The 57,671-nt window shown below is 65.9% G+C and carries 44 protein-coding genes and 1 pseudogene (2 of these 45 running past the window's edge); 27 read left to right on the forward strand and 18 right to left on the reverse strand.

The window, feature by feature from the left end; translation table 11 throughout:
• On the reverse strand, positions 1 to 427 hold the beginning of the coding sequence (locus tag HLH45_RS07820; protein WP_008577571.1) for a S9 family peptidase. 1,901 nt of this gene lie to the left of the window's left edge; the window shows 427 of its 2,328 coding nt (coding positions 1–427); its start codon is at positions 425 to 427; the stop codon falls past the left edge of the window.
• Positions 428 to 795: 368 nt separating this feature from the next.
• Here HLH45_RS07820 and HLH45_RS07825 point away from each other — a divergent pair, with 368 nt between their 5' ends.
• Positions 796 to 2,229, forward strand: a complete 1,434-nt coding sequence (locus HLH45_RS07825) for a GAD-like domain-containing protein (RefSeq protein WP_033479337.1) — start codon at positions 796 to 798, stop codon at positions 2,227 to 2,229.
• Between the two features lie 41 nt (positions 2,230 to 2,270).
• On the opposite strand, the gene HLH45_RS07830 is transcribed toward HLH45_RS07825, so the two are convergent.
• On the reverse strand, positions 2,271 to 3,362 hold the full coding sequence (locus HLH45_RS07830; protein WP_008577566.1) for a DUF1615 domain-containing protein: 1,092 nt from the start codon (positions 3,360 to 3,362) through the stop codon (positions 2,271 to 2,273).
• A 502-nt stretch (positions 3,363 to 3,864) separates the two neighbouring features.
• Between HLH45_RS07830 and HLH45_RS07835 the strand changes: the two genes are divergently transcribed.
• The 4 genes from HLH45_RS07835 to HLH45_RS07850 all read left to right on the forward strand — a co-directional run bounded on the left by HLH45_RS07835 (position 3,865) and on the right by HLH45_RS07850 (position 7,876).
• The gene (locus HLH45_RS07835) at positions 3,865 to 5,739 is read left to right on the forward strand and encodes a GGDEF domain-containing protein (protein ID WP_011346272.1); all 1,875 of its coding nucleotides are present in this window, start codon (positions 3,865 to 3,867) and stop codon (positions 5,737 to 5,739) included.
• A gap of 108 nt (positions 5,740 to 5,847) precedes the next feature.
• The gene (locus tag HLH45_RS07840; protein WP_008577562.1) at positions 5,848 to 6,321 is read left to right on the forward strand and encodes an Rrf2 family transcriptional regulator; all 474 of its coding nucleotides are present in this window, start codon (positions 5,848 to 5,850) and stop codon (positions 6,319 to 6,321) included.
• 102 nt (positions 6,322 to 6,423) lie between these two features.
• Positions 6,424 to 7,323, forward strand: coding sequence for an NAD(P)/FAD-dependent oxidoreductase (locus HLH45_RS07845; protein WP_008577560.1), 900 nt, complete (start codon positions 6,424 to 6,426; stop codon positions 7,321 to 7,323).
• 358 nt (positions 7,324 to 7,681) lie between these two features.
• Positions 7,682 to 7,876, forward strand: coding sequence for a hypothetical protein (locus tag HLH45_RS07850; protein ID WP_033479336.1), 195 nt, complete (start codon positions 7,682 to 7,684; stop codon positions 7,874 to 7,876).
• A gap of 227 nt (positions 7,877 to 8,103) precedes the next feature.
• Here HLH45_RS07850 and HLH45_RS07855 read toward each other — a convergent pair whose 3' ends face one another.
• On the reverse strand, positions 8,104 to 8,649 hold the full coding sequence (locus tag HLH45_RS07855) for a hypothetical protein (protein WP_033479334.1): 546 nt from the start codon (positions 8,647 to 8,649) through the stop codon (positions 8,104 to 8,106).
• 194 nt (positions 8,650 to 8,843) lie between these two features.
• A complete protein-coding gene (locus tag HLH45_RS07860; RefSeq protein ID WP_046932257.1) occupies positions 8,844 to 9,758 on the reverse strand; it encodes a class I SAM-dependent methyltransferase in 915 nt (304 codons plus the stop codon).
• A gap of 165 nt (positions 9,759 to 9,923) precedes the next feature.
• On the opposite strand from HLH45_RS07860, the gene HLH45_RS07865 reads away from it, so the two are divergent.
• The gene (locus HLH45_RS07865; protein WP_008577555.1) at positions 9,924 to 10,799 is read left to right on the forward strand and encodes a DMT family transporter; all 876 of its coding nucleotides are present in this window, start codon (positions 9,924 to 9,926) and stop codon (positions 10,797 to 10,799) included.
• A 97-nt stretch (positions 10,800 to 10,896) separates the two neighbouring features.
• Here the strand turns inward: HLH45_RS07865 and HLH45_RS07870 are convergent, their stop codons facing one another.
• Positions 10,897 to 11,670, reverse strand: coding sequence for a transporter substrate-binding domain-containing protein (locus tag HLH45_RS07870; protein ID WP_033479331.1), 774 nt, complete (start codon positions 11,668 to 11,670; stop codon positions 10,897 to 10,899).
• 298 nt (positions 11,671 to 11,968) lie between these two features.
• Between HLH45_RS07870 and HLH45_RS07875 the strand changes: the two genes are divergently transcribed.
• Together HLH45_RS07875 and cycA are read left to right on the forward strand one after the other, a co-directional pair.
• On the forward strand, positions 11,969 to 12,184 hold the full coding sequence (locus tag HLH45_RS07875; RefSeq protein WP_011346280.1) for a hypothetical protein: 216 nt from the start codon (positions 11,969 to 11,971) through the stop codon (positions 12,182 to 12,184).
• A gap of 770 nt (positions 12,185 to 12,954) precedes the next feature.
• On the forward strand, positions 12,955 to 14,331 hold the full coding sequence (cycA, locus tag HLH45_RS07880; RefSeq protein WP_008577549.1) for a D-serine/D-alanine/glycine transporter: 1,377 nt from the start codon (positions 12,955 to 12,957) through the stop codon (positions 14,329 to 14,331).
• 86 nt (positions 14,332 to 14,417) lie between these two features.
• On the opposite strand, the gene xopV is transcribed toward cycA, so the two are convergent.
• The gene (gene xopV, locus HLH45_RS07885; protein WP_033479329.1) at positions 14,418 to 15,404 is read right to left on the reverse strand and encodes a XopV/AopV family type III secretion system effector; all 987 of its coding nucleotides are present in this window, start codon (positions 15,402 to 15,404) and stop codon (positions 14,418 to 14,420) included.
• A 237-nt stretch (positions 15,405 to 15,641) separates the two neighbouring features.
• On the opposite strand from xopV, the gene HLH45_RS07890 reads away from it, so the two are divergent.
• Positions 15,642 to 16,553: a magnesium transporter CorA family protein gene (locus tag HLH45_RS07890; protein WP_008577546.1), complete on the forward strand. Its 912-nt coding sequence runs from the start codon at positions 15,642 to 15,644 to the stop codon at positions 16,551 to 16,553.
• A 339-nt stretch (positions 16,554 to 16,892) separates the two neighbouring features.
• Here the strand turns inward: HLH45_RS07890 and HLH45_RS07895 are convergent, their stop codons facing one another.
• The 3 genes and pseudogenes from HLH45_RS07895 to HLH45_RS07905 all read right to left on the reverse strand — a co-directional run bounded on the left by HLH45_RS07895 (position 16,893) and on the right by HLH45_RS07905 (position 20,731).
• Positions 16,893 to 17,588, reverse strand: a complete 696-nt coding sequence (locus HLH45_RS07895; RefSeq protein WP_008577544.1) for an AIM24 family protein — start codon at positions 17,586 to 17,588, stop codon at positions 16,893 to 16,895.
• Between the two features lie 426 nt (positions 17,589 to 18,014).
• Positions 18,015 to 19,688 (reverse strand): alpha,alpha-trehalase TreA, encoded by a 1,674-nt coding sequence (gene treA, locus HLH45_RS07900; RefSeq protein WP_008577541.1) that lies wholly within the window; start codon positions 19,686 to 19,688, stop codon positions 18,015 to 18,017.
• Positions 19,689 to 19,959: 271 nt separating this feature from the next.
• Positions 19,960 to 20,731: pseudogene (locus tag HLH45_RS07905) on the reverse strand (DUF72 domain-containing protein).
• 104 nt (positions 20,732 to 20,835) lie between these two features.
• On the opposite strand from HLH45_RS07905, the gene HLH45_RS07910 reads away from it, so the two are divergent.
• Complete coding sequence (locus tag HLH45_RS07910) at positions 20,836 to 21,588, forward strand: DNA-formamidopyrimidine glycosylase family protein (RefSeq protein WP_008577537.1); 753 nt, start codon at positions 20,836 to 20,838, stop codon at positions 21,586 to 21,588.
• A 594-nt stretch (positions 21,589 to 22,182) separates the two neighbouring features.
• Complete coding sequence (locus tag HLH45_RS07915) at positions 22,183 to 23,088, forward strand: hypothetical protein (protein ID WP_171309880.1); 906 nt, start codon at positions 22,183 to 22,185, stop codon at positions 23,086 to 23,088.
• Positions 23,089 to 23,125: 37 nt separating this feature from the next.
• Here HLH45_RS07915 and HLH45_RS07920 read toward each other — a convergent pair whose 3' ends face one another.
• Positions 23,126 to 24,055, reverse strand: a complete 930-nt coding sequence (locus HLH45_RS07920; RefSeq protein ID WP_008577841.1) for a GAF domain-containing protein — start codon at positions 24,053 to 24,055, stop codon at positions 23,126 to 23,128.
• 563 nt (positions 24,056 to 24,618) lie between these two features.
• A complete protein-coding gene (locus HLH45_RS07925; RefSeq protein WP_008577842.1) occupies positions 24,619 to 27,498 on the reverse strand; it encodes a M16 family metallopeptidase in 2,880 nt (959 codons plus the stop codon).
• Positions 27,499 to 27,755: 257 nt separating this feature from the next.
• On the opposite strand from HLH45_RS07925, the gene HLH45_RS07930 reads away from it, so the two are divergent.
• Positions 27,756 to 30,332, forward strand: a complete 2,577-nt coding sequence (locus HLH45_RS07930) for a PAS domain S-box protein (RefSeq protein WP_046932255.1) — start codon at positions 27,756 to 27,758, stop codon at positions 30,330 to 30,332.
• A 566-nt stretch (positions 30,333 to 30,898) separates the two neighbouring features.
• Here HLH45_RS07930 and HLH45_RS07935 read toward each other — a convergent pair.
• Both HLH45_RS07935 and HLH45_RS07940 read right to left on the reverse strand, forming a co-directional pair.
• Positions 30,899 to 33,085 carry a methyl-accepting chemotaxis protein gene (locus HLH45_RS07935; RefSeq protein WP_029818585.1) on the reverse strand — a complete coding sequence of 729 codons (2,187 nt, stop codon included), beginning with the start codon at positions 33,083 to 33,085 and terminating at the stop codon, positions 30,899 to 30,901.
• A gap of 266 nt (positions 33,086 to 33,351) precedes the next feature.
• Positions 33,352 to 34,788 (reverse strand): cellulase family glycosylhydrolase, encoded by a 1,437-nt coding sequence (locus HLH45_RS07940; protein WP_008576556.1) that lies wholly within the window; start codon positions 34,786 to 34,788, stop codon positions 33,352 to 33,354.
• Between the two features lie 212 nt (positions 34,789 to 35,000).
• On the opposite strand from HLH45_RS07940, the gene HLH45_RS07945 reads away from it, so the two are divergent.
• The 8 genes from HLH45_RS07945 to hemC all read left to right on the forward strand — a co-directional run bounded on the left by HLH45_RS07945 (position 35,001) and on the right by hemC (position 45,974).
• Positions 35,001 to 36,488 carry a SulP family inorganic anion transporter gene (locus tag HLH45_RS07945; RefSeq protein ID WP_008576558.1) on the forward strand — a complete coding sequence of 496 codons (1,488 nt, stop codon included), beginning with the start codon at positions 35,001 to 35,003 and terminating at the stop codon, positions 36,486 to 36,488.
• Between the two features lie 237 nt (positions 36,489 to 36,725).
• Positions 36,726 to 37,706: a GGDEF domain-containing protein gene (locus tag HLH45_RS07950; protein WP_033479133.1), complete on the forward strand. Its 981-nt coding sequence runs from the start codon at positions 36,726 to 36,728 to the stop codon at positions 37,704 to 37,706.
• Between the two features lie 167 nt (positions 37,707 to 37,873).
• Positions 37,874 to 39,523 (forward strand): M28 family metallopeptidase, encoded by a 1,650-nt coding sequence (locus HLH45_RS07955; protein WP_046932253.1) that lies wholly within the window; start codon positions 37,874 to 37,876, stop codon positions 39,521 to 39,523.
• Between the two features lie 927 nt (positions 39,524 to 40,450).
• Positions 40,451 to 42,388 carry a glucans biosynthesis glucosyltransferase MdoH gene (gene mdoH / locus HLH45_RS07960; protein ID WP_011346300.1) on the forward strand — a complete coding sequence of 646 codons (1,938 nt, stop codon included), beginning with the start codon at positions 40,451 to 40,453 and terminating at the stop codon, positions 42,386 to 42,388.
• Positions 42,389 to 42,538: 150 nt separating this feature from the next.
• On the forward strand, positions 42,539 to 43,207 hold the full coding sequence (locus HLH45_RS07965; protein ID WP_008574348.1) for an alpha/beta hydrolase: 669 nt from the start codon (positions 42,539 to 42,541) through the stop codon (positions 43,205 to 43,207).
• Between the two features lie 4 nt (positions 43,208 to 43,211).
• Positions 43,212 to 44,261 (forward strand): sensor histidine kinase, encoded by a 1,050-nt coding sequence (locus HLH45_RS07970; protein ID WP_008574347.1) that lies wholly within the window; start codon positions 43,212 to 43,214, stop codon positions 44,259 to 44,261.
• A 30-nt stretch (positions 44,262 to 44,291) separates the two neighbouring features.
• Positions 44,292 to 45,029, forward strand: a complete 738-nt coding sequence (locus HLH45_RS07975) for a LytR/AlgR family response regulator transcription factor (protein WP_008574346.1) — start codon at positions 44,292 to 44,294, stop codon at positions 45,027 to 45,029.
• 30 nt (positions 45,030 to 45,059) lie between these two features.
• Positions 45,060 to 45,974, forward strand: coding sequence for a hydroxymethylbilane synthase (gene hemC, locus HLH45_RS07980; RefSeq protein WP_008574345.1), 915 nt, complete (start codon positions 45,060 to 45,062; stop codon positions 45,972 to 45,974).
• Positions 45,975 to 46,164: 190 nt separating this feature from the next.
• Here the strand turns inward: hemC and HLH45_RS07985 are convergent, their stop codons facing one another.
• A complete protein-coding gene (locus HLH45_RS07985; protein WP_008574344.1) occupies positions 46,165 to 46,965 on the reverse strand; it encodes a DUF481 domain-containing protein in 801 nt (266 codons plus the stop codon).
• 570 nt (positions 46,966 to 47,535) lie between these two features.
• On the opposite strand from HLH45_RS07985, the gene HLH45_RS07990 reads away from it, so the two are divergent.
• Positions 47,536 to 48,501: a helix-turn-helix transcriptional regulator gene (locus HLH45_RS07990; RefSeq protein ID WP_005916857.1), complete on the forward strand. Its 966-nt coding sequence runs from the start codon at positions 47,536 to 47,538 to the stop codon at positions 48,499 to 48,501.
• 157 nt (positions 48,502 to 48,658) lie between these two features.
• Here HLH45_RS07990 and HLH45_RS07995 read toward each other — a convergent pair whose 3' ends face one another.
• The 3 genes from HLH45_RS07995 to HLH45_RS08005 form a co-directional block, all read right to left on the reverse strand.
• Positions 48,659 to 48,937, reverse strand: a complete 279-nt coding sequence (locus tag HLH45_RS07995) for a hypothetical protein (protein ID WP_008574343.1) — start codon at positions 48,935 to 48,937, stop codon at positions 48,659 to 48,661.
• A gap of 87 nt (positions 48,938 to 49,024) precedes the next feature.
• Entirely contained in the window at positions 49,025 to 49,366 is a 342-nt protein-coding gene (locus HLH45_RS08000; protein WP_008574342.1) for a VOC family protein, read from the reverse strand.
• A 32-nt stretch (positions 49,367 to 49,398) separates the two neighbouring features.
• Positions 49,399 to 49,968: a lipocalin family protein gene (locus HLH45_RS08005; RefSeq protein ID WP_008574341.1), complete on the reverse strand. Its 570-nt coding sequence runs from the start codon at positions 49,966 to 49,968 to the stop codon at positions 49,399 to 49,401.
• Positions 49,969 to 50,333: 365 nt separating this feature from the next.
• Between HLH45_RS08005 and HLH45_RS08010 the strand changes: the two genes are divergently transcribed.
• Together HLH45_RS08010 and HLH45_RS08015 are read left to right on the forward strand one after the other, a co-directional pair.
• A complete protein-coding gene (locus tag HLH45_RS08010) occupies positions 50,334 to 50,645 on the forward strand; it encodes a hypothetical protein (protein WP_014089304.1) in 312 nt (103 codons plus the stop codon).
• A gap of 67 nt (positions 50,646 to 50,712) precedes the next feature.
• Positions 50,713 to 52,806: a prolyl oligopeptidase family serine peptidase gene (locus HLH45_RS08015; RefSeq protein WP_008577312.1), complete on the forward strand. Its 2,094-nt coding sequence runs from the start codon at positions 50,713 to 50,715 to the stop codon at positions 52,804 to 52,806.
• Positions 52,807 to 53,049: 243 nt separating this feature from the next.
• Here the strand turns inward: HLH45_RS08015 and HLH45_RS08020 are convergent, their stop codons facing one another.
• Positions 53,050 to 54,234 (reverse strand): pyridoxal phosphate-dependent aminotransferase, encoded by a 1,185-nt coding sequence (locus tag HLH45_RS08020; protein WP_008577311.1) that lies wholly within the window; start codon positions 54,232 to 54,234, stop codon positions 53,050 to 53,052.
• Between the two features lie 144 nt (positions 54,235 to 54,378).
• Between HLH45_RS08020 and HLH45_RS08025 the strand changes: the two genes are divergently transcribed.
• The 4 genes from HLH45_RS08025 to dapF form a co-directional block, all read left to right on the forward strand.
• Complete coding sequence (locus tag HLH45_RS08025) at positions 54,379 to 56,451, forward strand: S9 family peptidase (protein ID WP_008571696.1); 2,073 nt, start codon at positions 54,379 to 54,381, stop codon at positions 56,449 to 56,451.
• A 367-nt stretch (positions 56,452 to 56,818) separates the two neighbouring features.
• On the forward strand, positions 56,819 to 57,217 hold the full coding sequence (locus tag HLH45_RS08030; RefSeq protein ID WP_008571697.1) for a YbaN family protein: 399 nt from the start codon (positions 56,819 to 56,821) through the stop codon (positions 57,215 to 57,217).
• A gap of 56 nt (positions 57,218 to 57,273) precedes the next feature.
• Positions 57,274 to 57,528, forward strand: coding sequence for an LPS translocon maturation chaperone LptM (lptM, locus tag HLH45_RS08035; protein WP_008571698.1), 255 nt, complete (start codon positions 57,274 to 57,276; stop codon positions 57,526 to 57,528).
• Positions 57,518 to 57,671: the 5' portion of a diaminopimelate epimerase gene (dapF, locus tag HLH45_RS08040; RefSeq protein ID WP_008571699.1), read on the forward strand. 701 nt of this gene lie beyond the right edge of the window; 154 of the gene's 855 nt are visible here — the first part of the coding sequence; the start codon lies at positions 57,518 to 57,520; its stop codon lies beyond the right edge, outside the window. Before lptM ends, dapF begins: the two co-directional genes overlap by 11 nt.

The raw sequence follows: 57,671 nt of genomic DNA on the forward strand, positions 1-57,671 counted from the left end.
GCGCATCGCAGACCACGGCGGTGTCGCGCACGTTGAGGCGGTAGCGACCATCGGCGGTGACCTTGACCACCGGTGCGAAGGTGTTGGCCTTGAGCGGCTTGTCGCCGGTCTTCAATAGCTTGTTGAGCGAAGCAACCAGCGCAGCCTGTTTGAAGAGCGGTGCGGTCTTGCCGGTGCTGGTGTCCAGCTGCAGCAGCCGGTTGCCCTTGGCATCGTGATCGACATACGCCACGTGCGTGGCATCCAGCCAGTCGATGCGGGTGAGGGCGTGGTCCACCAGTGGCTGTGCGGCATAGCTGATCAGCCGTTCGGCGCGCGCGTAGTCGGCCTCGGTGACGGCAGGGGCTTGCGCGCCGGCAAGTGCCGGCAGAGCGGCCAGGGCAACGGCAAGGCACAGGTGCCGCAGCGGCAACGGGGGGGTGGGCATGAAGATTCTCCGGGATGAAAGGAGCGCGCAATGCGGTCGGCGCGACCGTCCGATGCTACCCGCCACGTGGGCTGGGCGCCTCTGCCAGAAGTCGTGCCCGCGTGGCCGAGAAAGCGGGCCGGCAATCGAGCGGTTGCCCAGCGGATCGCCCAGGCCCTGCACCACCGCTGCGTGGCGGCGCGGGGTCGATCTCCATCGCCATCGCCATCGTGGGCGAAGACACCCACGGCCCGCACGTGCGCCGCTGCGCGATCAGCCACCGACGACGTGCCCTTGCGCGATGAACTACGCTTCTCCCGTGCCCCAGCATGGCCATGCGGCACGATATGGGGTGTTGCACGCACGCAATGTTGACTGGAGGCCGTCTGATGTCCTGGTTTCGCCGCTTGGCACTGTCCCGCTTCCTCAAGGCGCATCCGCCAGGCAGGACGCAGCCTGCCGCCATGGATCTGATTGCCGCATATGCGCCAGTGCTGCCTGCCAGTCTGCTCGAGCTATGGCGTAAAAAAGGGCTGGGGCATTATGGACGCATGCAATTGGCGCTGATCGACCCCCGGCACTGGCAGCCGGTGCTGGATCGCTGGATCGTCTCGCCACCTGACGCAGTACAGCGTATTCCGATCGCGCTCACGCCCTTCGGCGCACTGCTGTACTACCGCAAGCTCACTGCCACCGACGAAGACGTGGTCTATGTGGATCCGGTCTCCAAAGCCACCGGCGATCTGAGCTGGAACCTCGAGGACTTCTTCAACCAGTCCCTCTGCGATGCGGCGTTCTGCGATTCCCTGATTCCATCGGCCCGGCTTGCCGCCGCGCGCAAGGAGTGCGGCCCACTCGCTGCGGGCGAGGTCTACCAGATCGACCAACTGCTGCTCTCGATGCAGATGCTGCGGGTCGACAAGGTCGATGCGTTGGCGCTGCACACCCGGCTGCGCGACGCTGTCGATGCCCCCGCACCCGTGGCCGACGCGCCCGCGACCGTTGCCGATGCATTGCCTGCAGAGCAGCGCCCTGTGTTCGAGGGCATCTTCCAGCACCCACAGGCGAGCGGCGACCTGCACGGCCTGTACCTGTCGTCCTATATCGATTGGCATCGCATGCTGTCACTGGAACCCGACGGGCAATATCGCCTGCTGTTCTGGAAGATCGATCATCGCAGCCATGCCCGTACCGATGTGCGTGCGTATTCGGGGCGCTTTGAGGTGACGCAGACCGAAATGGGCGATCGCTACCTCACCCTGGACATCCGCTTGCGCCGCGATTCGAGCGGTAGCGATGCCAACGATGCACAACTGCTGGTCATGCGCTCGGGTACGGAGATGTTCCTGCTGCGCACCGACGAACTGGCAGACATGGCAACGGCCATGGAGGGCTCGAAAACACTCGGACGCAGCGAGTACTACTTCCGCAAGGTGGGGTTGACCGATGCGTTCGTCCCGGAGCCATCCGGCGGGCGCGCCGCGCCACCGCTTGCCGATCTTCCACACGTGTTGCAGCAACAGGTGAATGCCGAGGCGATCATCGCCACCGTCACCTACGTGGACGAGATCGACCCGGACGCTGAAGACGACGGCTCCGGCACCGTCATGTGCACGCTGGACCGCGGCCAGGACGATGGCCTGCGCATGAACATGCCGCTACGCTCGCCATCAGGCACAGGGCGTGCCCTGGTTGGCTGGGTATGGGAGATGGACCCTGCCGCGTGTCGTGCCGGCATCAGGTATCAACGCGGCAGCGATGGCAAGGTGGAAGACGGCCCGGTTGTCGGCGATGTGTTGACCAATCGCCTGAGCACCGAATGAGGCGACAGAGCGCAGCGCCGGCAGCGCGGCGGCCCGCTCGTCTACTTGCTCATGCAGCGCTTCCAGCGTTCGTTCACTCGCTGCGCAAACCAGGCGGTGGTGAGCGTGCGGGTGATCTTTGGGCTTTCCAGGGTGATGCCGGGCAACACGGCACGCGGCAGCGGCTTGCCGGCGCTGCGCTCTGCCAACGCGAACACCTGGCGATACAGGTCGGAGTCGGCGAAATCTGCGGTGTTGCCGGCCTCCAGTGCGCGGCGGAGCTGGCGGTCGCTCATCGCCAACTGGCTGACCAGGCTGCGTGCGGCGCGCTCGGTGCTGCCGGGCGCATCCAGGCTGGCGCCCGGCGTGAGCAGGTCGCCGTCCAGGGCTAGCGCGATGCCGCTGGCCCTGCTCAGCGCGGCCTGGAAGGCGGCATTGCGGCTGGCGTACCAGCCGGCGTTGAAATCGGCGAAGCGGTACAGCAGCGCGTCGTAGTTGGCGGGATAGCCCAGCAGATGCTGGGTACCGAACCACAGCCCGCCACGGCGGCTGAAGACTTCGTGGCGGATCGAATCGCCGGGCGGGTAGGGGTAGCGCTGCGCATGCTGCTCGGCGAAGGCGATGCTCACCTGCATCGGCCCGGCGGTGTGCACCGGGTTGAACCCGTCGAACAGCCGCGCGCCCAGCGGCACGCTGCCGGTGAAGTCTTCGAAGATGCGGCTCAGTTCCTGTTCGGTGCGCGCGGCAGCGATGCGCGTGGCATAGCTGCGCCCATCCGGCGAACTCAGACGCAGGGCGGCATCGACCATGAAGCCGGGAATGTGATGCGCGCTGGCGCGGCGGTCGATCTCGGCACGCGAGATCTTGCCCAGGTTGGGCACGACCGGATTGGCCTGGTAAGTCGATTCCTGCTCGGTCACCGCCAGCACTGCGCAGATGTGCTCGGCGCTGGTGTCCAACGCCTGCGAGGACAGCGCCACATACACATCGTTGGCCCAGCCGGCGCGGTCGGGCAATGTTGCCGGCAGGCGCTGCGCGATATCGGCCTTGACCGCATCGGGCGAGCGTTGCGGGGCACGCGGGGCCTGTGTGGCGCAGGCCGACAGCAAGGCGATGGCGAGCAGGGTGAGCGCGCGGGGCAGGTGTGAGATCACGGCGTCTCCGGAAGATCGAGGGGCGGCAGCTGCCGTGCGGCAGTTTACGCGGCCGCGCCGGGGGAGCTTCACCCACCGGCGCGTGGGGTTGCCGTCTCGTCGCATCGCGATGGCAGGCGATCGAGCAGATGGGGTGGACTGCGTGTCGCCGTGCCTCAGGCGCATCGCGCGATAGCCAGGCGACGTGCGGGTCTGGCTGCCGTCTGCGCGTCCGGGCGATGTGCTGCGATCTCCCGTCATCCGGATTCAAGAGTGGCCCGCCTGGGCCGATAACGAACGCGACCGCTTGCGTCGATCACGTGCGCTGTCGTGTGCGTTGGTCATCATGACAGTCGCATCACCTCGGAACATGGGCGTTTGGCCTGAAATTCCGCTGGATTCCATCGCCATCCAACCGTGGGAGTGCTTGAAATGCCGCAGCAACCAGCAAGCCGCCACGTATGCGCAGATGGTATCGGCTTGGCGTGCGCACGTTGCGGCCCGTCCTCGACGTGATGACGCGATGAGCATGTGCGTGGTCCGGTGGCGACATGGGCTCGCCGCGTTTGCCTTGCTGCTGGGCAGTGGCATGGCGTCGGCGCAGCCTCAGCCGTGGAAGACGATCGAAGCGGCGACCATCGACGACCCGGTGGTCGCCTTGCAGATCGCACAGGGCGCACTGCAGCGGGCTAGCGGCGACCACGACGTGGAGGCCGAGTTCTGGGCCTTGCTGGCGCAGGCGCGCGTGCTTATTTCGCTGGAAGACAGCGAACGCCGCCAGGTGGCGCTGACGCAGGCGCGCGGAAAGCTCGACCAGCTGCACGGCAGCACCTCGCAGGCGCAGCTGTGGCTGGATATCGTGCAGGCGCTCAGCGACGTGCGCGAAAACCCCAATCGCGTCATGGTGGCGCGGCTGGAAGCGCTGCGCCAACGGGCCAGCGCGCTGGGCCGCAACGATCTGCTGTGCGAAGTCGAGGCGGTCGACATGTGGAGCATGCTCGCCTCCGGCAGCAGCGATGAATCCTGGAGTGCGGCGCAGGCCAGCTATCAATGTGCGGCGCGCGAAAAACTCCTGGGGCTGGAGCTGGATGCGTTGACGCAACTGGGCGCATTGGCCAGCCGCGTCGGTGGTCGGCCCGCCGAAGACAGCGAAACCGAAGACTATCTGCAGCGTGCGCTTTCACGCCTGCACGACCAGCCGGCGCGCTTCCAGCGCAGTCTGATCGAATACGAGTTCGGCACTGCCTTGGCAACCAGGCAACCCGAAGCGGCGCTGCTGCATTTCAGGCGCGCCTTGGCGCTCAGCCGCGAACTGCGCGACCAGGCCGGCGTGGCTGCAGCGCTGACCAGCGCCAGCGAGGCCCTGATCGAAACCGGCGATGCCGCTTCTGCATTGACGATGGCCCGCGAAGCCCTGCCGTTGATGCAGCAGCAAGGCAATATCGGGCGCGTCGCGGCGTGTCATGCCGTCTTGCTGCAGGCCTTGATCGCGTTGAAGGCTGAGGGCCTGGACGCCGAAATCGTCGCCGCCAAGGCCGCGGACGATCCCAACCTGACCTTGAACCGTCGTGCGCAACTGGTGGACGCGATCGCCCAGGCGCTGGCATTCCGCGGCCGCCATGCAGAGGCCTACCAGGAACTGCAACGCGCCAACGCGCTGCGCGCGCAGAGCCTGGACCGCCAGCGCGATACGGTGATGTTGCGGTTGCAGGCGCGCTACGAAGACGCACGTCGCGGCGCCGAAACGGCCGAGCTGCGCCGCCGCAGCGAGACCGCGCAGCTGGCGCTGCAGGCGCGCGAAGCGGGCCAGCGGACGCTGTGGATCGCGTTGTGCGCGGCCTGCCTGTTGCTGCTCGGTGCACTGGTGGTGCTGGCCTTCGGCGCACGGCACCGCCGCCAGTTGTCGCGGCTGGCGATGCGCGATGAACTCACCGGTCTGCCCAACCGGCGCGCCATTCGCACCGAGGCGCAGCAGCAGATCGAGCAGGCCTTGCGCTCGCACACGCCGGGCATGCTGGCATTGATCGATCTGGATCACTTCAAGCAGATCAATGACGTGTATGGGCACGCCACCGGCGATGCGGTGCTCAAGGCACTGGCCAGTGCGTCCCGGCTCGCCCTGCGCGCGCAGGATCGCCTGGGCCGCCTGGGCGGCGAAGAATTCCTGCTGGTGCTGCCGGGCTGTGGCGAAGAGGAGATTCCCGCGGTGTTTACGCGCCTGCGCAGTGCGGTGGCAGCGATCGACATCGCCGGCCTGCCGCCCGACCAACCGGTGCGCTTTTGCATGGGCGCGGTGCGCATCGTCGCCGACACCGGCCTGGATGTGTTGCTGAGCCAGGCCGATCTTGCGCTGTACGCCGCCAAGACCGCTGGGCGCGATCAATGGGCGGTGTGCTGATCCTGGTGCACGCACCCGCGCTGCGACATCGAGGCGATGCTGCGGCACAATCTGCCGGCCGATGGCGACCGCTGGTTGCCGTGAACCGATCGAACGACCCAGGACCGCATGCGCACCGATAGCCGCCTTTCCCGCATGTTGCACGTGTTGCTCCACATGGCCAGAAGCCCGCAGCCGATGACCTCCGAGCAGATCGCCAGCATGCTGTCGACCAATGCGGTGGTGGTGCGCCGGACCATGGCCGGGCTGCGCAGTGCCGGCTATGTGCAATCCAGCCGCGGGCACAACGGCGGTTGGCAGATCGGCTGCGATCTTGCGCAGGTGACGCTGCTGGATGTGCATCGCGCGGTTGGCGGCCCGCACCTGTTCGCGATCGGTGCCGATCACCCGAATCCGCAATGTGGGGTGGAGCGTGTGGTCAATGCGGCAATCGCCGATGCGCTGGCCCACGCCGAAGCGCTGCTGTTGCAGCGCCTGGGCACGGTGACGCTTGCCGCACTGGCGAGCGAGTTCGATGCCTTGTGCAGCGCGAGGGCGCCATCTGGCGGCAACGCGACGGGCAAGCGCACGCGGCAGCGCTGAATCGGGTCACTGGATGCGCGGCGCGATACCCGTGGTGTCTCCGCCGTCGATTAATGTAACATCGAAAGATACATTAATCGGTGTCGGCACCCAGGAGCGACCATGCAGCACGAGGTGATCATCATTGGCGGCAGTTATGCAGGGCTGTCAGCCGCCTTGCAGTTGGCGCGGGCGCGACGCCGCGTCTTGCTGGTGGACAGCGGCCGGCGGCGCAATCGTTTTGCCGAAACCTCGCATGGCTTGCTGGGCCGCGATGGCGCATCGCCCGCGCGCATCGCCGATGAGGCGCGTGCGCAGGTGCTGTCGTATGCCAGCGTGCAGTGGGCTGACGGCGAGGTGGTCCAGGTCCGCGGGCAGGCGGATGCGTTCGAGGTCGTCTTTGCCGATGGCAGCGTGCATGCCACCCGCCGGCTGATTCTGGCCATGGGGGTGGTCGATCGTCTCCCTGCGCTGGCCGGTCTGGCCGAACGTTGGGGCAGGCAGGTGTTCGTGTGTCCGTATTGCCATGGCTACGAACTGCAGCAGGGGCGCATCGGTGTGATCGCGACGTCTGCGCTTGCTGCGCATCAAGCCGCCATGCTGCCGGATTGGGGCCCTACTTGGCTGTTCTTGAACGACACGCTGGTGCCGGACGAATCCCAGCGGGCGCAACTGGAGACGCGCGCGGTGCATGTGGTGACCGGCGCAGTGGCGGCGCTGCAAGGCGAGGGCGATGCGCTGGAGCTGGTGCTGCACGACGGCCAGAGGTTCGCGTTGGACGGGGTGTTCATCACCACCCAGACCGAGATCAGCCCGTTGGTGAGGCAGCTTGGATGTGCCACCAGCGAGGGGCCTTTCGGTCGCCTTCTCGCTGTGGACGCCATGCAGGCAACGACGGTGCCGGGCGTATTTGCCTGTGGCGATATCGCAAACCCGGCCGCATCGGTGGTGTTGGCGGCAGCCGGCGGCGCGATGGCCGGCGTTGCAACGCATCGCAGCTTGATCTTCGGCCTGGGTAGCTGACGATTGCGCCAGTAGCGACGCGCGTGCACGCCAGCGGTGTGCGGGCTGCGACTCAGCGCCGCATCCCCGACTGACGCAGGTCCTGAATTGCAATCCTGTGCTTGGCGAAAACAGCAGTGCAAGAGCGCGCAGCCGGTGACGAATGACGGCCAAGCCCACCTGACGACTGCGCAGCGGTTGGTCGCTCTGAGCGGGGGCGCGTAAACTTCGCTGCCATGTGGATAGAAATTCAGTCTTGAAAACACCTCGTCCATCACCGCCGCCGGCCTCTGAACGCAAGAGTTCACGCCTGATCGACTGGCTCGTGCGCGGCGTGGTTGGTATCGCGGTGATCGCATGTTGCGGACGTTTTTGGCTATTGGGTGAGGCAGTCTTCGAAGGACGCTATGTCAGCGTTATTCGTGGCCGGCCGGCACGGATCTTTCTGGTCGATAGCGACCCGCATCGCTTCTGGATTGCTGTTGGCTGGGATGCACTGCTGAGCTGCGTACCGTTGCTGATCGTCGGCGGGTTTGCATATGCAAGTTGGCGCGCGCGCAGTCACTTGCGGTGATGGCACGGTTGGCGGCGATTGCAGTCTTCGTGCTGCATGACCCGGCGTGTGCGTGGCCACCGATCATGCGACGTCGCTGCCATCCGATACCCAGCGGTTGAGGCGCGGCGGCAGGCAATCGTCTGCAGCGTGCAAATGCTGGTGCGCGGCGCAAACGGCGTGTCGAGCAAACAGCGCTGACCAAAAGCAGGCCGGATTCGCATCGCCCCGGGGCGCTCGCACAACCATCAATGCGCTTTTTGCTTGCGCGAAGGTCGCCGCGCACCGTGCCTGGGCCAGGTGTCGTAGCTGTAGACGAACTGCTTCTGGTCGGCCCCCGCGGTCGGGTCGCAATGCCAGGAACCGGCGACACCGCCGGGTTCCAGCACGCCGCCGATCTCGCGTACCGCCTGCGCTTCGAAGGCGCAGATGGGCCCGTAGACGGCCACATCCCAGTCTGGTCGCGACGTTGGATGCGCGTGCTGTACCAGCACGACGTCGCTGCCATGGAAGCGATGGACCTGCGCGGCATGTTGGCGATCGGTGCTGAAGTAGCAGGGTGCACCGATGCTCAGTACCACGACGTCGCCGTCGCGCGACACCGCGCACTTGCCCTGGTGTTCGCCCAGGCGGATCACACGCCCGCCCACCGTTGCGGTGGTCACCGGATAGCGCGTGGTCACTTCCGACATCGGCTGCGATGCTGCGCTTGCCGATGCCGTCTGCGCGCGTGTTGGTGTCGCAGTGACCGGCAGTAGCCAGACCAGCAGGGCAATGATCAAATGGGCGCGCATGCAACGTCCGTGTCGAGGGCGCGGCAGTATCGCAGATCCCGCCGGCGGCACGCTGCAACCGTCGCGGTAACCGTCATGCCGGCCTCGCGTAATCAAGCAGTGCGCATGCGTGCCGCGAGTGCACGCCGTCTTGCATTCGCCACGCGATGATCGCGCGGGCCGTATCGCCAGCGTCAATGGCGTGGAGGCACCACTCAGCGCCGTGCAGGCAAGCTCGCCAGCACGCCATCCAGGGCCAGTTGCGTGGTGAAGCCGGCCTTGGCCAGGCGCTTGCTCACTTCGTTGGGCACATCGCGCCCACTGGTGAGCTTGTTCGGCGCGCCGGTGTAATGAAACAGCCGCCCGCCTCGGCGCAACACGCGTGCTAGCTGGTCGTAGAAAACCTGCGAATACAGCTCGCCCGCAATGCCGAAGCGGGGCGGGTCATGCAGGATGGCATCGACCGAATCGTCGGCCAGCGTGGCGATGTGCTGCGCGCTATCGGCATGGGTCAGCTGCAGGCGCCCGCCGGCAGCGGCGCCCACCGGATCCGGCGACCACGGGTTGAGCGTGCGCAGCCACAGCACGTCGGCATTCTTTTCGAACGAGAGCAGCTGCGCGACCCCGGCCTCCAGGCAGCAGGCGGCGAAGTAGCCCAGGCCGCCGCAGGTGTCCAGCACGATCTTGCCGCGCGGATCCACCAGCGCCACCTTGCGCCGCGCATCCTCGAATGGGGATAGTTGCGCGGACGGCAGCATCTTGATGCCATCGATCTCGAACGTGGGCGCGCCCCATTCGGTGGGCACCAGCTTGATCAATGCGCCGCTGTAGCGCGAGATCGGCGCGAAATCCTCGCCATCCCAGAAGTACAGCGTGCGCTCCTTGAGTTTGCCCGGATACGGGTAGCCCTGGCCGCGCCATTGCCAGGTCTGTGCATCGAGCTGGGCGGTATCGGTACTGCGGCCCAGGTCGAGCGAGCCGGTCCAGTGAGTCAGACCACTGCCGCGCGCGGCAAGCAGGGCTTGGGCATCGGCGAGAACGAGTAGGGGGCCGGAGTAGTGGGGCACGGCTGACAGCTCTGTGTGCGGCGTGCGGCACGTGCCGCACCGCTGCAAGGAAGGGAGCGGCATCGTAACCGACCTGTTGCGGCCAGGCATCTGCTGCCGGGCCGCCACCATGCGCTCGCCACCGAGGTCGACTGCCCGCGCCGTTTCGCTGACACACGCTGCAACGCATACTGCAGGCAGTCCGTATCGACACCTCGTCGGATCGGCGTCAACCGTGGAGTGTGGGCAATGCTGAAAGGTGTGTTGTTGGGGTTCGCCTGCTATGCGGCCTATTCGATCAGCGATGCGTTCGTGAAGCTGCTCGAGGGCACGCTGCCGGTCTATGAAGTGCTGTTTCTCGGCGCGCTGCTGATGCTGCTAGCGGTGCCGTTCCTGAAAAAGCCAAACGACCAGTTGCGCGAGCTGGTGATGGCCAAGCAGCCGGCACTGTGGCTGCTGCGTGCGCTCACCGGCGCCATCGGCAACCTCACCTCGGTGATCGCCTTCACCACCTTGCCAATGGCCGAAGCATTCGCGCTGATCTTCCTGATGCCGATCTTCGTCACCGTGCTGTCGGTGATCTTCCTCAAGGAAGAAGTGCATTGGCGGCGATGGTCGGCGGTGATCGTCGGGTTCATCGGCGTGTTGATCGTGCTGCGCCCGGGATTTCGCCATCTCACCCATGGGCATGTGGCGGCCATCGTGTGTGGCCTGGTCGGCGCCATCTCGGTGATCGCCTTGCGCATGGCCGGCCATAGCGAGAAGCGATTGACCTTGTACGGCGCTGGCGTGATCGGCCCGTTGGTGATGGGCGGGATCATGATGTTGCCGAGCTTCGTCTGGCCCACGCTGTCCCAGTGGGGCTTGTTGGCCGGCTACGGCTTGCTCGCCGGGCTGGCTGCCATCTGCATGATGTACGCCACGCGCATGGCCCCGGTCAGCCTTGTCGCACCGACCCAATACAGCCAGATGCTATGGGCCATCGCCTTCGGCTACCTGCTGTTTCACGATCATCTGGACTGGCCGATGGCCGTGGGCATCGCGCTGATCCTGGGCGCCGGTCTGTTCACCCTGGTGCGCGAGGAACAGGTGTCGCGTTGGTGGCGGCGAACCAAGATTGTTTGACGGCGGGGATTGGGGAGTCGGGATTGGGGATTTGTAACAGCGTTAGTCGACTTGACGTGCAGCTTTGCTGCTTTTCGAATCCCTAATCCCGGCTCATTCAGCGCGGCTGCCGCCAGCCTTCAACAATGCGTTGATAGTCGCCGCTGGCCTTGCTCAGGTGCAGCCATTGGTCCACATAGGCTTTCCAGGCGTGGTCGTCGCGCGGGAGCAGGAAGGCTTTTTCGCTGTATTGCAGCGGTTGCTCCGGTGCGATGGCGCACAGGCCTGGCAGCCTTGCCTGCTGATACAGCGCTTCGGAGGCGTCGGTGATCATGACGTCTGCGCGATGCGCCAGCAGTTCCTGAAAGATGGTGGTGTTGTCGGCGAACAGCCGCAACGTGGCCTGCGGTAACTGGCGGTGCGCGAAGGCCTCGTTGGTGCCGCCCGGTGGTTCGATGAGGCGCACCTCCGGCCGGTTGAGCTGTTCCAGACTGCGGTAGCGCGCCTGGTCGGCGCAGCGCACCAGTGGAATCTTGCCGTCCACATTCAGTACCGCGCTAAAGCTGGCCTGGCGTTGCCGCTGCAAGGTGACGGAGATCCCGCCAACCGCGATATCGCAGCGGTCGGCCAGCAAGTCCGGCATCAGTTGCGGCCAGCTGGTGCGCACCAGGCGCACGCGTGCGTCCAGGCTGGCGGCCAGCGACTGCACCAGGTCGATGTCGCTGCCTTCGAACTGCCCGTCGCCGCGCAGCAACGAATAGGGACGGTAGTCGCCGGTGGTGCATACGCGCAGCACCCCCGATTGCAGCACCGCATCCAGGCGCGACGCCGGTGTGGCGGCGTGCGCCGTGCCGCAGCTCAACAAAAATGCAAGGCAGATGCGATGGCGCATGGCATGGTCTCGGCGAGGTCTGGGCATGATAGCGGTGGCTGCGGCGGCCTGCGCTGCAAGGCGTCGCATGCGCGCCAGGTCAGGCTTGCTTACCGGCTTGGACGTGGCCGTCTGCAGTTGTGGATGCGCGACCGCGCAAGAGGGCCTTGTGCGCCGTGCGATGTCGAGTGTGATCATTCGCGCCATGCCGACTGCGCCACGTCAACAGCATGTCACGCAAGCTCATTGCAGGCTCACGGCGGAGTAGCGCGATGCAGCCTAGCGTTAACGCTCCTGTCGAATTCCATCGGAGCTGCTCATGCATCTGAATCCACGCACCGCGCGCACCATGACCAACGCCGACGCCGCTGTTCTGGCACATGGCACGCCCGATCCCGATACCAACGAAGAAGACACGCCGCTGGAAGAACAGCCGCCGCAACGCGGTGGCCTGAACGATGAGGTGGGCGACCCGGAGCAGGAGGACGACGGAGCGCTGCCGGGGCGGGTAGGCGGCGGCCTTGCGGGTGGTTGAGTACTGACGGTGCGACTGCGCTGGTATGAGCTCTACCTGCCGTCACCGTGACAGCACGTCGCATGCCGGTCCCACTTGTCGGCGCGTGTCTTTCAAGACACGGGCGTCCACGCCTGTACCGCGTTTTGTTCTCTTGATAGTAGCGCCAACGAAGAGTAGGTCAGTGTCGCGTTTGTCCCTGCTTCCTGTTGGCCATTTTTTCGCCTGGCGTCGTGTCTCTGCGTGCTCGTCCTCCGTCTTGTGCGCTCGACGTTGCTTGTCACGCGTGCGGTCGGGAAAGCGGGCGGGAGCATGGCAAGTGCATGCCGCGTGCGGCTGCGCTGCAATGGGGCAGCGCTAGCGGCGCCATGTTGTGATCTGAGGCGCGGCTGCAGGCTTGATCTATTGCATGTGGTGCTGTTGGCGTCGTCATCAATGCCGTGCACTGCCTTGCTGCCCCGGCGATGACCTCGCGACAACGGGCATTGCGGCAAGCGATCCGTCAGCGCAGTTCCGACCGGCACGAGTTGGCGAATCAGGCGGGCGCGAGCCAGCTGTCCGATGCGCAGCGACTGGGTACCCGGGTGCCCAATGCGCACAGCGCCCACGCGTTCGGTGCTTGTCTCGACAGTGGGTGTCTACACGCCACCACCGACGCACCATGATGGGGCGACCTGCCCACCATGCGCTGGCGCATCCATGCCCTTGCGGTTGCCGCGGCGCAAACCCCTGGTATGCGTCGGCGCGATCTCGTATTTTTGACGGCTTGTTCACTTGCCGGTGCCGTGCCCATGTCTGACCCGTCCGTGCCCGATCATCTGCAACGCAGCCTGTCCAATCGCCACCTGCAGTTGATCGCCATCGGCGGGGCGATCGGTACCGGCCTGTTCATGGGCTCTGGCAAGACGATCAGTCTGGCCGGGCCGTCGATCCTGTTCGTCTATCTCATCATCGGCGCGATGCTGTTCTTCGTGATGCGCGCAATGGGCGAACTGCTGCTCTCCAACCTGGAATACAAGTCGTTCATCGATTTTTCCACCGACCTACTCGGGCCGTGGGCCGGGTTTTTCTGCGGGTGGACGTACTGGTTTTGCTGGATCATCACTGCCATTGCCGATGTCATTGCCATTGCGGCCTATGCGCAGTTCTGGTTTCCGGGATTGGCGCCGTGGATTCCCGCGATCTTGTGCGTGTTGTTGCTGCTGAGCCTGAATCTGGTCACGGTGAAATTGTTCGGCGAGATGGAATTCTGGTTTGCGCTGATCAAGATCATCGCCATTGCCGCGTTGATTATCACCGGCGCCGGGCTGGTGGCCTGGGGCTTCCGTTCGCCGTCGGGCAACGTGGCCTCGCTGTCGAATCTGTGGAACGACGGCGGCATGTTCCCCATGGGCATCGGCGGGTTCTTCGCCGGCTTCCAGATTGCGGTGTTCGCCTTCGTCGGTATCGAGCTGGTCGGCACCACTGCTGCAGAAACCGCCGATCCGCGCCGCAACCTGCCCAAGGCGATCAACTCGATCCCGGTGCGCATCTTGATTTTCTATGTGCTTGCGCTGATCGCCATCATGGCGGTGACGCCGTGGCGACAGGTGGTGGCCGACAAGAGCCCGTTCGTGGAGTTGTTCGTGCTGGCCGGCGTGCCGGCGGCAGCGAGTTTGATCAACTTCGTGGTGCTGACCTCGGCCACCTCCTCGGCCAATAGCGGCATCTTTTCCACCAGCCGCATGCTCTACGGCCTGGCCGAAGAACAGCATGCGCCCAAAGGCTTTGCCAAGCTGTCGCGCGCGGCGGTGCCGGCGCGCGGCCTGCTGTTTTCCTGCCTGTGCCTGCTGCTGGGCGCGATGCTGGTGTATCTGATTCCCAACCTGGTCACTGCGTTTACGCTGGTCACCACGTTGTCGGCGGTGCTTTTCATGTTCGTGTGGTCGCTGATCCTGTGCGCCTACATCGCCTACCGCCGCAAGCGCCCGGAGCAGCACGCCGCCTCGGCGTTCAAGATGCCCGGCGGCGTGCTGATGTGCTACGTCTGCCTGGCATTCTTCGCCTTCGTCATCGTGCTGCTCACCCTGCAGGACGACACGCGTCAGGCATTGCTGGCCAGCCCGGTGTGGTTCCTGCTCCTGGCCATTGGCTATGCAGTCAAACGCCGCGGGAACCGGCAGCATTGAGCGATCGGTGCGAACTCATCGCGTGTGCAGCGTGCGGCGGTGACCGCACGCTGCGAGCCGTCATGACGATGCGCGTGGACGGTGGATCATTCACCGCTTGGGTCAGGATGCGCCGCTTCGCCTTTCTCTGCCGGGCTCGGTGACGCGATGGCCGCACCGGCGGGCACACGCTGCAACGGAATCTGTTTCTTTGCTTTCCATTCCGGCTTGACCGGCAGACCGTAGTGCTGAAAGAGCTTGGCGACGTTTTCGAGATGGTCTGACGTTCGGTCGGCATATTCGCTGAATCGCCCCGAATCGTTATCGATGCAGAGCTCGCCGTCCGTGTTGTAGTACAGGGTACCGCTGATGCGCGCCTCCGGTATGCGGCGATTTTCCTGCCAGGGGGTCTTGTTCCATGGTTGGCCGCCCACGAGGGTGACATGGCCTTGCGCGTATGGCTGTTTCTTCTTGCGCGCGTCCTTGCTTGTCATCGGCTCGTCCAGGACCACGCCAGGATGCCCTTCGCCGATGACCAAGCTGCCATTGCTGGCGATGTTCCATTTGTACTCCACCTTCTTGTCGCGCAGATCGTCCAGGCGCAGGCGCTGAGCCAGTGGCGTACTGGGCGGGACGTCAGTTGCAGTCTGTCCGCGGAACGTCGGGGTGCTCCTGATGCGATCGATGGCGTCCTCGCTCAGCCCAAGATCGTTGGATAGCTTGGCTGGATCGAGACGATGCAGCGTCTTCAGTGCCGGACCGGTCGAGACGAACAGGCGTGTTGGATTGATCTTGACGTGCTCGGGAGCCTCCGTTATTTCCTGAGCCTGGATCGGCGTCCGGTGGGTACCGTCTTTTAGAAGCTTTCCGCGCGCAGGCTGGGTGCTGCCGAACAGCGTATCGAGATGGCTGCTGTCTGCGACGAACGCCGGCGATCGCCCCTTGGCTGATGCGCTTCGGCGCAGGCGGGGCAGCTCGCGAAGCTGGGAATGGACGCCGATTTGGATGTCGTCGCACACCGCTGGGGCATGTCGCGGATCCACATGACCGATAGGCTCGTGTAGCCCGCCAGACGCCGAGCCGGAGATCTTCATGCGCGTACTCCTAGAATGCGTGAGCGGAAAATGTAAGACAGCCAGAAACTGCATACCGCGCACAGCAGAATCGATGTGCGATTTGGCGAACGCTTTCGCTGCCTTGCAGAAACCGCACGGCGAATTGCAGGTGTGACCAGGGACGGCCGTCGTCGCCGTCGCCGATGGGCATGTGCCGGCGTTGACGCCATGGTGGACGCGGAGGATGCTTGGGCTCTTTCATCTCACCGTCGATGCATGATCACGATCCACCCGATTGCCGGAACCCGGCACACCCCAGGTTGCTGGGTCGACCTGTGCCAGCCAAGCCCGCAGGAGCTGGCGCAAGCCGCTGAGAAAGTGGGGTTTGCCTTGCCTGATCGTGCGGCGATCGGCGAGATCGAATTCAGCAGCCGGGTGCGTCGCCAGGGCGATGTGTTGTTTCTCAATGTGCCGCGTTTCCAGGACGAGGACGGCCCCACGGCGCCTTTGGGGTTTGCGCTGTCGCCGACCATGCTGGTGACCTTGCGCGAGCAGCGCATCGGCTCGTTGGAGGACTTGACCGCGCGGCTGGAACACGAGCCTTGCCACAGCTCGGACGATTTGCTGCTACGCATGTTCGATCAACTGGTCGGGCGGCTGGCAGACCGGCTTGAGGCACTCGAAGCAGCGGTGACCGAGACCACGCGGCAGGTATTCGACAGCCCACACAAGACCAAGGATCTGGAGCGCATGTTGCACCAGGTCGGCGACATGGGCCGCCAGCTCGGCGGGCTGCATAGCGCCGGGCAGGGCATGCTGCGTCTGGTGACGTATCTGGATGGCACCGCGCCGGACTGGTTCGGCGCCGATGCGGCCAAACGCATCACCTCGCTGCACAAGGACCTGACCACCCTGAGCGAATTCCATCAACACATGGACGACCGCATCGAGTTCCTGCTCGACAGCGTGCTGGGCATGATCAACATCGACCAGAACAACGTGATGAAGGTGATGGCAGTGGCATCGGTGGTCGGCATCCCACCCACCGTGCTGGTCGGCATCTGGGGCATGAACTTCGCCTACATGCCCGAACTCAAGGGGCACGACAACTATTTCTGGGCGCTGGGGATCATCGCGCTAAGCGTGGTGGTGCCGCTGGCGTGGTTTCGCAAGCGTGGCTGGGTGTGACGCATCAGCGCCCGTAAACCGTGGGAGCGCTGCTGGACGCGCTATGGCGTGACTGGGAAGGCGCTCGCGCCCGGGCGCGCTCCTACAACGTGTCGTTAGCGCAATCATCTGTTGCGCGCGGTTTCCAGACTAGGCAATGCCGAGCTGGTGCAGTTCGGTCGCCCAGCAGCTCGCGGCAGAATGCGGGAAACCCGTAGGAGCGCCCCCGGGCGCGATGTGGGGTTACCGGGAAGGCCCTCGCGCCCGGGGGCGCTCCTACGGGGTTGGCCGGAAAACTGCCCGGGGTGCATGGCGTGCAACCGGGCAATGTGCAGTGCTTGCTGCTGTCGGGCGGCCTGGTCAGCCCTTGGCCTGGAAGCTGGCTTCTTCGTACGGCTGCACCACCACCCAGCCTTCGCCGGCAAAACGCATCTGCAGGCTTTCGCCCGAGCCGCGGCCGAACAGCGTGCCGATCGAGACGTCGGTGACCAGCTCGGGGGTCAGCGTGCCGGACCAGGCGACCGTGGCGTTGGGGTCGGTGAACACCGGACCGCTGGCGGCGGTGACCGGCAAGGTCAGTGGCTCGTAGTGCGAGGTGATCGCCACGATGCCGTGGCCGCTCAGGCGCACATTGAACAGCCCGCCCGAGAGCATGCCGGCCACTTTGCGCATCATGGTGATCTTGTGTTCGACGCCCGATTCGAACGCCAGCACGTCGTTGCCGTTGACGAAGATCGCCTCGCCGTTCAAGCGCAGCAGCGTGATCATCTTGCCGACATCGGCCAGATACACGCGGCCCTGGCCTTCGACCTTCATCAACTGCATGCCTTCGCCGCTCACGGCTTTTTTCAGCAGATTGCCCAGGCCCTGTTCCAGCAGTCCCTCGCGGGTGAACTTGACGTTGCCGGTGCGCGCCACCATGGCGCCGGCCTTGGACCACACCATGCCGTCGAGGCGCACTTCCAGCAGATGCGGGTTTTCCAGTTCGAACGGATCGGGGCTGACGTCCTTTTCCTTGGAATGGGCGAGAAATTCGTTGAGCGTGCGTACGGCCATGGGTCCGTCCTGGAGTGAAAGAGTGCGCATGATACGCGGCCCTCTGCGGTGCAGTCGCGGGCCGGCGCCGGGAGCATAAGTGCTGCGCATCGCCGCACGCGATGACAGCGGCAATGTGGCGATCAGCAATCGCGCTCTACGCTTGCGGGCGAACCAGGTGCGGATCGAAGAGCTGCGCTCCACGCGGCTGCGCACACCATCAGAGCGCGTCGCCGGTGCGCAGGATCGCCATGGTGGCCCGTCTGCCACGGCTCGTGCGGGCAATGCCCCATCGCACGCCTGTTCGCAACGTGTTGCCAGCAAAGGCAGAGCGCGTCATGTCGCCGCGACGGCGGTGCTGCGCATCGGTGACGTGCACCGTCCGAGACCCGACGCCAATGATCCGACCCTGCCGCTGCCACGCACTGCGCGGCAGCGGCACCATCCTCAGCGCGCGGCCGCCTCGGGCTTGCGCACGCGCTTGGCGGGTGCGGTTTTGGCATCCTTGCCCGGATACAGGTTCAGCAGCATCAAGGTGACGCCGTTGGTCCAGCCGAAGCCGTCCTGCAAGGCGTATTCGCCACCGCCGCCGCCGGCCGCATCGGTCTCCAGGCCGTACTTTTCGACCAGCTTGTGCTCGCGTGCGAACAGCGCCTGTACCTGGGCCAGAAAACGTTCGCCAATGGTGCGTGCCAGCGCGTCTTCGCCGTAGCGCCGCAGGCCATCCACGGCCACCCATTGCAGCGGCGCCCAGCCGTTGGGTTCGTCCCATTGCTGGCCGGTCTTCACTGCGGTGGTCGCCAGGCCGCCGGGGCGCAGCAGCGTTTTACGCACGGTGCTGGCGGTGCGCTTGGCGTGATCGTCCGAGGCCAGGCCGGCGAACAGCGGGTACAGCGCGGCGGCGGTGACCTGGTTGCTCAGCGTGCGCGTCTGCCAGTCGTAGTCGGCGTAGTAGCCGGCGGCATTCCACAGATGCGCGTCGATGGCCTGCTTGCGCTGTTGTGCAAGTGCGGCGTAATCGCGGGTGCACTCTGCGCCGGCGTGCGCGCAGGCCTGCGCCAGCGTGCGCTCGAGGTGGTAGAGCAGGCTGTTGAGGTCGATCGGGAGGATGGCCGTGGTGCGGATGGTGCGCAGGTTCTGGCCGTCGGCCAGCCAGCGGCTGGTGTAGTCCCAGCCGCTTTCGGCGCCGGCACGCAGGTCGCGGTAGACCTCGGCGGCCGGGCGGTCTTTCACTTCTGCGGCGGTACGGGTGTCGTGCAGCCAGGCCTCCGGGCGCGGGGTGTCGCGCTCGTCCCAATAGCGGTTGAGCACGCTGCCGTCGGCCAGGCGCACCACGTGGCGCGCGGCCTGGCCGGGCTGCAGGTCATCGCTGCCCTGCATCCAGTAGGCGTATTCCTTCTGCAACTGCGGCAGGTAGCGCTGATACACCGCCTCGCCTTCCACGCCGGCCTGCAGCTCCACCATGTAGGAGAAGAACGGCGGCTGCGAGCGGCTGAGGTAGTAGGTGCGGTTGCCGTTGGGAATATGCCCGTAGGTGTCGATCAGGTAGGCGAAGTTGTCCAGCATCTGGCGGCTGAGCGTGGTTTCGCCGCTCTTCACCAGGCCCAGCATGGTGAAGTAGGAATCCCAGTAATACACCTCGCGGAAGCGCCCGCCCGGCACCACATACGGATGCGGCAGCGCCAGCAGGCTGCTGTGCGGCGGCACGTGGTTTTGGCTGCGCACCAGCTTGGGCCACAGCAGGTCGATGTGCTCGCGCAGGGCGGTGTCCTGGCGGATCGCGTCGGTCTGCACCGGCGGCGATTCTTCGAAATTGGCATCCACGAACTTGCGCAGGTCGAAACCGGGGTGATCGTGCTGCGCCAGATAGTCGGCATTGATCAGCGCCGGGTCGCGCAGCGGCAGGAAGTCGACAAAGTGCTTCTGGTCGTCGAACAGCTCACCGCGCTGCACGGCCTGGAACAGTTCCGGGTAGGCCAGGTCGGGCGTGGGCGGCGTGGGCGCCGGCGCATTGACGACCGGAGGGTCCAGCGGCGCGGCGGTCAGCGTGCCCGGCGCAACAAACATGCTCAGCGACAGGCCAAGCAGCGACGTGCAGCACGGGGGCGCGGCAGAACTCATGACATCTCCAGAACGGGCAGTGGCGTAGGGCATGGTAAACGACCGATGTGGCGGGCGGGACCGAGCGGGGTGCCGGCACGCCGACAGGCTTCGCACGGGGACGACTGGATTCAGCAAGCTGATCGGCGTGGTGCCGCAACGTGCGTCGGTCCAGGCATATCGGCGCGGCACTCAGGCAGCTTGAATGGTGGCGCGCCGGCATCCCTGCAGCCTGGCTGCTGCAAGATGCGCGCCAGTGACGTGCCGGAAGACCGCCACCTGCCCGTTTGCGCTAGCGCTCGTTCTTCAGCAGGCGCTGTAATTCCAGCGCATTGGAGGTGGCGCACCCGGCTGCGGTGTTGTCGAAGATCACCCAGCGTTCGGGCGGTGGCGGCGTGCTATCCGGGTGGCTGGCGCGCACCGTGGCGGCCAGTGCCTGCAGTGCGGTGTGCGCGTAGCTGCTGTAGTAGACACGCGGGGGCGCCATGCCAGCGCCAGTAAAGCGGCGCAGCAGCCGGGCTCGGGAGGGAGGCCGCGGGCACCGGCGCCGGGTCGGCGGCGCAGCGTGCAATGCGATGGCGTGCCAGCAGCGCCTGCGCAGGTGCGGCGAACCAACTGGCGTGGCGTGGTTCGCAGACCACGCCGCCGTCCCAGCGCCGGCGCAGCATCGCGAAAAACCGCGAGGCCACCGCGGCATCGAAGGCCGCGCTGGGCGGCAGTTGCAGCAGCAGGCAGCCCAGTCGTGTTCCCAACGCGCCGGCCTGCGCCAGGAAGGCATCCAGCAGCGGCCCGGTGCCGTGCAGGCGCGCGTCGTGGCTGATGCTGCGCGGCAGCTTGACCGAAAAACGAAAGTCCTCCGGTACGCTGTCGGCCCATCGTGCGTAGGTGCTGGCGCGATGCGGGCGATAGAACGAGGAATTGATTTCCACCGCGTCAAAACGCGTGGCGTAGCGCTGCAACACGCTGGCGCCCTCGCCGAACTGTGCACGGTCGGCGGCAGGAATCGACCAGCCCGCGCAACCACAACGCACACGTGCAATGGCACCGGATGGACGAGCTGGCATGGCAGGCAAGCGGAGGGTGGCAGCACTCTATGCATGCGCGTGCGTCAGGATGTCGTGTGCATCGCGATCACGGGCGAATCACGCAGCGCTTCGATACTGGGCGCATGCCAGAAGGTCCCTCACTTGTCATCCTGCGCGAAGATACCCAAGCGTTTGTCGGTCGCAAGATCGTGCGCGTGTCCGGCAACAGCAAGCAGGACATCGCCCGTCTGGACCAGCAAAAAGTGCTGGCACTGCGCAGCTGGGGCAAACACTTCCTGATCGAATTTGCGCACTTCAGCGTGCGCATCCATTTCCTGCTGTTCGGCAGCTACCGCATCAACGAAGACAAGCCCAACGCGGTGCCGCGCTTGTGCCTGGAATTTTCCAACGGCCAGCGGCTGAACTTTTATGCCTGCTCGGTGCAGTTCATCGAGCGCCCGCTGGACGAGGTCTACGACTGGACGGCGGATGTGATGAACCCGCTCTGGGACCCCGCGCAGGCACGCCGCAAATTACGCGCCGCGCCGGCACTGCTGGCGGCCGATGCACTGCTCGACCAGACTATCTTTGCCGGCGTGGGCAACATCATCAAGAACGAGGTGCTGCATCGTATCCGCGTGCATCCGGAAAGCACCGTGGGCGCACTACCGGCGCGCAAGCTGGGCGAACTGGTCACCCAGGCACGCGACTACAGTTTCGACTTCTACACCTGGAAAAAAGCCTTCGTGCTGAAGAAGCATTATCAGGTGCACACCAAGACCAGTTGCCCGCGCGACGGCGCGCCGCTGCAGTACCGCAAGCATCTGGGCAAGGCCGGGCGTCGCGCGTTTTTCTGCGAGGTCTGCCAGCGTCTGTACCGCGCCGACGAGGCCTGAGCTGCGCCGCGCCGCGGCCGGGAAAGCGGCGGGCGGATCGGGTAAGGCCTGCCGACGGATTGCGGTCACTCAGCACCAGCCCGCACTGGCCGACACATGCGTGCGCCTGTCGTTGGCTTGCCAATGAGCGGACGGCGATGCGTCTTCGGTGGGAGCGCTGGCGTACCGGTGCAACAGCGTTCGGGCAGATGCACTGCGCGGTTGGGCGTCGCCGGGTGCGCAGTTTTTCGCGGTGCTGGCGGTTGGCCTGCGCATCGCATGGCCGGCGATGTGCCTTGCCTGTTTTCGGATGCTGGTGTCGACAGCGGCGCGCCCGCTGTTTGGCCCGTGGCGCACTGGCAATTCGCTTGCGCAACCTGCGGCGCAATGTGAATGGCGGCTGGCCCTGCCTGGCCAAACAACGAATTCCAAACGCGCGCCGGCGCGGCGCCGGCTAGATTTGCGCGTCGCACACCAGGGTTCGCCGTGTGCGGCATCGGCACTCTCATCTCATCGGTCTCCCGCATTGTGATTACCCGCAGGAAGGAAGCGCTTGTCCCGCATGTCGCCGCTGTCGCATGCACGGGCGCCATCCTGTTCTTTCTTGCCTGCCTGTTGCTGTACATGCCGCCGCCGCGCGAAACCGCGCAACACGAGGACACGTTGCAGGTGTATTTCGTGCCGCGGCCGCAACAGACGCCGCCGGCACCGCAGCAACCGCCGCAGGAGCCCGAGCGCAAACCGCGCGTTGCATCGGCCGCGCGTGCGACGCCGCCGGCCACGCACACGCCGCCACCGCCGCGGGAGCCGGCCGCCGCCACTGCCCCTGCCAGCGATTCGATGTCCGCCCAGCTGTATACCCGTGACGGGCGCCTGCGCATGGCGCAGGTGGACCCCATGGCGCAGACCGGCAGTGCGGTGCCGCCGGGAATGGCCGACGAACGCGCGCAGGCCAAGGCACGCAAGATCATGGAGCGGGTCAACCCTGTGCAGTACCAGCAAACCCGCTTCGCCAAGGACTGGAAGAGCGATGGCACCCTGGGCGATGTGGCGGTGCAGGAAATGAATCGCGGCATGAAGAAGTTCAACGACATGCTCAACGGGCCGCAGACCCAGGTTGCCAAGGCGCGGCCGCCGCCGGATGTGCGCTTCAATCCCGCGCTTGCCGGCAATCAGGCCGAGATGGGCAGCGAGGCGACGGGCGATGCCTATAAATCGGCGCCGATTGCGCATGAAACGCTGCCCGACCTCAAGGGTGAAGCCAGCCGTCGCATCCGCGAGGCATTGGCGGCGCTGGAACAGCGCAGTGCGCGTTGCGATGCCTCCAGGCGCACATCGCTGTTGTCGCCGGTACGCACGCACCTGTCGGATCTGGAACGCGCCGAGCACGCCTTGAACAACGGCGCCGACCCGGTGATGGCCGCACAGATGTTGCCGCGTCAGGCCGACAGCGCCTACGACCTGGCCCGCCGCGCGCTGTGGTACGCCGATCGCCAGTTGAAGCAGTGCGCGCTGGGGTGAGGGTACGTCTGCGACGCAGCAGACCGGTTCGCAGGCCTCAGGCCAGACTCTGCCGGTAACGGTCCTTTTCTGCGCTCAGCGCGACCTCGGCACGTAGAAACACCTGGCCGATCGGCTCGTCCGGGGCAGTGGATTGCGCTTGGCCCAACAAGACGGTCAGGCCCAGCGCATGTTGTTGCTGGGCGATCTCGCGCAGGCTCTGCAAGGTGCGCTCGGCGTCGGGGCCGCGCAGCACGGCGATGAATTCCGCACTGTCAGTGACGCGGTCGATGCTGTTGCCTGGCCCCTGCACCAATGCCGCAAAGGCCTGGTCGAGCTGCTGCAGGTTGCGCCCGAGCAGACGTTCGCTCTGGCGCTCGGCCAGTGCGGCCAATTCCTGCACTTCCAGAATCACCAGGTGATAACCCGTGTCGGCAACGGCCTGGCTGGCGACCGGGACGACCGGCTGCAGGATGGCATCGCGCTCCAGTTGCAGCTCGCGCTTGCGCTCGTCGAGCAGGCGCATGGCCACCCGTGCAAGCGCCTGCAGGCCGGTGCGCTGCAACTCGGTGAGCGTGCGTGGCTCGGTGTCGAGCACGCAGACCGTGCCCAGTGCAACGCCTTCTTCGGTGACCAGCGGCATGCCGGCATAGAACCGCGCGCCGGTGTCGCCGGTGACCACCGAGATATCGGCAAACCGGCTGTCCTTGCGCAAGTCGGGTACTTCCATCAACTGATCGGGGCTGCGGATGGCGTGGTCGCACACTGCCTGGCTACGTTCGGTCTGCTGCAGGCCCAGCCCCAGCCGCGCCTTGAACCATTGGCGGTCGCGGTCCACCAGCGACATCAGCGCGATCGGTGTGTCGCACAGGGACGCGGCAACCTGCACGACGTCTTGATAGGTGTCCTCCGGCAGGCTGTCGACGATGCGATAGCCATCCAGGACGTGTTGGCGAGAGGATTCGTCAGCCACGGGCATGTCTTTCATCGAATAAGCCAGGCAAGCGCGAACGCGAAAGCCGCAAGCATACCGGCAGCGCCGGTAACGTGGCGTGGATGCCGCCGTGCGGAGCGCGCAGCGTGAGACACCAACACCGCATGCCGACAACGACCGCACGTGTCGTGGTTGCGTGCCGAGCGGGCAGGGCTGCCATGGCGCACTCGCTACAGGCGAGGTGTTCGACATGTGCTGGGTGTACCGCCCGCTCTGGCGAGGTTTCGCCCGGGCCGTCTGCAGCAAGATTGCACAGCGGCAGACGGGCCCACCCGGCAGTGGCGAGCCAATGCGATTGCTGCTTCAACAGCACAGCGCATGACAGGCACTCTGCCGTATCCCTGCTGCTGTCGAGCACGCCTGCAGGCCGCGATCACAGGGCAGCAGTGCATGTGCCCCTGGTGCTGTCGCGCCACAACCACGCGGGAACACTCGCGGTGGCGACGCTCGTTCGGGCAACGACTGACGCGGCGGACAACCACACGCCGCATCACACATGACCCCCGCCGGCACCGGCCACGCTGCATGCAGCAGCGCAGCCGGTGTCGCAGGTGCGATCAGCGCTTGACCGGCTTGCCGTCCACGTCCAGCACCTGCACTTGGCCCAGTTTGAGTGCACGCACCGGGGCTTCGATCTTCTTCAGGTCGCCGACGATCACCCAGGTCATCGCCTCCGGCTTGATGATTTCCTTGATGGCCTTTTGCGCGGCCGGCTGGTCGATCGCTTCCAGGCGCGGCTTGAGCGTCTGCACGTAGTCGTCGGGGCGGTCGAACTGCACGATGCCTTCGATCGCGCCGAGCACCGCACCGGTGGTTTCGAAGCTGCCGGGCAGGGCGCGGATGCGCTGGTTCTTGATCTTCTCGATTTCCTCGCTGGTCAGCGGCTTGTCGCCGATGATGGCGGTGGCTTCCTTGAAGATCTCGTTGGCCGATTCGGCGGTCTTGTCGGTCTGCACCGGTGCCGAGAACAGATATGGCCGCTGGCCCTGCGCGTCCATCATGCGGGTGCCGGCGCCATAGGCCCAGCGCTTGTTCTCGCGCAGGTTCATGTTCAGGCGCGAGGTGAAGGTGCCGCCGAAGGCGCCATTGGCCACGCCGATCGCCAGGTTGTCCGGCGCCTTGGTCGACGGTGCGAGCAGGCCGGCCAGAATCACCGACTGCGGCGCATCCGGGCGGTTGATCAGGTACACGCGCGGCTTGGGCTGCGCGGCGACCTGGACCAGGTTCTTCTTCGGCAACGGCGTGGCAGGCGCCTTCCAGTCACCGAAGGCGGCATCGAGCTGGGGAATGATCTGCGCCAGCGTGGTATCGCCGGCCACCAGGATGCGCAGGTTGTCCGGGCGCAGCCACTGGCTGTGGAAATTCTGCAGATCCTGCGCATTGAGGCTCTTGATCGCCGCCTCGGTCCCGCTACCGGTGAGCGGGATGCCGTACGGGTGCTGGTTGCCGAACAGCAACGGTGGCAACGCCCGCAGCGCCAGGCTGTTGGGCTGGGTCTTTTCCTGGGCAATGCCGGACAGCCACTGGCCGCGGACGCGTTCGATGTCGGCGGCCTTGAATGCCGGGTTGCGCACGATGTCGGAGAACAGCTGCAGCGAGGGCTGCAGCTGGTCGTTGAGCGCATCCAGCGAGGCGCTGCAGCTGTCCAGATCGCAGCCGACCGCCGTGATCGCGCCCAGGCGCTGGCGGCGCTGCGCCACTTCCACCGAATCCAGTGCGGTGGTGCTCTCGTTCATCAGCGCGGCACTGAAGCTGGCGGTGCCGAGCTTGTGGCCCTGGTCGGCGGCGTAGCCGGCGTCGAACAGCAACTCCACCTGGGTGACCGGGATGGTGTGGCGTTCGGCCAGGATCACCTCGATGCCGTTCTTCAACTTGCCGCGCTGCAGCTTCGGAAAGCTCAGGTCCGGGAATCGATCGGTCTGCGGCACGCCCTTGCTGCGGTCCAGCGTGGAGGCGGTGACCTTGAACGTGCCCGCGGCCGGCAGCTTGGGCGCCGGCTTGCCGGGTTCTTCGCCACGTGCCACCACCGCCTTGTCTTCGGCGGCCGGGTCGAAGTCCTTGCCGGCCGGCAGCACGGTCAGCAGGTAATCGCCCTTGCCGAACCAGGTGGCCGAGGCCTGCTTGACGCTGTCGGCGGTGGCGGCCTGGGCGCGCTGCAGATCTTTCTTGTAGGCGCCGGGGTCGCCGCGATAGACCTGGCCCTCGGCCAGGATCACCGCCTTGCCGGTGAAGCCGCCGACCTTTTCCAGCCCGCGCACGAAGCCGGCGCGGTAGGCCACCTGCGCGCGCTGCAGTTCGTCGGCGGTGGGGCCCTGGGCGATGAACTTCTTGAGTTCTTCGTCGATGATCGCCTCGACCTTGGCCGGGTCCACGCCGTCCTTCACGTCGGCCTGGATCTGTACCTGGCTGGACAGCGCGAACGGCTGCACCGAGGCCGAGACGTCGTCCACCAGGTTGTCCTGATAGACCAGGCGCTGATACAGCCGCGAGGTCTTGCCGCCCCCGAGCACGGTGGTGGCCAGATCCAGCTGGATGAGGTCGTCGGTGCCCAGTTGCGGTGCGGCCCAGGTGCGGTAGATGCGCGGCTGCGAGACATGGTCGTGCTGCACGCCGCGCTTCTGCGCCGCCAGCGGGGTCACCCACGGCTGCTGGCGCGCCACCGGCTTGCCGGACGGGATATCGCCGAAGTACTGCAAGGCCTTGGCGCGCGCCTGCGCCACGGTGATGTCGCCGGCCAGTACCAGGGTGGTGTTGGCGGCGCCGTAGTTGTCGTTGAACCACTGTTTGACATCGGCCAGCGAGGCCGCGTCCAGGTCTTCCATCGAGCCGATGGTGTCGTGCTGGTAGGGGTGGTTGGCCGGGAACAGGTTGGACAGGATGTTCTGGTCCACGCGGCCATACGGGCGGTTCTCGCCCTGGCGCTTTTCGTTCTGCACCACGCCGCGCTGGGTATCGAGTTCCTGCTGGCCGATCGCACCGAGCAGGTGGCCCATGCGGTCCGATTCCAGCCACAGTGCGGTATCCAGCGCGGTGGTCGGCACGGTCTCGAAATAGTTGGTGCGGTCGAACCAGGTGGTGCCGTTCATGTCGGTGGTGCCGACCTTTTCCAGCGGCGCGAAGAAGCTGCCCTTGTTGTTTTCCGAGCCGGAGAACATCAGGTGCTCGAACAGGTGGGCAAAGCCGGTCTTGCCGGCCGGCTCGTCGCCGGAGCCGATGTGGTACCAGATGCTCACCGCCACCACCGGCGCCTTGTGGTCTTCGTGCACCACCACGGTCAGGCCGTTGGGCAGGGTGAAGCGGGTATAGGCGATATCGGGAATGGCGCTGCTGGCCGCGCTCTTGGACAGGCTGGCCGGGGCGGCAGCAACGGCGGGGGCAACGGAACCGGCAGCGACGCCAAGCACACCGGCGATCAACAGGGACAGCGGACGCAGCATGTGACACTCCAGGACAGGGCAATCGGCCGAGGGTAGTGGCTGCTTGGCGGCGGGGCAAATGCGGATCGGCAGGGGCCGGCCTGGCGGCTCACCGCGTTCGGTGCCGGGCAGGAGCCGGGCGCCGGCGCGTCGCTCGCGCGGCGCATTGCCACGGCACGGCGGCCAGGCGAGCGCCAGCGCCACGACTCAAGTTGCTCGTCGCCTCGCCGTTACCTGGGGCGACCTATCCTGACCAGACGCCGCCTGCCGATCACGCCATGACCGTCCTGTTGCCGCCCGTGCCGATGCCCGTCGATGACGCCCTGCGCGTGGAGGCGGTGCGCCGGCTGGGCGTGCTGGATACCGAGGCCGAGGCCGAATTCGACGATATCGCCTGGCTGGCTGCACACGTCAGCGGCGCCACGATGGCGCTGCTGTCGCTGCTGGATGCCGACCGCCAGTGGTTCAAGGCGCGTTGCGGCACCGATCTGGAAGGCACCCCGCGCAGCGCCTCGTTTTGCGCCCACGCGATCATGGGCACCGAGTTGATGGAAGTGCCCGATGCCGAAGCCGACCCGCGCTTCGTCAACAACCCACTGGTGATCGCTGCGCCCGGCGTGCGCTCGTATGTCGGGGTGCCGTTGATCGGGCGCGAAGGCTACGCCTACGGCACCTTGTGCACGCTCAGCACCCAGCCGCGCATGCTCGAGGACAGCCAGAAACAGGCCCTGATCCGTCTCGCCCGCCAGGCCGCCAAACAGCTGGAAGCGCGGCGCGACCGGCTGGACGCGCAGGCGCAGCGGCAGACCTTGAGCATGTTGCTGGAAGCCATGCCCGACGGCGTGGTGGCGTGCGGCACCGACGGCTTGCTGCGCGAGTTCAATCACGCCGCCCGGCAATGGCATGGCACCGATCCGCGCCTGCTGCCACCTGAACAATGGGCGCTGCATTTCGATCTGTACACCGCCGATGGCAACAGCCTGCTGCCCACCGAGGAAATCCCGCTGCTGCGTGCCTGGCGTGGCGAACACGTACGCAATGCCGAATTGGTCATTCGCGCCACCAACCAGCCGCCGCGCAGCGTGCTCTGCAATGCGGACCCGGTGGTCGGCGACAAGGGCACGGCGTTGGGCGCGGTGTGCGTGATGCACGACATCACCCAGCTCAAGGATGCCTCGGCCGCACTGGCCGGCGAACGCGCGCGCCTGCAGGCTCTGGTGGACGCCTCGCAGGACGTGGCCATCATGGCATTCGACCCGCAGGGCCGTCTGGAACTCTTCAATCCCGGCGCCGAGCGCCTGCTCGGTTACCGGGCCGAGGAGGTGCTGGGCACCTGCCCGGCGCAGTTCCATCTGCCGGCCGAACTGGAGCGGCACATGGCGACGCTGGCGTTGTCGCCCCCTTCGTACCTGAAACTGGCTGCGGCCGCGGCTGGCGATGTGCTGGCCGAAGAACTCTGGACGCTGGTACGCAAGGACGGCGATCTGCGTCGCGTGCGCCTGTGTTTCAACGTGATCCACGATGCGCAGCAGGGCCTGGCCGGGTATCTGGCGATGGCCATCGACGTCACCGCCGAACTGCAGGCGCAAGCCGCCGCGCAGCTGGCCGCCGAACGGTTCACCGGTGCATTCGAAACCGCGCCACAAGGCATGGCCATCGTGTCGCTGGAAGGTGAGTGGCGCGACGTCAATCCGGCGCTGTGCGGCATCCTGGGCTATTCGCGCGAGCAATTGCTGCGCACCACCTTCCAGCAGATCACCCATCCCGACGATCTGCAGATGGACCTGCAATTGGTCCAGGACCTGATCGACGGAAAACGCGACAGTTACAGCCTGGCCAAGCGCTACATCAGCCAGCACGGCGCGGTGATCTGGGCGCAGCTGTCGGTGTCGCTTGTGCGCGATAGCAGCGGTGCGCCGGTGCATTTCGTTTCGCAGATCCAGGACGTGACCGAGCGCCACGTGGCCGCCGAGCGGCTGGCCGAAAGCGAAGCGCGCCTGCGCGCGATCAGCGACGCCACGCCCACCCTGGTGGCCCAGTTCGATGCCGGGCAGCGCTACCTGTTCGCCAATGAAGCGCATCGCCACTGGCTCGGCGTGGAGCCTGCCAGCCTGGTCGGTCGCCACATTACCCAGGTACTGGGCGAAGACCTCAGCACCGCCGCGCGCGCTGCGCTGGCACAGGTGGTAGCCGGGCAGCGCGCCAGTTTCGAACATGTCCTGGGCGGCAGCACGCCGCGCGATGTGGAAGTCACCCTGGTGCCCGAAACGCAGACTGCCACGCCCACGCAGGGCTTTTTCCTGATGGCGCACGATGTCACTGCGCACAAGACCCTGCACCGCCTGATGCACGAGCGCGCCACCCGCGATGCCTTGACTGGCCTGCCGAACCGGCACGCGTGGTCCGAAGCGCTGCAGGTGGCGGTTGCGCAGGCGCAACAGCAGCAACGCGCGGTGGCCGTGATGTTCGTGGACCTGGACGGCTTCAAACGCATCAACGATGTCCACGGACACCGTGCCGGCGATGCGGTGCTGGTGGCGTTCGGCAGCTGCCTGCAACGCGCGGCAGGCGAGCGCTATCTGGTGGCGCGTCTGGCCGGCGACGAATTCGTCGTGTTGCTGGACGGGTTGGAAGATGCGCAGGCCGAATGCGCCGCGGTGGCAGAGCGTATCCGCACGCTTGCCGCAGAAGGCGCCACGTTTGGCGATGAGCATCTGCCGATCCAGCCCAGCATCGGTGTGGCTTGGCAACATGGCGCACAGGCCGAGGCATCCAGTTTGATGCATGCCGCTGACGAGGCGATGTATGCAGCCAAGCGCGCGCGGCAGCCAGATGGGCAAGCGCCTCGATCTTAGGCGTGGTGTGGTGTGGGTGCGGGGCAGCTCATGCGCACTGCCGGAAACTGCGTACTTCTGCTGTTAGGTGCAAACCGCAAACCGCGAATAGCCAGTGCCTGACTGCATGACGGCGTGCATCGGATCGGCGCGGCAGCCAATGGTTGTGGCCAGTCGTCAAGCGAGTGGGACGACGCAGAGCACACAGATGGCACACGTCAACGGGCTATCGTGTGGGACAGCCTAGCCGGGAAGACGCCGCGCCCGCGTCGCAAAAAGGCAACGATGCGCGTCCCTGCTTGGGGAACGCTCGATAGAGCGCGTCGACACCGACCCTGGCACGTTGCGCGCCGCAGTTGGTGCTCAGGTGCCCGGTCAGTCGCTTTACAGCACCCCACCATCGCTTCGCGCAGGCTGGCGATGGTGGGGTCGGCCCCTGATTGCGGTGAACCCTGATGCGGACGCATGGCAGATGGCGGTCTTCTTGTGCCGATCCAAAACCATCAGTCGCCGTGATTGCTGCACATGCCATCGACATCGCCTGCCGCACAGGAGCGAGCGCTCGTGTGCGTGGCAGGCGATATCGCTCACGCACGTCGCCTGTGCTCGTGCACAGCGTGCTTGGCGGCCGCCGGCTTCGTAGCGGCAAGCGCGTTCGTTGCGCCACGTACCGGCGGTGTTCCGGCATCCGATGTCAGCCGGAACACCGCCACGGCGCGGGTCAGGTCTGCTGCCTGGTCTTCCATGCTGCGCGCGGCCGCGGTGGCTTCTTCCACCAGTGCGGCGTTTTGCTGGGTCATTTCGTCCAGCTGCATCACCGTGGTGCTGACCTGTTCGATGCCGGCGCTTTGTTCGGTGCTGGCCGCGGTGATCTCGGCCATGATGTCGGTCACGCGCTTCACCGAGCTGACCACCTCGGTCATGGTGCTGCCGGCCTGTTGCACCAGCTCCGAACCCTGCGCCACTTTTTCCACCGAATCGGAAATCAGCTGCTTGATTTCCTTGGCAGCACCGGCCGAGCGCTGCGCCAGGGCGCGCACTTCGGTGGCGACCACGGCAAAGCCACGGCCTTGCTCGCCTGCGCGCGCTGCTTCCACGGCCGCATTCAGCGCCAGGATGTTGGTCTGGAAGGCGATGCCGTCGATCACCCCGATGATGTCGGAAATACGCGCCGACGATTGCGTGATCGCCTGCATGGTGCTCACCACTTCCTGCACCACGCGGCCGCCGCTCTCGGCCACATCGCCGGTGCCCTTGACCAGTTGGTTGGCCTGGCGCGCGTTGTCGGCGTTCTGGCGCACGGTGGAGGTGAGTTCTTCCATCGAAGCGGCGGTTTCTTCCAGGTTCGCTGCCTGATGCTCGGTGCGCGTGGACAGGTCGGCATTGCCGCTGGCGATCTCGCCTGCCGCGGTATTGATCATCTCGGCCGAGTGCTGGATGCCCTGCACGATGCTGGTCAATTGGATGGCGGTGCGGTTGGCTGCATCGGCCAGGCGACCGAACGCGCCTTCGTAATGCGACTCCACGCGCTGCGACAGGTCGCCGTCGGCGATCGCGGCCATGATGCGGCCCACATCGTCCAACCCGGCGTCGGCCTGCTGCATCAGCCGGTTCAGCGCCTGCACCATTTCCGCAAACGCGAACTGGTAATGCGATTGGTCGCCACGTGCGGAGAAATCGCCGCGCGCAGCTGCATCGGCCAGGCGCGCGATGTCGCTGTTGATTGCAGACAGATTCTCTTTCACCGTATCCAGCGCCTGATGCAAGGCTGCGCGCTGGCCGGGCAGGCGACGCATGTCGCGGCGCAGATCGCCACGGCCGTAGTCGCTCATCACGTCCATCGCTTCGTTGATGGCATCTAGATGTTCGAATACCACCGTGTTGACGCCGTGCGCCAGCGTGCCGTAATCGCCGGGGAAATCTTCCGGAATGCGGTGCGCGATGTTCTCGCCCTGCTGCAGGCGGATCATGGTCTGCATCTCGCCGTTGAAGCGCTGCAGCTGGGTCTGCATCTGCTGCATGCTGTGCATCAGCTGGCCGGTTTCATCGCGCGATTCCACGCGGATGTCGTTGTCGAAGCGGCCCGAGGCGATGGCTTCGGCAGTGCGCGAGGCAGCGCGCAGCGGCGCGGCCATGGCCGAGGCGATCAGCCAGCACAGCCCGATCACCAGCGCCACCAGGGCGCCGCCGATCAAGGTCAGGGTGCGCGTGAAACCCCACGCCTGCACTTGGATGTCTTCGGCATACACGCCCATCACCAGCACCCAGTTCCAGGCCGGAAAGGTCTTGGCATAGCTGATCTTCGGTAGCTGTTCCTTCTTGCCCGGCTTGGGCGCGTCGTAATAGCTGAAGCCGTCGCCGCTATCGATGGCGGTCTTGATGTCGCGATACACGTATTGCCCGGCATCGCTCTTGTAGTCGGTCATGTCGGTGCCGACCGGGCGCTTGGGATGCATCAGGATGCGCATCTGCGGGTCGACGATGAAGAAGTAATCCACCCCGTCGTTGGTGCGCATGTCGGCCAGCGTGGTGCGCGCGGCTTCCTTGGCTTGCTCCAGGCTCAGCTCGCCGGCTTTGACCTTGTCGGCATAGTGCTGCATCACCGTCAGGCCCATCTCCACCTCGGTCTTGACGCTGAGCTTGCGCGCCTCCACCAGATCCAGATATTGCAGGCGCGCGGCGGCCATCGCCAGCAGGATCACGCCCACGGTCAATAGCGTGCACAACAGGACGAACTTTCGGGTGAGCGGGAGATTGGCAACAGAACGACGCAAGAGGGAAACAACAGGCATGACAACGACATCCAGAACGCGCGCACGGCGCTACATCATGGATAGCGGCTGATTCACATGCAGGTTGAATACTAACTGCGGCAGCGTCCGCTCAGGCGATGCAACAACGTGCCAATGCAATGTAGGAGCGCACCGGCCGCGACAAGACGTATCGGTAACGTTCCTCGCGCCCGCGCGCTGCTACGGAAGCATCAGCATTGGTCCATCGATGCAACGGCGGACACGCACTGCGTGTCCGCCGCATTGCATCAACCTGCAGCGCAGAAGCCGAACTCGGCAGTGGCGCCGGGCGCCAGCGTGCGGTTGAAGTCCACGCCGCTGGCCTGGAGTGTGGTGCCGCTCTGTGACCAGGTGACGTTCCAGGCGTTGTTGACGGTGCCGGTGACTGTCAGCGAGATCGACCAGTTGCCGCTGGCGGTGCCGGTATTGGTGACCTGCACGCGGTTGCAGTAGCCACCGTTCCAGGTACTGTCCGGGATCACCTTGGTACTGAAGCCCGCGCTTGGCGTCGGGGTTGGCGTCGGTGTCGGTGTCGGCGTGGGGGTCGGCGTTGGCGTCGGTGTGCTGTTGCTTACCGTTCCCCACAGCGTCCGCAACAAGGTCATCTTGTCTTCGCGCACGCTGATCCAGTCGTCGCGCAGGATGCCGCCGGTATCGCCGCTATTGGGGTTCCACGACCAATAGAACCCTTCGTTGATGCCCTTGCCACGCAGGTATTTCACCAGTGCGTCTTGCCAGACTTTGTCGCGCGCATCGCCTTCGCCATACTTGCCGCCGAATTCGCCCAGCAGCAATGCGTGATTGCCGGCAAACTGGCCGAAATGGCGGTCCCAGATCGCGGGCATGTTGTTGGGGAAGTTGCTGTCGTTGAAGTACGACTGCACGAACACGTCCGGGCCGTACACATGCGGTGCCAGCAACAGGCGGTTGGCCGGAATGTTCAATGGGGTGCAGGCCAGCGGCTGCAGGCTGCCACCCCAGAAGATGCCGCCATTGGTCGAACACACCGGGTTGTCGGTGATGCCTTCCACCGCAATGATCCACTTCGGCGCCACCGCAAGCACGGCGGCAGAACCGCGCTCGGCGGCCTTGTTCCAGTCGGTGGCGGCGTTGCCCGTGCCCCAGGTCGCGGCGCCGTGCGGCTCGTTCTTCAGATCCACGCCGATCACCCTCGGCACGTTCTTATAGCGGTTGGCGACAAAGCGCAGATCGTCCAGCCATTGCGCTTCGGAATATGAACTGGTGTACCACAGCTCGGAAATCGCCGCGCAATCGGGCGTGTGGTGATCCAGCAGCACATACATGCCGCGTGCGTTGAATTCGTTGATCACCTTGTCGAGGATCTGCAGCGAGGTCAGGCCCTGCAGATCGGCGTTGCGGCTGTAGTCGATGCTGCTGGGCATCTGGCCGCTACGCAGCGTGGCCGGGCAAAACGGCAGGCGCACCGCGTTGAAGCCCAGGCCCTGCATCTGGTTGATCATCTCCTTCCAGTTGCGTGCCCACAGGCCATGCATGACATGGTTGCCGGTCTCGAAGCCGAACACGTTGACGCCCTTGAGCTGAACCACGTTGCCGTTGTCGTCGACGATCTTGTTGTTGCTGACCGAATAGCTGAAAGCCGGTGCGGCTGTGAGCGCTAACATCGTTGCCAATGCGAGCGTACTTGCAGTCCTGAAAATGGACATGATGGTCTCCCTGGATGACCGAACTCGACGGCCGAGTGCGGTGAGGGGGGCATCTTGGTCTTCGGCTGCGCCGTGTGGCGTGACCGCTGCCACAGAAGAGCGCAGTGGCGCACCGATCACACGCAAGCTGCGGGCGAGGTCGCTTTCCCGCACACTATCGGTGCTGCGTGCTGTCCGCAGGCTGTCCTTTTTGTCCCCCGGAGTGTCCCTCAATGTCCTTGTTGCGTGCCGAAATGGCGCAATGGCGCGTCTCCCCCGCGCGCGAACTCATGGCCGGTGCGGTCGCCACATTTGCGCTGATTCCCGAAGTGATTGCATTCGCGTTCGTCGCCGGGGTGGATCCGCAGGTGGGCCTGTTCGCATCCTTCGTGATCGGCATCGTGATCGCGTTTTGCGGGGGGCGGCCGGCAATGATTTCGGCTGCCGCCGGCTCGGTGGCGCTGGTGGCTGCACCGCTGGTGGCCGCGCACGGGTTGCCCTATCTGCTGGCCGCCGGCCTGCTCGCTGGCGTGGTGCAGATCCTGTTCGGGTTGTTGCGCCTGGGCGTGCTGATGCGCTTTGTCAGCAGTTCAGTGCGTACCGGTTTCGTCAACGCGCTGGCCGTGCTCATCTTCGCGGCGCAACTGCCGCATCTGATCGGGGCCAACCTGACCACCTGGGTCATGCTGGGCGCAGGCCTTGCCATCATCTACGGCCTGCCGCGTCTGCGCCTGCCGGTGCTGTCGGCGATTCCCTCGCCCCTGCTGTGCATCCTGCTGCTCAGCGTGGCCGGCACTGCGCTGCATCTGCCGCTCAAGACGGTGGCCGATCTGGGCAAGCTGCCCAACGCGCTACCGTTCCTGCAATGGCCGGCGGTGCCGTTGACGCTGGAGACGCTGCGCATCATCGCGCTGCCTGCACTGGCCATTGCCATGGTGGGCCTGCTCGAGTCGATGATGACCGCGCGCGTGGTCGATGAACTCACCGACACGCCCAGCAACAAGAACCGCGAATGCACCGGCCTGGGCATCGCCAACGCGGCGGCCAGCCTGTTCGGCGGCATCGCCGGCTGCGGCATGATCGGGCAGACCGTGGGCAACGTGAAATACGGCGGCCGCGGCCGGCTGTCCACGTTGTTTGCCGGCGTGTTCCTGCTGATCCTGATGGTGCTGCTCAAGCCGTGGGTGTCGCAGGTGCCGGTGGTGGCGCTGGTGGCGATCATGGTGATGGTGTCGGCGGAGACCTTCGACTGGCGCTCGCTGCGCACCGTGGTGACCCACCCGCGCACCTCCAGCGTGGTGATGCTGGCCACCGTGGCGGTCACATTGTTCACGCACAACCTGGCGGCAGGTGTGGCGATCGGCGTGCTGCTGAGCGGGGTGTTCTTCACCTTCAAGGTGGCCGGGTTGCTGCAGATCGCGCATCACGATGGCGCGGATGGCGTGCGCACCTACAGCGTGCGCGGGCAGGTGTTCTTCGCCTCGGCCGATGTGTTCATCGACGCCTTCGACGCACGCGAGGTGCCCGGCCGCGCAGTGGTGATCGATGTCGGCCGCGCGCACTTCTGGGACATCACCGCGGTGGCGGCACTGGACAAGGTGGTGCAGCGTTTGCGTCATCACGGGCTGGACGTGCAGGTGAAAGGCCTGAATGCCGGCAGCCGCCGCCTGATGCAGCGGCATGCCTTGGGCGAAGACGCGCTGGAATCGGCACTGCCTTAGAGCGTGTTATTCACGTTGAGATGGAATGCGCCTGGCACGCCTGCGGCGCGTCATCCCGGGCTGTCCGTGCGCTGAGCGCGGCTGCGAGCGAATTCAAGTTCCGGCGGGCGACGCCGATGATTCGGCATCCTCATTGCCGGTCGTCGCTGTGATGCCAGTGGGTTTCAGCCCGAGATGTGTACCTGCGTGCCAAGCCCGGCATGACGGGTTCGTGTCCGCCCGCCGGAGGGCGCAGCCGTGACCAACGCACCGTTGCTGGAACGGATGGTGGACCTGACCGCCATCCGCGATGCGGACCTGCTCGATCTGAGCCTGTTGCGCACCGTGCGCGAAGTCTGCGCGGCCGAAGAACTTTCGCTGCTGCGCATCGCCCCGGACAGCAACAGCATCGCCGAAACGCGCCTGAGCGACGATGGCCGGCTGGCGCTGACGGTGGCGGAGATCCACGATGCGCGCACGCGCATCCAGCTGGCCGAGGTGCATGGGCCGGGCGATGTGGTGCAGCTGCACGAAGACGGCCGCGCCCTGCTGGTCTACCCGATGATGGAAGCGCGCGGCATCCGGACCTGCCTGCGGGTGGGCGGGACGCGTATTCCCGGCGTTGCCGAGCAAGCGATGCTGCAGGGCTTTGCGCGCTTCTTCCAGAACTACCGCAGCCTGCTCGACGACGCCCAGCGCGATGCGCTGACCGGCCTGCGCAACCGCAAGACCTTCGACGATGTGATCCTGCGGCTGTTTGCCGGTGGTGCCGACTCCGCCGCAGAGCAGGGCGTGTGGCTGGGCATCGTGGACATCGATCACTTTAAGCGCGTCAACGACACCTTCGGGCATCTGTATGGCGATGAGGTACTGCTGCTGGTCGCACAGCTGATGCAGCGTGCCTTTCGCCAGGACGACCTGCTGTTCCGCTTCGGCGGCGAAGAGTTCGTGATCGTGTTGCGCGGCGTGGACCGCGACACGGCCGTGAGTCTGTTCGAGCGATTCCGGCTGGCGGTGGCCGAGCACCTGTTCCCGCAGGTGGGGCAGGTCACGCTCAGCACCGGCATCGTCGAACTGACGCACGGTCGGCTGATCAGCGAAATGCTGGACGAAGCCGACAAAGCGCTGTACTGGGCCAAGCAGAACGGCCGCAATCGCGCGGCGGTCTATGCTGAGCTGATTGCCGGTGGGCAATTGCAGCAGGTTGCGCAACCAGTGGGCAGCATCGATCTGTTCTAGGCGCCAGCGCGGCGCTGAAACAGGCCAGAGCTCTTGGCCGTGGATGCAGACACGAAGCTTCTGCAGTATTCATCGCACCCGCATCGCAGGCTTCGGCGCAGCCGCAGGTATCGGCCTGCACGCGATGCTGGCTACACTCCAGGGCTATCCATGATGCGGGGTGTGCAATGAAGCGAGTTGCCGTGGGACTTCTGGCAATGGCGGTCTCGACCGCACTGATGGCGGCCACGCCGAGTTTCGATGGCGCGCGCATCTCGCGCGACGTCAAGGAACTGGCCTCCGACGCCTATGAAGGCCGCGGCCCGGCCACTGCCGGCGAAGAAAAGACCATTGCCTACCTGAGCGAGCAGTTCGCCGAAGCCGGCCTGCAGCCGGGCGGCGACCTGGCCAACGGCAAGCGCGGCTGGACCCAGGCGGTGCCGTTGCGGCGCGCCGATATCGTCGGCACGCCGACCATTGCGGTGCAGAACGCGGGCAAGCCGCAAACGCTGACCCAAGGCAAGCAAATCTCCATCCGTGCCGCGCTGGATGGCTCATCCAAAGTGGAGATCGCCAACGCGCCGCTGGTGTTCGTCGGCTACGGCGTCAAGGCGCCCGAGCGCAACTGGGACGATTTCAAGGGTGTGGACCTGAAGGGCAAGATCGCGGTGGTGCTGATCAACGACCCGGATTTCGAAACCGGCAAGGGCGACTTCGACGGCACCGGCATGACCTACTACGGCCGCTGGACCTACAAGTACGAAGAAGGCGCGCGCCAGGGCGCACTCGGCGTGCTGGTGGTGCACGAAACCGCGCCTGCCTCGTATGGCTGGGACACGGTGGCCAGCTCCAACACCAACACCATGTTCGACGTGGTGCGCGACAACCCGCGCAGCGCGCATCCCACGCTGGAAGGCTGGATCCAGCGCGATCTGGCCACCGAGCTGTTCAAGCACGCCGGGCTGGATTTCGAGACCTTGGAGAAGCAGGCGCAGACGCGCGGGTTCAAGCCGGTCGAGCTCAAGGACCAGCGTTTGAGCGCCAGCTACCAGGTCAAATCCGATGTGATCACCTCGCACAACGTGGTGGCGCGGCTGGAAGGCAGCAAACATCCGGACGAGACGCTGATCTACAGCGCGCACTGGGACCATATCGGCGTGGGCAAGCCGGATGCACGCGGCGACACCATCTTCAATGGTGCATTGGACAATGCCAGCGGCACCGCCGCGCTGCTGGAGCTGGCGCGTGGTTTCGCCCAGGGGCCAACGCCTGAGCGCTCGGTGGTCTTCCTGGCGGTCACCGCCGAAGAAAAGGGCCTGCTGGGCTCGGAGTTCTACGCCTCCAAGCCGCTGTACCCGCTGGACACCACGGTGGCGGTGATCAACATGGACGGCATGAATCCGTTCGTGCCCTCGCGCGATTTCGGCATCTACGGCACGGCAAAGCTCGAGCTGCTCGATCAACTGAAGAGCGTGGCCGCGCAATCCAAGCTCCGTTACACGCCCGATCCCAAGCCGCAGGCTGGGTATTTCTTCCGTTCCGATCATTTCTCGTTCGCCAAGCGCGGCGTGCCGGCGCTGTCGTATGCAGCCGGCCAGGATTGGGAAGTGGGCGGCGTGGCGGCAGGAAAGGCGGCCGCCGACGACTACACCGCCAAGCGCTATCACCAGCAAGGCGACGAATGGAAGCCGGATTGGACCTTCGCCGGCGCCGCCCGCGACCTGGGCGTGCTGTATGCATTGGGCCAGCAGCTGGCCGACTCGCGCCAGTGGCCGAACTGGAGCCAGGATTCGGAGTTCCGCGCTACCCGCGACGCCAGCGCGGCGGCACGCAAGTAAGACGGCTCACAACGTCATTGCGCGAGGACCAGGGCTGCTGCCCTTGCGCAATGGCGCATGTGCCATATCGATATGCCGCGTTTGAATAAGCCTTGCCTGCCACGCGGCTTGTGCTTGCTGTTGTCGGTCACAGCAAGCGGCGAACGTTCTGTGCAATGCCCTCCTGCTGGCGGCATGGATGCCGCATCGCGCCCCAGATGCATTCACGGCGTGTCCGGCGAGCGGCGAGGGCACTGCGCACGCGACACGGCGGGCCTAAGGATCGCCGAGCGCTCGCAGACGTCATTGATGCCTCGATCAAGCGGTTGCATCAGCAAACAAAACCACGTGCGACGAGCCGCTTTCCCGGGCATCGCGCAACGGTCTGGTGCGGCGAGGACGCCGCATACTCGACCAATCAAGCTGCTGCCGCAGGCCTTGAGAACGTCCGACCACCGCAATGCCTGGAATTCCAGAGCGCCTTGAGCGATGCAGAGCGGCCAACCAATCGCTTGTCCCAACCTCTGACCGCATCGGCACAACGCAACGCCAGCGCCCCGTCGCCGCAACCGATTGCACGCCATGGCACACCAATTGCACCTCTCCGGCAGGATGGCCCGGCCAGCGGTCCGTGACAGGGTCTGCGCTAGGCTGCAATCTGTTGGGGTTGCGTTCGGTCGGTGCGGCGTAGTCTGCCGCGCGGTCCTCGTGGGGGAGGGCGAAGACCGTACGCGGCGTTCGTTCCTTTAACGGTCGATTCTTTAGGATGAGCTGCGAGGTGAGATTGCAGCCAGGAGAACTTGTGCATCGGAGTGGTTTCAGAGCGTCTTGGTCGTACACCGTCGGGCTCGCCCGCTCGGCCGCGTGCCAGGCAACATCGCACTGCATGGCGGGGATGGACCTCCCGTGTCAGCCCGCACTGTCGTCCTCGCGCGACGGGCAGCCCTGATGGATGGCACCGTGACTCCTTCCCCGACAACGACTGCAATGCCCCCCGTTTCCGCCCTCGATGCCGGCACGCCCACGCTGCCGCCGGAAGCACCGCTGGCGATGCCCGAACAGAACCTGCGCGAAGGCAGCCTGCAAGTGCGCCACCAGCGCACTTCGCCGCCCGGCATCGGCGTGCGCCGCTTCTATTTGATCGGCGGCACCTTCGCCACCACCGCCATCGCCGTGTGGGTGATGCTCAGCGTGCTGTGGCCCGACGGCATCAGCGTGCTGGAAGGCTGCCTGCTCGGCCTGTTCGTGTTGCTGTTCGCCTGGATCGCCATGTCCTTCGCCAGCGCGGTGGCTGGTTTCGTCACCGTGGTGGCGCGCGCCGGCCGCAAGCTCGGCATCGACCCGGAGCAACCCCTGCCCACGCTGCGTTCGCGCACCGCGTTGCTGATGCCCACCTACAACGAAGACCCGCGCCGGCTGTTGGCCGGCCTGCAGGCCATCTACGAATCGGTCGCCGAGACCGGCCAGTTGGAGCATTTCGATTTCTTCGTGCTCAGCGACACCACCCGCGAGCACATCGGCCGCGCCGAGGAGCTGGTCTATAACGAACTTTGCGATCGCGTCGACGGGCATGGCCGCATCTTCTACCGCCGCCGCGCCGACAACGCCGCGCGCAAGGCCGGCAATGTGGCCGACTGGGTGCGTCGCTTCGGCGGCAGCTACCCGCAGATGCTGATCCTGGACGCCGATAGCGTGATGACCGGCGACACCATCGTGCGGCTGGTCGCCGGCATGGAAAACAACCCGGACGTGGGCCTGATCCAGACCTTGCCGGCAGTGGTCAACGGGCAGACCCTGTTCGCCCGCATGCAGCAGTTCGGCGGGCGCGTGTACGGGCCGATCATCGCCTTCGGCGTGGCCTGGTGGCACGGCGCCGAGAGCAATTACTGGGGCCATAACGCCATCATCCGCACTCAGGCCTTCGCCGATCACGCCGGCCTGCCGTCGCTGCGCGGGCGCAAGCCGTTCGGCGGGCATGTGCTCAGCCACGACTTCGTCGAAGCGGCGCTGATGCGGCGCGGCGGCTGGGCCATGCACATGGTGCCGTACCTGCAGGGCAGCTACGAAGAAGGCCCGCCCACGCTGACCGACCTGCTGATCCGCGACCGCCGCTGGTGCCAGGGCAACCTGCAGCACGCCAAGGTGGTGAGCGCCAAGGGCCTGCACTGGATCAGCCGCATGCACATGCTGATCGGCATCGGGCATTACTTCACCGCGCCGATGTGGGGTCTGTTGATGCTGATCGGCATCGGCATTCCGCTGGCCGGCGGCGGTATCGATCTGGCCGGCGACCTGCCGTTCTCGCCCGCCCGTTACTGGCACGGCAGCAGCCAGGGCAATGCGATCTGGATCTTCATCTGCACCATGTTCGTGTTGCTGGCGCCCAAGCTGCTCGGCTACATCGCGTTGCTGCTCAACCCGCGCGAACTGCGCGCCTGCGGTGGTGCCTTCCGCGCTGCGGTGAGCATCCTGCTGGAGACCGTGCTGGCCGCCCTGATGGCGCCGGTGGTGATGTACCTGCAGTCGCGCGGTGTGTTCGAGGTGCTGGCGGGCAAGGATTCGGGCTGGGATGCGCAGGTGCGCGACGACGGCAAGCTGTCGTGGCCGGCGCTGTTTCGCAGCTATGGCGGTCTGACCGTGTTCGGCCTGTTCATGGGCGCGGTGGCCTACGCGGTCTCGCCCGCGCTGGCCGCCTGGATGGGGCCTGTGATCGTCGGCATGGCGTTGTCGATTCCGGTGGTGGCGCTGACCTCGCTGCGTCGCACCGGCATGGCGCTACGCCGCGCCGGCATTTTCTGCATCCCCGAAGAACTCGACCCGCCCAAGGTGCTGGTGCGTGCCTCCGAGCTGCGCCGCGCCGCTGCGCTGGAACCGTCGCTGATCTGAGTGTGCGTCGGCGCCGGCCTCATTGGCCGGCGCTGTGGCGCGGTCGCCTGCAGAGGCCCGTGGCGATCGGCGGGCCTCAAGCCTCTGGCGCCGGTTGATCTGGCCCACCCCTCGCGCAAGGCATAATGCCCAGCCCGCAAGCGGAGCTGGATGATGCTGGAAGTGATCGAACGCGAGACCGGACCGAACCCGCAATGGAGCGTGCTGTGGCTGCATGGCCTGGGCGCCGATGGCAGCGACTTCGCCCCGATGGTGCCCGAGCTGGTACGCCCGCAATGGCCCGCGCTGCGCTTCGTGTTCCCGCATGCGCCGATCCGCCCGATCACCATCAATAATGGCGTGCGCATGCGCGGCTGGTACGACATCGTCGGCATGGATTTCGCCCAGCGCGCCGACAAGGCCGGCATCGCCGAATCGGTCACCCAGGTCGAGGCCTTGATCGCCCATGAGCAGAGCCGCGGCATCGCGCCTAAGCGCATCCTGCTGGCCGGCTTCTCGCAAGGCGGCGCCGTGACCCTGGCCGTTGGCCTGCAGCGCAGCGTGCCGCTGGCCGGGCTGATCGCCATGTCCACCTATCTGCCGGATCCGGCCGCGGCCGCCAGCCAGTTGCAGCCGGCCGCCCTGCGCCAACCGCTGTTCATGGCGCATGGCACGGCCGACCCGGTGGTGCCGTTCGCGGCCGGCCAGGCCAGCATGCAGACCTTGCGCACGCTGGGTTTCGCACTGGATTGGCACACCTACCCGATGGGTCACCAGGTCTGCCTGGAAGAGATCGAGGCCTTGCGCAACTGGATGCAGGCACGCTTCACCGCTGCCTGAGCCCATGGCCCAGCGCGCACCGCAGATCGCCTGGATGCCGGACCTGTGCCGGCTGCCGCGGTTGGGCGCGATGCTGGGCCTGGCCGAGTTGGTGGTGCTGGTGGTGACCTTGGTCCCCGACGCCGGCGCGCGCAACATCACATTGTCGCGGTTCCTCTCCGCCAGCGGCTTGGCGCTGTGGCTGGCATTGGCGGTCACCGTGCTGCTGTGCGTGTTGCGGCCCACCTTGTCGCGATTGCCGCCACGGCTGGGCGGGCTGAGCGCCTTGCTGATCGCTGCCGTGGTGGCGATGCTCGGTGCCGGCATCGTGCATGGCCTGTATGCGGTGCTCGGGCAGGTCCCGCTGGGCGCGCAGGTCGGCTTCTGGCGGTTCACGCTCGGCAGTGCGGCCACGGTGGTGCTGATCACTGCGCTGGCGCTGCGCTACTTCTATGTCAGCGACCGCTGGGAGGCGCAGGTGCAGGCCAATGCACGCGCCGAGGCGGATGCCCTGCAGGCGCGCATTCGCCCGCACTTCCTGTTCAACAGCATGAACCTCATCGTCAGCCTGCTGCGGCGCGATCCGGTGGTGGCCGAACAGGCGGTGCTGGACCTGTCGGATCTGTTCCGCGCCGCCCTCGGCGCCGGCGAGGGCGTCTCCACCTTGCGTGCCGAATGCGAACTGGCCGAACGCTATCTGGCAATCGAATCGCTGCGCCTGGGCGAGCGCCTGCAAGTGCGCTGGCACCGCCAGGAACCGTTGCCGTGGGAGCTGCCGATGCCGCGCCTGGTGCTGCAGCCGCTGGTCGAAAATGCGGTACTGCATGGCGTTTCGCGCATGCCCGAAGGCGGTACGCTGTACCTGTCGCTGCGTCAGCGCGGCAACCAGCTGCAGATCCGCATCGTCAACCCGGCGCCGCAGCCCGGCACCCAGTTGCCGCTGCTGGCCGGCGCCGGGCATGCCCAGGCCAGCATCTCGCACCGGCTGGCGTTCCAGTTCGGCGCCGGGGCACGGATGGCGGCCAGCTGGGCTGAAGGCTACTATGCCTGTGAGATCACATTGCCGCTGCCGTGAGGGGAAAGTCACTGCAGCGAGGGGGAGTCCATGACGGCCACGCAAGTGCGGGTGCTGATCGCCGATGACGAGCCACTGGCGCGCGAGCGCCTGCGCATGCTGCTGGGCGAGCATCCGCAGGTCGAGGTGATCGGCGAGGCCGAAAACGGCCAGCAAGTGCTGCAGCAGTGCGAACAGCTGCGCCCGGACCTGGTGCTGCTGGATATCGCCATGCCCGGCGTGGACGGCCTGGAAACCGCGCGGCTGCTGCGGCAAGGCCAGCCGCCGCCGGCGGTGGTGTTCTGCACCGCCTACGACCAGCATGCCTTGTCGGCGTTCGACGCGGCCGCGCTGGATTACCTGATGAAACCGGTGCGCCCGGAACGGCTGGCATCTGCACTGGAGAAAGTCGCCACCTTCCTGGCCGGCCGCGTGCCCGGCACCGCGCCCAGGCCGCTGCGCACCCATCTGTGCGCGCGCCTGCGCGGCAGCCTGCGGCTGATCGCCATCGGCGACATTCGCTACCTGCAGGCCGAAGAGAAGTACGTCATCGTCCATCACACGCGCGGCGAGGACTTGATCGAAGAGTCGCTGAAATCGCTGGAAGACGAATTTGCCGACCGCCTGGTGCGCATCCATCGCAATTGTCTGGTGGCCCGCGATGAACTGGTGGAACTGCGCCGCAGCGGCGATGGCCAGGTCTACGCGGTGCTGCGCAACGTGCCGCAGACCCTGGAAGTGAGTCGGCGCTGCGTGGCCAGCCTGCGCGATCAACTACGCCAACTGTGAGTTCGGTGCCGGCTCCGCGATAATGCCGGCATGACCACGCTCCGTATCGCCACCCGCAAAAGCCCGCTTGCCCTCTGGCAGAGCGAACATGTCGCCGCCGCGCTGCGTCAGCACCATCCCGGCCTGGAGGTGGTGCTGGTGCCGATGAGCACCCGCGGCGACGAAGTGCTGGACCGGTCGCTCGCCGCCATTGGCGGCAAGGGCCTGTTCCTGAAGGAACTGGAGCTGGCGATGTTGCGCGGCGAAGCCGATTGCGCGGTGCATTCGCTCAAGGACGTGCCGATGGAACTGGACGCCCCGTTCGTACTGCCGGCCATCCTGGAACGCGGCGACCCGGCCGATGCGCTGGTGTCCAATCTCTACGCCAGCCTGCAGGCGCTGCCGCTGGGCGCGCGCGTGGGTACCTCCTCGTTGCGTCGCCAGGCCCAGTTGCGTGCCGCGCGCCCGGATCTGGAATTGATCGACCTGCGCGGCAACGTCAACACGCGGCTGGCCAAGCTCGACAATGGCGGCTACGACGCCATCGTGCTGGCCTGCGCCGGCCTGCAGCGGCTTGGGCTGGAAGCACGCATCAGCGCGCGGCTGGACGCGCCGGAATGGTTGCCGGCACCTGCGCAGGGCGCGGTGGCGGTGGAATGCCGTGGCGACGATGCACGCATCCACAGTCTGCTGGCGGTGCTGGATGCTGGCCGCACGCGTGCCTGCGTAGAAGCCGAGCGCGCCATGAACCGCGCCCTGCACGGTAGCTGCCATGTGCCGGTAGCCGCCTTCGCGCGCTGGGAAGGGCAGGGCCTGTTCCTGCAGGGCATGGTGGGCAGCGCCAGCGACGGCCGCCTGATCCACGCCGATGCGCACGGCAGCGCCGAAGATACCGAAGCGCTTGGCCGCCGCGTTGCGCAAGGGCTGTTCGACAAGGGCGCCGCGCAGCTGCTGGCCGAGCTGTAACGCGCTGTCGCGTCAACGTGTAACGCGACCGACATCGACGCCGGCGCCCAAGCGCAAGCTCCAGACCTAGCCGCTACACACGCAATGCCGCCCCCACGCAGCGCCCGCTCTTCGTAGGAGCGGCACTGGCGCGAGAGGCTTTATCGGGAACGCCCTCGCGGCCAGGTCCGCTCCTACCGTTCGCGGTTGTTTACTTGAACGTGTAGACCAGATTGACCGTGGTCAGCGTATCGGTCTTCTTGTCGCCGTCGCTGACGTCGCTGTTGTGACGCATCTGCCACGCCGCCTTCAACGCAAAGTGCGAGTTCATGCTGACCTGCACGCCGAAGTCGTTTTGCGCATAGGTGTTGTACTCGCCCGATTCCACCAGCAGCGTGTTGATCAGATCGGTGTTGTCGGTGACGGTGTACTTGAGGTCGAACAGGCCGCGGCCGATCAACCCGGTTTCGTTACGGTCTTCGTCGCTGTTGTGCGCGCGGCGCACACCCGGGCCCACCTGCGCATCCAGGTAGAAGCGGTCGGCGTCGATCAGGCGCGTGCCATAGCCGATACCGAAGGTGGCCAGACGGTCGTAGGTGGCGAAGTCGTCGTGTTCGTAGCGGCCGGTGGCCGTGAGCTGGCGGTGTTCGCCCAGCTGCAGTGCGCTGCCGACGCTGCCGGTGTAACGCTCGGCGGTGGTCTGGCGCTCGCGCGTGGTGCTGCCGTCGTCGTTGGTGTTGGTGTATTCCGAACTCGAGCGCAACGCGGTGGCATCCAGGCTATGGATCCAGTCACCGTCGGTGTAGCGCAGGCGCACGCGGCCGTTGAGGCTGTCGGTGGTGCTGTTGCCATGCGCCGCTGCGTAGCCGAGCTCGCCGCTGCTGCCGCTCCACGGCGACGGCAGCACCACGGCGGCCGGGTCTGCCGGCGCCGGTGCGACTGCCTGGGCCCAGACGGAGGGCGTGATCAACAACAGCGGCAACAGGGCAGACAACGGGACACGGCGGGACATGGGCAGCTCGCTTTGGAAGGCGGGAGAGGGGTGGAAGCGATTTCATGATAACGGACTGTGCGGTGACGTCATCGCCAAGTGAATATCCGCTTCATTGCCGGTTGGGACGCCGAAGGCGGCATGGACCGGAGCGGCCCTGCAGACGGGTGCGGCGATGAAAGGCGATTTTTGAAGCGGTCGGCGATGTGGTCGCAGTGGCTGGAGCGACCTGCGAGGTCGTTGTCAGGGGAATGAATGGTGGTTCGGGGCGAATGCCGGGCGTGAACCGCAGCGACCTGCGCGGGTGCGCGTGCGCATGGCAGGCGGCCTGGCGATGTCATCAGGACTTCTGGCCAGCCAAGTGGCAGGAGCCTGAGCGGCCCGCGCGGGTCGCGTGTCAGCGCTACCGGCGATGCCTGCCAACCCGGGGCCTGCGCGACCGCGCGCACGACCCCGGCACGCAGTGGCTGTGCGACCGACCCAACAGACCAGGCCGCTGCATCGCACATCCTCCGGGCGCTTGCCGCTGGCTGCCAGCCGTCACATCGCGATGCTCACCCCGCCGCGCAAAGACTCGGACATAATCGACGCATGGACCGCTACGAACGCATCAACTCCCTGCATCGCTTGCTCAAATCGGCACGCTACCCGGTCACGGTGGCGCGGCTGCAGGATGAGCTGAGCTGTTCCCGCGCGACTGTCTACCGCGATCTGGCGTTTCTGCGCGACGCGCTGATGGCACCGGTGGAAGGCGACGGCGAATCGGGCTTTCGCTATCTCTCCGGCGAAAGCGACCGCTTCGAATTGCCCGGCCTGTGGCTGAGTTCGGAAGAACTGCACGCACTACTGGCCTCGCAACAGCTGCTCGCGCGCACCGGCGGCGGCGTGTTGTCTTCGATGCTGGCACCGCTGCAGCAGCGCATCGAAGGACTGCTGGCTGCCCAGGCCGGCGTCTCGCAGTGGCCAGTGGATCGGGTGCGGGTCATTCCACATCGCGGCCGCAAGCTGGACGAAGCCAGCTTCCGCACCGTGGCCTCCGGCGTGCTGGAGCGCAAGCAGCTGAGCTTCGACTACCGTGCGCGTTCCACCGACGAATCGACCAAGCGGACGGTGTCGCCACAGCGCATTACCCATTACCGCGACAACTGGTATCTGGACGCGTGGGATCACGGTCGCGACGGCGTGCGCAGCTTTGCGGTGGACCGCATCAACCACGCGCGTCTGCTCGATGCGGCGCCGCGCGATGTGCCCGACAGCGAACTGGACGAGCAGCTTGCCGCCAGCTACGGCATTTTTTCCGGGGCGCCCAAGGGGTGGGCGACCATCGTGTTCAGCTCCAAGGCCGCGCGCTGGGTTGCCGACGAACATTGGCATTCCAAGCAGCAGGGCCGCTTTCTGCCCGATGGCCGCTACGAGCTCAAGTTGCCCTACAGCAACTCGCGCGAACTGCTGATGGACGTGCTGCACTACGGCTCGGACGCAGAAATTGTCGAGCCCATGTCGCTGCGCGAGCAGGCCAAGGCGTTGTTGTCGCTGGCGCTGAGCAATTACGACTGAGCGTGGTAGACAGTTGACGCATACGGCAGGGCCGCAGTTGCGGCAGGCACGTGCACGCGTCTGGAAGCTGCATCAGCCCTGGTAGGCGCAGATGCGATCAATGGCGCCCAAGGCCTGAAGTGGCCGAGGTGCGAAGCGGATTCGGCCTTATGACGTCTCAGGCCCCATCTTGCACCGCGAGCATCTGCTGCGGCTGCAAGCCCAGGCAGTGGAAGTCAACCAAATCCTCACCCTGATGCCACTGCTGCTCTACCCAGGCCTGTCCCCACCGATCCACCTCGTAAACCTCGAACGTTTCGCCGAGCATCGAGAGAAGCCGGTCTCTTTCCAGTTGCGGCAGGTGGCAGACAGTGGACTGACGGAGATGCGTGACCTGGACGCGCGTACCGACCCGAACGACCAGGCCGATGCTGTCAGTTGTGGTTTGCTCCGGCATGGAGCCTGATACCTGGGTTAGCCGAGCCGCGACGCGGCGTCGGCTTGGACGAATTGCCAGGCCGCGCGACAGGCTCGATCACAGGAGCTAGCGCTGCCACAGGCCGTGATCGTTTCCGCCGAGCAGGTAGATGGCACATCGACCCCGGCCGGGAAGTTCCATCGGTGGGACTGCGACCGTGCCGCCTGCCTCCATGATGGCCGAAACAGCCGACTCGATGTCTTCGACGAGCCAGTAGGGGCGAACAACGGGCCGTTCCGAGTCGCGCAGAGGTGCGCGAACACCGACGAGGCCGCCGCCGGCCAGGTGTGCGGTGCGGGCGTTACCCAGCTCGGGTACCGGCTCGCCGAATTCGGCGCCCTGCACCGCGTAGGCGGCGCAGACCTCCTCCGTGTTGCAGGTAACGATCTCCAGGTACTGAACCTTCATGCCACACCTCCAACGGATGACGTCCGATCGCGCTAGCGCTTGTTCGGCACTTCAAAGCCTAGGCGGTCCACCTGTTCGCGCAGCTGCGGTACCCGCTTGAGTTTGTCGGTATAGATGGAATAGTCGTCGCGCATCTTGTTGACCAGCATGCGGTACTGGTCGCGGCTCATGTCCGGCTTGCGCGAGAAGATCCAGGCCAGGTCGCGGCCCGGGTAGGAGATCAGCATCCACGAGCCGTCGGGGGCGATCTCCAGGATGCGCTGCTTGGCCGGGATGACCTTGTAGAACCAGACGCGCCAGTCGCGGTTGCCGCTGTCGGCATCCACCGAGGCGCGCGCATTGACTTGCTTTTCCGGTTCGCCGAACCCGTCGCGGTACAGATAGCGCACCGCCACCTTGCCGTCTTCGACCAGGGTGTATTCGTCGCGGCTGGTGACGTGGCCACGCTCGACCGCGTTGGGCATGCGCGCAATCACGTACCAGGTGCCCATGATCTTGGACAAGTCGATTGCCGGCTCCGTGGCGGACGTGTCCTTGGCGTGTGCCACGGGCAGGCCGAGGACGAGCAGAACAGCGAGGGCGATCGTAACGGTCAGGCGCATCGCAACATCACAAAGAGGCAGTCGGAGCAGCACACTACCGCATGCAGGGGGCAAGTTCGCGTCAACGGTCGGGTCTGGCATCGGCAGCCGGGCAATCCGCGGCAGACGCCGGGCGGCTGGGGCCGGCTGGCGGGCGCCGATCAGGCGCTGGCACCGCGACCGACCGGCTGGCTGCGCCGCGCGGCGTCGGTCCGGTGCCGCGCGCCGACGTTGCAGGGGGCCGCAGCATTCGTGGAGGCCGGTGACGCGCCTGGGCAGGCCCCAATCGCGCCCCGCAGGATGCCCGCGTCAAGGTCGCAGCTTGTGAGATGGGCTGCGGCAATCCTGCGCGCCTGTTGTGATCCTTCCTGCCACGGAGTGCCGCCATGTCGCATCGTCCTGCTTCCCGTTCCGAACGTCCCGACCCGCGCGTGCTGCGCCCGGTGCGGCAGATCGCCCTGGCCGGGCTGGCCCTGGTGCTGGTCTGGCCGGCCGCGCGAGGTAGCAGCGAGTGGATCGGCTGGTTGCCGCTGTGGCTGGTCGGCATGCCGATGCTGGCGTGGTGGAGCCTGCACCGGTTTGCCCTGCCTTCGTTGGCAACGCGTGGCGCGCGCCGGGTTGCGCCCCGGCGGCGTGGCCCGCAGGCCCAGCGCCGGCGCAGCGCTTCGCGTACGGCGACACAGGCGCGCGCAGCCTGACCTTCGGCAGGGTTGGCCGGCGGGGCGCTGTGCTACGTTCCGGGCATTCGTGTTTCCGGAAACATTCATGTCCAAGTTCGCCTCGATCTGCCTGGTTGCCGGCCTGATCACCGCTGGCGCCGTCTCTGCAGAGGAACCCCCCGTGTCCAACGATCCCTACGCCTGGCTGGAAGATGTCACCGGCGCCAAGCCGCTGGACTGGGTCAAGACCCAGAACGCCAAGACCGAGGCGCGGCTGGCCAGCACGCCGGCGTTCAAGCAGATGGAAACCAGCATCCGCGAAGTGCTGGATTCGGACGCCAAGATTCCCGGCGTGCAGAAGATCGGCGCGTTCTACTACAACTTCTGGAAGGACAAGCAGCACGAGCGCGGCCTGTGGCGGCGTACCACGCTGGACGAGTACCGCAAGGCTTCGCCCAAGTGGGAAACGGTGCTGGACCTGGATGCGCTCAACAAGGCCGAAGGCGAAAACTGGGTGTGGCACGGTGCCGACTGCCTGCGCCCGGACTACCAGCGCTGCCTGATCGCGTTGTCGCGCGGCGGTGCCGATGCCGATGTCACGCGCGAGTTCGACCTGGGCAGCAAGCAATGGGTCAAGGACGGTTTCTTCCGCCCCGAGTCCAAGGGCGGGCTGGGCTGGATCGACCGGGACACCGTCTACGTGTTCACCGATTTCGGCGCCGGCAGCATGACCAGCTCCGGCTACCCGCGCATCGCCAAGCAGTGGAAGCGCGGCACGCCACTGACTGCCGCGACCGTGGTGTACGAAGGCAAGCCGACCGATATGTACATCGCGGCTATGCATGACGACACGCCCGGTTTCGAGCGCGATTTCGTCAGCCGCACGCTGGCCTTCTACAACGACGAGCTGTATCTCAAGGGCGCCGACGGCAAGCTGGTCAAGGTGGACGTGCCCAATTCGGCCAGCAAGTCGGTCAAGCGCCAGTGGCTGACGCTGGAACTGCGCGAGCCGTGGACGGTGGGTGGCAAGACCTACAAACCCGGCACCTTGCTGGCCACGCGTTTCGACGATTTCATGGCCGGCAAGCGCAACTTCGATGTGTTGTTCGAACCCACCGACACCACCTCGCTGGCCGGCATGGCGTGGACCAAGTCGCACCTGGTGTTGAACGTGCTGGAAGACGTCAAGAACCGTCTGAGCGTGATCACGCCTTCGCGCGATGGCTGGAAAAAGAGCGCGTTCGTCGGTGCGCCGAGCTTCGGCACGGTGGATGTCGGCGCGGTGGATAGCGACGACAGCGACGCGCTGTGGCTCACCGTCACCGATTACCTGACCCCCACCACCTTGTCGTGGGTGGAGGTGGGCTCTGCGCCGCAGCCGCTCAAGACCATGCCGGCGTTCTTCGATGCCGGCAAGGACACCATCGAGCAGCACTTCGCCACCAGCAAGGACGGCACCCGCGTGCCGTATTTCCTGGTACGCCCGAAGACCTTGAAGCTCGACGGCAGCGCGCCGACCCTGCTGTACGGCTACGGCGGTTTCGAGATTTCGATGACGCCCAATTACTCCGGTGGCCTGGGGCGCGCGTGGCTGGAGAAGGGCGGCGTCTACGTGGTGGCCAATATCCGCGGCGGTGGCGAATACGGCCCGCGCTGGCACCAGGCCGCGCTCAAGCAGAACCGCCACAAGGCGTATGAAGATATGGCCGCGGTGGCCAAGGATCTGGTGGCGCGCAAGATCACCTCGACCAAGCATCTGGGCGTGCAGGGCGGCAGCAATGGCGGCCTGATGACCGGCAACATGCTCACCCAGTATCCGGAGCTGTTCGGTGCGGTGGTGGTGCAGGTGCCGCTGCTGGACATGAAGCGCTACAGCCACCTGCTGGCCGGCGCCTCGTGGATGGCCGAATACGGCAACCCGGACACCGACGACTGGAAGTTCATCCAGACCTTCTCGCCGTACCACCTGTTCGATGCGAAGAAGACCTATCCGCCGGTGATCTTCCTGACCTCCACGCGCGACGATCGCGTGCACCCCGGCCACGCGCGCAAGATGGCCGCCAAGATGATCGAGGCCGGCAAGGACGTGACCTATTACGAGAACATCGAAGGTGGCCACGGCGGTGCGGCCAACAACGCGCAGGCCGCGCATATGGCCGCGCTGGCGTACAGCTTCCTGTGGGAGCGGTTGGCCGACTGAGGCGCCGTCCACATGCGGCATGATGCGTCGCGCGACACGAGGCCGCTGGCAGTTTGCAGCGGCCTCGTGTCGTCAGAGGGTTTTGTCGTGGGTCAACATGCCCGAGCGTGCGCGATGTTGGCCTTGCCGATGGCGTTGGCGGTCAGCGGGTGCGCAGTGGAGCACGCGCGTGCTACGCAATGCGCAAGGCGTCGGCGCCTTACGCAAAACGTCCGTGCAGCGCACTGCGGGTCACGCAGCCTGCTACAACCGCTTCAACCCACGCGCAATCCGCTCCACCGCCTGCTGCAGACGCGGCAGGCTTTGCGTGTAGGCAATGCGGACGTGCTGGTTGGCGCGGTAGTGGCCGAAGTCGATGCCGGGCGTAAACGCAACATGTTCGGTTTCCAGAAAATGCGCGCAAAACGCCTGCGCATCATCTGAAAATCCGCTGATGTCGGCATACAAGTAAAACGCGCCTTGCGGTTCGACTGCGATCTCGAAGCCCAGCGCACGCAAGACAGGCAGCAGGTAATCGCGACGCTGCTGAAACTCACCGCGGCGCGCTTCGAAGATGGCGATGCTCTCGGGCGTGAAGCAGGCCAGTGCGGCGTGCTGGGCAATTGTCGAGGCACTGATGTAGAGATTCTGCGCAAGCTTTTCCAATTCCGGCACCGCGTCGGGCGGTGCGATCAGCCAGCCCAGCCGCCAGCCGGTCATGCCGAAGTACTTGGAAAAACTGTTCAGCACGAACGCGCCATCGTCCACCTCCAGCACGCTGTGCGCGTCCAGGCCGTAGGTCAGGCCGTGATAGATCTCGTCGACCACCAGATGGCCACCGCGCGCATGCAGCGCCTGCGAAAGCGCAGCCAGTTGCGTGCGCGACAGCACGCTGCCGGTGGGATTTGCCGGTGAGGCCACCAGGGCGCCCACGCTGTCGGCGTTCCAGGCGCTCTCCACCAGCGCAGGGGTCAATTGATAATCGCTGTCCGGGCCGACCGGGACCAATTGCGCGGCGCCTTCGACCAGGCGCAGAAAATGCCGGTTGCACGGGTAGCCCGGGTCGGCGAGCAACCAATGCTTGCCCGGATCCACCAGCAGGCTGCTGGCCAGCAGCAATGCGCCAGACCCCCCGGGTGTCACCAGAATCCGCTCCGGATCGAGGTTGCAGGCGTAGCGTTGCGCATAGAAGCCGGCAATCGCCTCGCGCAGCGCCGGCAGCCCGCGTGCGGCGGTGTAGCGGGTGTGGCCGGCTGCCAATGCCGCCTGGCCGGCAGCGACGATCGGCGCGGCAGTGGTGAAGTCGGGCTCGCCGATTTCCAGGTGGATCACGTCGTGGCCGGCCTGCTCGAGCGCATTGGCGCGCGCCAGCAGCGACATGACATGAAACGGGGCGATGTCCTGGCTGCGACGGCTATAGCCGCCTGCGTACGGAAGTGTGGAATCCATTGGCTCGATGATAGACCAGCATGACCCAGGACACATGGCGCCCGACAAGGGGCTCTTCCACACTCCGGTGCCGGGATGGCATTGCGTTCATCCAATGGACCCCAATCTGATGAAGCCGTCCTCACTCTTCTGATCGCCAGCCTGATGACCACATCCCCTGCCTTCGCCGCCCTTCCGTCGCCGCCAGACGCCGCCAAGCACCCGCATGTGGTCAAGGCGCCGTTCGGTGCGACCCGCAACGACGACTATTACTGGTTGCGCGACGACAAGCGCGAAGACAAGGCGGTGCTGGCGTATCTCGACGCCGAGAATGCCTACACCGACAAGGTGATGACACCGCTGAAACCGTTGGAGGAAGCGCTGTACACCGAGATCGTCGGGCGCATCAAGCAGGACGATGCCAGCGTGCCGTATCGCGAGCGCGGCTATTGGTATTACACGCGGTTCGAAACCGGCAAGGATTACCCGATCCAGGCGCGTCGCAAGGGCAGCATGGAGGCGCCGGAACAGATCCTGCTCGACGTCAACCAGATGGCGCAGGGCAAGGGCTACTTCAGCGTGGGCGATGCCGCAGTGAGCCAGGACAACCGCATCCTCGCCTGGGCCGACGATGCCGTTGGCCGCCGTCAATACACCATCCGCTTCAAGAACCTGGACACCGGCGAACTCTATCCGGACACCGTGGAAGGCGTCTCGGCCAATGTGGTGTGGGCCGACGACAACAAGACGCTGTTCTATGTCGAAAACGACCCGGAAACGCTGCTCACCGTGCGCGTGAAAAAGCATGTGCTCGGCACGCCGTCCAAAGACGATGTGCTGGTGTACGAAGAGAAGGACGACAGCTTCTACATGGGCATCGGCCGCACGCGCGACGACAAGTACATCACCATCGCGGTGGAAAGCACGGTTTCTTCGGAAACCCGCTATGCGCTGGCCGCCAAGCCGGACACCTTCACGGTGCTGGCCAAGCGCGAGCGCGATGTGGAATACCACGCCGAGCATTTCGATGGCCGCTGGGTGATTCGCACCAATGCCGATGACGCCAGGAACTTCAAGCTGGTCACTGCGCCCACCGATGCGACCACGCGCACGCAGTGGACCGACTGGGTGGCGCACGACGACAACGTCTACATCGAAGACTTCGAATTGTTCGATGGATTCACCGCCATCGAAGAGCGTTCGGGCGGACTGGAGCGTGTGCGCTTGCTCATGCGCGATGGTAGCCATGAATACGTCAAGGCCGATGAACCGGCGTATTCGATGGGTCTATCTGTCAACGCCGAGCCGGATACCGTCTGGCTGCGTTATAGCTACACCTCGCTGACCACGCCGGCGACCACCTACGAGCTCAACACCCAGACCGGCGAGCGCCGGTTGCTCAAGCAGCAACCGGTGATCGGCTACGACGCCAGCAAGTACGTGACCGAACGCGTGTGGGTGACGGCACGCGACGGGGTCAAGGTGCCGGTGTCGCTGGTGTACAAAAAGGGCTTCAAGAAGGATGGCAGCGCGGCGCTGTTTCAGTATGCGTACGGCAGTTACGGCATGTCGATGGACCCGGCATTCAATCTGCCGGCGATCAGCCTGCTGGACCGCGGTGTGGTGTATGCCATCGCGCACATCCGCGGCGGCCAGGAAATGGGGCGCCAGTGGTACGACGACGGCAAGCTGCTGCACAAGCAAAACACCTTCAATGACTTTATCGATGTCACCCGCGGTCTGGTCGCGCTAGGTTACGCCGCCAAGGACCGGGTTGCCGCATCCGGTGGGAGCGCGGGCGGTCTGCTGATGGGCGCGGTGGCCAATATGGCGCCGCAGGACTATCGCGTGATGGTCGCGCAGGTGCCGTTCGTCGATGTGGTCACCACCATGCTCGACGCCAGCATTCCGCTCACCACCAACGAATACGACGAGTGGGGCAACCCGGAAACCCAGGACGATTACCAGTACATGCTGTCGTACTCGCCGTACGACAACGTGCGCAAGCAGGCGTACCCGGCGCTGTTCGTGGGCACCGGCCTGTGGGATTCGCAGGTGCAGTACTGGGAGCCGGCCAAGTGGGTGGCCAAGCTGCGTGACGACAACACCGGCACCCAGCCGATCGTGTTCCGCACCAATATGGAAGCCGGGCATGGCGGCAAATCCGGACGCTTCCGCCGCTACCGCGAGCTGGCCGAATCGTATGCGTTCGTACTGGATCAGTTGGGCGTGAAGTAGCTGGACGGGCGGGATTGGGGAGTCGGGAGTCGGGATTCGTTACAGCGGATGGCTTGGGCGGGAGCTGGCTGCTCGCTGGGATGCGAGCGGCTTGCGCGTCTTCCATCTTCCGCCTCACCGCCTTCGTTTTTCCTTATCGGCGTGGTGCGTTCGCTGCCTCGCCCTGCAGCGAGCCGGGCATCGCAGTCAGGCGTCGCTGCGGCCGGGGCTGCGTATCTGACCGCAGCGCGGTGGGGCGACGCGGCAGATCTGGCGGCCAGCGCGCGCTGCACGCCGCCCGCTGCGCAGAGCGCGCCCTTCTGCAGCGATAGAATCATCGCTGCAGGGCCGACTCACCAAACCGCAGCGCTGGCCGTATCATTTGCGCATGACGCGACCGACTCGATTCCGCTGGGCCTGGTGGTTGCTGGCCTACGCCAGCCTGGTTACCGGCATCGTCGGGATCTTCGTCCCGGGGCTGCCGACGACGGTCTTCATCCTGATCTCTGCCTGGGCGGCCTCGCATGGCTCCGAGCGCCTGCACAACTGGCTGCTGTCGCATCCGCGCTTCGGCCCGGCGATCGTGGAATGGCAGACCTACCGGGCAGTCAGCCGCAAGGCCAAGTGGATGGCGACGCTGACCATGACGGTCTGCGCCGCGATCATGCTGTGGTGCGTGCCGGTGTTCTGGGTCAAGTACCTGTCGATCGGCAGCATGGCCGTGGTGGCGATCTGGCTGTGGTTGCGCCCCGAGCCACCGCCGCGCCCGCTGCCGGGTGCGCACTGAACGCGGCGCGCCTGCCAGCGCACGGCCATAACGGCGTTCTGGCTATACTTCGGCCCATGAGCATCATGTCCCGACCGTCTGTTCGTCTCGCACTGGTTGGTGCGACCTTTCTCCTGCTTGCCGCTTGCGGCAACAAGGGCCCACTGGTGATGCCGCAGAAGCCGGTGCCGGTGGAAGCCCAGCCGGTGCCGCAGCCGGCGGATGCGTCGCAACCGCTGGACGAGTCCACGCCTGCGCCTGCGCCGGTGGATGGCGATACCAAGCCCGCATCCACCACCGACCAGCCCGCTAGCAGCGGCAATGAGCGCTGACGGTCGCAGCGGGCGTCTGCGTTTCACCAAAATGCATGGCGCCGGCAACGACTTCGTGGTGCTGGACCTGCGCGACGGTACGCCGCCACCGGATGCCGCACTGGCGGCGCAGCTGGCCGACCGCCACTTCGGGGTGGGCTGCG

Source organism: Xanthomonas euvesicatoria, assembly GCF_013112235.1.
GTDB classification, from domain to species: domain Bacteria; phylum Pseudomonadota; class Gammaproteobacteria; order Xanthomonadales; family Xanthomonadaceae; genus Xanthomonas; species Xanthomonas euvesicatoria.

What these genes read in the sequence shown, in the direction of transcription:
- HLH45_RS07825 (WP_033479337.1), top strand. Translation starts at nt 796, where the DNA reads ATGTCCTGGTTTCGCCGCTTGGCACTGTCCCGCTTCCTCAAGGCGCAT.
- HLH45_RS07835 (WP_011346272.1), top strand. Translation starts at nt 3,865, where the DNA reads ATGAGCATGTGCGTGGTCCGGTGGCGACATGGGCTCGCCGCGTTTGCC.
- HLH45_RS07840 (WP_008577562.1), top strand. Translation starts at nt 5,848, where the DNA reads ATGCGCACCGATAGCCGCCTTTCCCGCATGTTGCACGTGTTGCTCCAC.
- HLH45_RS07845 (WP_008577560.1), top strand. Translation starts at nt 6,424, where the DNA reads ATGCAGCACGAGGTGATCATCATTGGCGGCAGTTATGCAGGGCTGTCA.
- HLH45_RS07855 (WP_033479334.1), bottom strand. Translation starts at nt 8,649, where the DNA reads ATGCGCGCCCATTTGATCATTGCCCTGCTGGTCTGGCTACTGCCGGTC.
- HLH45_RS07860 (WP_046932257.1), bottom strand. Translation starts at nt 9,758, where the DNA reads ATGCCGCTCCCTTCCTTGCAGCGGTGCGGCACGTGCCGCACGCCGCAC.
- HLH45_RS07865 (WP_008577555.1), top strand. Translation starts at nt 9,924, where the DNA reads ATGCTGAAAGGTGTGTTGTTGGGGTTCGCCTGCTATGCGGCCTATTCG.
- HLH45_RS07870 (WP_033479331.1), bottom strand. Translation starts at nt 11,670, where the DNA reads ATGCGCCATCGCATCTGCCTTGCATTTTTGTTGAGCTGCGGCACGGCG.
- HLH45_RS07875 (WP_011346280.1), top strand. Translation starts at nt 11,969, where the DNA reads ATGCATCTGAATCCACGCACCGCGCGCACCATGACCAACGCCGACGCC.
- cycA (WP_008577549.1), top strand. Translation starts at nt 12,955, where the DNA reads ATGTCTGACCCGTCCGTGCCCGATCATCTGCAACGCAGCCTGTCCAAT.
- xopV (WP_033479329.1), bottom strand. Translation starts at nt 15,404, where the DNA reads ATGAAGATCTCCGGCTCGGCGTCTGGCGGGCTACACGAGCCTATCGGT.
- HLH45_RS07890 (WP_008577546.1), top strand. Translation starts at nt 15,642, where the DNA reads ATGATCACGATCCACCCGATTGCCGGAACCCGGCACACCCCAGGTTGC.
- HLH45_RS07895 (WP_008577544.1), bottom strand. Translation starts at nt 17,588, where the DNA reads ATGGCCGTACGCACGCTCAACGAATTTCTCGCCCATTCCAAGGAAAAG.
- treA (WP_008577541.1), bottom strand. Translation starts at nt 19,688, where the DNA reads ATGAGTTCTGCCGCGCCCCCGTGCTGCACGTCGCTGCTTGGCCTGTCG.
- HLH45_RS07910 (WP_008577537.1), top strand. Translation starts at nt 20,836, where the DNA reads ATGCCAGAAGGTCCCTCACTTGTCATCCTGCGCGAAGATACCCAAGCG.
- HLH45_RS07920 (WP_008577841.1), bottom strand. Translation starts at nt 24,055, where the DNA reads ATGAAAGACATGCCCGTGGCTGACGAATCCTCTCGCCAACACGTCCTG.
- HLH45_RS07925 (WP_008577842.1), bottom strand. Translation starts at nt 27,498, where the DNA reads ATGCTGCGTCCGCTGTCCCTGTTGATCGCCGGTGTGCTTGGCGTCGCT.
- HLH45_RS07930 (WP_046932255.1), top strand. Translation starts at nt 27,756, where the DNA reads ATGACCGTCCTGTTGCCGCCCGTGCCGATGCCCGTCGATGACGCCCTG.
- HLH45_RS07940 (WP_008576556.1), bottom strand. Translation starts at nt 34,788, where the DNA reads ATGTCCATTTTCAGGACTGCAAGTACGCTCGCATTGGCAACGATGTTA.
- HLH45_RS07945 (WP_008576558.1), top strand. Translation starts at nt 35,001, where the DNA reads ATGTCCTTGTTGCGTGCCGAAATGGCGCAATGGCGCGTCTCCCCCGCG.
- HLH45_RS07955 (WP_046932253.1), top strand. Translation starts at nt 37,874, where the DNA reads ATGAAGCGAGTTGCCGTGGGACTTCTGGCAATGGCGGTCTCGACCGCA.
- mdoH (WP_011346300.1), top strand. Translation starts at nt 40,451, where the DNA reads ATGGATGGCACCGTGACTCCTTCCCCGACAACGACTGCAATGCCCCCC.
- HLH45_RS07965 (WP_008574348.1), top strand. Translation starts at nt 42,539, where the DNA reads ATGATGCTGGAAGTGATCGAACGCGAGACCGGACCGAACCCGCAATGG.
- HLH45_RS07970 (WP_008574347.1), top strand. Translation starts at nt 43,212, where the DNA reads ATGGCCCAGCGCGCACCGCAGATCGCCTGGATGCCGGACCTGTGCCGG.
- HLH45_RS07975 (WP_008574346.1), top strand. Translation starts at nt 44,292, where the DNA reads ATGACGGCCACGCAAGTGCGGGTGCTGATCGCCGATGACGAGCCACTG.
- hemC (WP_008574345.1), top strand. Translation starts at nt 45,060, where the DNA reads ATGACCACGCTCCGTATCGCCACCCGCAAAAGCCCGCTTGCCCTCTGG.
- HLH45_RS07985 (WP_008574344.1), bottom strand. Translation starts at nt 46,965, where the DNA reads ATGTCCCGCCGTGTCCCGTTGTCTGCCCTGTTGCCGCTGTTGTTGATC.
- HLH45_RS07990 (WP_005916857.1), top strand. Translation starts at nt 47,536, where the DNA reads ATGGACCGCTACGAACGCATCAACTCCCTGCATCGCTTGCTCAAATCG.
- HLH45_RS07995 (WP_008574343.1), bottom strand. Translation starts at nt 48,937, where the DNA reads ATGCCGGAGCAAACCACAACTGACAGCATCGGCCTGGTCGTTCGGGTC.
- HLH45_RS08000 (WP_008574342.1), bottom strand. Translation starts at nt 49,366, where the DNA reads ATGAAGGTTCAGTACCTGGAGATCGTTACCTGCAACACGGAGGAGGTC.
- HLH45_RS08005 (WP_008574341.1), bottom strand. Translation starts at nt 49,968, where the DNA reads ATGCGCCTGACCGTTACGATCGCCCTCGCTGTTCTGCTCGTCCTCGGC.
- HLH45_RS08010 (WP_014089304.1), top strand. Translation starts at nt 50,334, where the DNA reads ATGTCGCATCGTCCTGCTTCCCGTTCCGAACGTCCCGACCCGCGCGTG.
- HLH45_RS08015 (WP_008577312.1), top strand. Translation starts at nt 50,713, where the DNA reads ATGTCCAAGTTCGCCTCGATCTGCCTGGTTGCCGGCCTGATCACCGCT.
- HLH45_RS08020 (WP_008577311.1), bottom strand. Translation starts at nt 54,234, where the DNA reads ATGGATTCCACACTTCCGTACGCAGGCGGCTATAGCCGTCGCAGCCAG.
- HLH45_RS08025 (WP_008571696.1), top strand. Translation starts at nt 54,379, where the DNA reads ATGACCACATCCCCTGCCTTCGCCGCCCTTCCGTCGCCGCCAGACGCC.
- HLH45_RS08030 (WP_008571697.1), top strand. Translation starts at nt 56,819, where the DNA reads ATGACGCGACCGACTCGATTCCGCTGGGCCTGGTGGTTGCTGGCCTAC.
- lptM (WP_008571698.1), top strand. Translation starts at nt 57,274, where the DNA reads ATGAGCATCATGTCCCGACCGTCTGTTCGTCTCGCACTGGTTGGTGCG.